Origin of the sequence: Thauera sp. 2A1 (genome assembly GCF_009469595.2) — a bacterium.
Lineage (GTDB): Bacteria > Pseudomonadota > Gammaproteobacteria > Burkholderiales > Rhodocyclaceae > Thauera.
The window spans coordinates 1-54,187 of sequence record NZ_SSXV01000020.1; the positions used below are offsets into that span (position 1 = coordinate 1).

Consider the following 54,187-nt stretch of genomic DNA (forward strand, 5'->3'; position numbering starts at 1 on the left):
TCGCCTTCAACCTGCTCAAGAATGCGGCGGGCGAAGGCGTGACGATCGGCCCGATCCTGCTGGGGGCCTCCAAGCCGGTGCATGTGCTGACGCCGTCGGCCACCGTGCGCCGCATCATCAACATGACCGCGCTCACCGTGGTCGAGGCCGGGCAGGGTGGCGCATGAGAGGGGCGTGACCTGTTTCCGCCGCACCGCCGCCTGCGGCGCGGCGGTGATCGCGACGACAACGACGCAACTTGCCGGGGTCAGCGCGCGTAGCGGCTCGCGGCAGGCTTCTTCTGTGCGAGGCAGTAGGCCAGCGCGCTCACCTCCTCATGCGGCAGCGCCTCGTCGCCGCGGGCGAAATGCAGCAGGAAGGCCGGTCGCGAGGCGTCCGGTGCGGCCGGGTCGTAGCCCAGCGCGGTGAGCGCCAGCGCGAGGTCGAAGCCTTCCGGCGCGGGTGGCAGCGGCGGGTCGCACCACAGGCCGAACCCCTGTTCGGCCAGCCTGCGCCATGGAAACCAGGCGCTCGGGTCGGCCTTGCGCGCGGGCGCGACGTCGGCATGGCCGATGAAGTTCGCTGCGGGAAGGCGGTAGCGCGTGCGCAGGTCAGCGAGCAGGACGAGCAGCGCGTCGATCTGCGCATCGGCGAAGGGCTCTTCGCCGTTGTTGTCGAGCTCGATGCCGATGGAACTCGAGTTGACGTCCGTGCTTCCGCCCCAGTGCGACAGCCCCGCATGCCAGGCGCGGGCGCGCTCGTCCACCAGTTGCAGGATCTCGCCGTCGCGCCCGATCAGGTAGTGCGCGCTGACCTTGCGCGCCGGCGAGGTCAGCGTGCGCAGCGCCTGCTGCTGGGAGCCGTTGCTGGTATGGTGGATCACCACCAGGTTGGGCCGCCGCTCGTCGAAATTGGGCGAAGGCACGAAGGTCGCGCCCTGCATGCCGCGCGGCGCGATCGGCGCGCAGGCGGCGAGCAGGGTGGCGACGAGGCTGCCGAGAACGAAGGCAGCGCGGCGGCGGCTGGCACCGGCCGCGACGCGGGTGCGCGAGGAGCGGAGCATCATGGGGCGGATTCTCCCCCACGCCGCGATAAGCCGGGAAGGCCGCGCCGCAGCACGGCCTTGCGTGCCTCTTCCAGGATCAGCATGCACAACGCGAAGCCGAGGATGCACCACCACACGGCTGCCGGCGGCGGCGCGGTTCCGAGCAGCGCGTTGCCCCAGGGCGTGTAGGCGAACAGTGCGAGCAGCGCCAGCTCGAGCGCGACGCCGGCGAGGATCCAGCGGTTGCCACCGAAGCCGGTCGCGCGCACCGAGCGCACCGGGCTGCGGCACAGGAAGACGTTGACCACCTGCATGACGATGATCGCGCACAGTGCCGCGGTGGTCGCCTGCAGGTAGAGCGGGTCGTCCACCCCGGGCATCTGGCCGTAGCGCCAGCCACCGTGGTGGAGCACGAACAGGAAGGCGGACATCGCGCCGGCCGCCTCGATCGTGCCGAGGAACAGATAGGCGCGCAGGGCCAGCGGCAGGTCCAGCAGGCGCTGGCTGCGTGGCCGCGGCGGACGGCACATCGCCTGCGGGTCCGGGCGCTCCGCGCCGAGGCCCAGCGCGGTGAGCGAGTCGGTGCCCATGTCGATCGCCAGCGCCTGGATCGGCGTCAGCGCCACCGGCAGGCGGAACAGCGCGAAGGCGAGGAAGGGGACCAGCTCGGCCACGTTGTGCACCAGCACGTAGGTGAGGAAGCGGCGGATGTTGGCGAACACCGCGCGGCCTTCCTCCACCGCGCTGACGATGCTGGCGAAGTTGTCGTCGAGCAGCACCATGTCGGCGGCCTCGCGCGCGACGTCGGTGCCCGAGCGGCCCATGGCGATGCCGATGTGGGCGGCCTTCAGCGCCGGCGCATCGTTCACGCCGTCACCGGTCACCGCGACGATGTGCTGCTTGTCGCGCAAGGCCTGCACGATGCGCAGCTTCTGGTCGGCCGCCAGGCGCGCGAACACCAGGTCGGGCGCATCGAGCGCGATCTGCAGTTGCGTCGCCGACAGGCGCTGCAGTTCGGTGCCGGTGATGACGACCGGCTCGGCCGACTGCACCAGGCCGATCTCGCGCGCCACCGCCACCGCCGTCTGCGGATGGTCGCCGGTGACCATGATGACGCGGATGCCGGCCTCGCGGCAGGTGCGGATGGCAGCCGGCACTTCCGGGCGCGGCGGATCCGCGAGCGCGATCAGGCCGCAGAACACCAGCTCGCGCTCGGCCAATGCATCCTCGTCCGGCTGTCCGGCATCGCGCCAGGCGAAGGCGATCACGCGCAGGCCGCGCGCCGCCATGTCTTCCTGGGCCTGCCGGATGGCTGAGCGCCGGGCGGCATCGAGCGGTTCGGTGCCGCCATCGAGCACCATGCGGGAGCACAGCGGCAGCACCGTCTCCGGGGCGCCCTTGCAATACAGGGTCCGCTTGCCCGTAGCGTCCTCGACCAGCACCGACTGGCGCATGCGGTCGCTGTCGAACGGGTGCTCGTCGATGCGGCGCAGGCCCCGGTGCGGCGCGCCAAGCCGGTCCGCCATGGCGACGAGGGCGATTTCCATCGGGTCGCCCTGCAGCGTGCGACGCCCGTCGACGATGGAAGCCTCCAGGCTGTGGCAGGCACCGGCAGCGGCGGCGAGGTGGCGGTGGTGGCTGCGGGCCGCCGCGTCGAGTTCGAAGCCGGCGAGCGGGTGCAGGTCCATGCCGGCCAGCAGACTGTGCACGCGCATGCGGTTCTCGGTCAGCGTGCCGGTCTTGTCGGTGCAGATCACCGTCGCCGAGCCCAGGGTTTCCACCGCGGGGAGGTGGCGGATCAGCACCTGGCGCCGCGCCATGCGCTGCGAGGCGAGCACCAGTGCCAGCGTCAGCGTGGGCAGCAGGCCTTCGGGCACCATGGCGACGATGATCCCGATCGAGAAGATCAGGTCGCGCCAGAAGGGCATGCCGAGCAGCGTGCCGATGACGAGGAAGGCCGCGCCGATGGACACTGCGATGAAGGCGATGCGCCGGCTCAGGCGTGCCAGCTCGAGGCGCAGCGGCGACACGATGTCGCCGGCTGTCTGCGTCAGGCGCGCGATCCTGCCGAATTCGGTACGCGCACCGGTGGCGAACACCAGCGCGCGACCGCGGCCGGAGACGATCGCCGTTCCGGCGAGCAGGATGTTGCGCGCTGCGGTCCATTGTTCGTCCGTCGAAGCCTGGGCGTCGCGCGCGCGGGGCGCGGATTCGCCGGTGATGGTCGCCATGTCGACGCGGATCTGATGCGCCTCGATCAGCCTGCAGTCGGCCGGTACGCGTTGTCCGGCTTCGATCGCAACGATGTCGCCGGGCACCAGCCGGTCGACCGGCAGCGCGGAAATGCCGCCCTCGCGCAACACCTGGATCTGCTGCGGCAGCAGTTGCCGCAGCGCGGCGAGCGAGCGCTCGATGCGGTGCTCCTGCCAGAACGAGAAGCTGCCGCTGATGACGATCACCGCGACGATGCTGAGGCCGACCTTGGCCATGCCTTCGCCCGGCGCCTGCCATTCGGCGAGCAGGGCGAGCGCCGCGGCGATCCACAGGATCAGCGAGAAGAAGTGGAAGTATTCCCGCGCCAGGCGCAGGCCGAGCGGTTCGCGGGTTTCGGCGGCGACGGTGTTGGGGCCGAATTCGGCCAGGCGTTGCAGGGCGTCGGCCGCATCGAGGCCTTCGGCGCGGCCATGCACGCTGGCCAGCGCCTCGGCGACCGGGAGTTGGTGGATCTTCATCGCCTCGCTCTCTTGCCCGGCAGGCATGTCGGCGGCGTCTGCAGGGACGCCCGTGTGCCCCCGAGCTGACGATAGCGCCGCAGGCGGTCACCGGCAACACCCGGGCCGGTGCCTGGTGGGAGCGGCGGCAGCCGCGACAGGGTTCGGATCGCGACCACGCAGGCTCCAATGGCGGCGATCGTCCTTCCGTGGGCTGCGAGCCCCCACCGCGACAGCCAGATCGCCGACAATCCGCACTTCCCGACATCGCCTGTGCCCGCCGCATGAAACTCCAGGACATCGACTTTCCGCCGCCGCCGGTCGTGGCTTCCTACCTGCTCTTTGCAGCAGGGCTGCTCGGCGTGCTCGCGTCGCACATGGTCGGTGCGCTGTTCAGCGGGCTGCTCGTGTTCCTGCTGGTGCAGCTTGCGCAGCCCCTGGTGGGCCGGTTCGCCTCCGGCCACAACGCCAGGGTCCTCGCCACGCTGGGCATCGCCATCATCGTGGTCGGCGGCCTGGTGAAGGCGGGGCTGTGGATCGCGGTGCTGCTGCACAGCGGCTCGGGCCTGGACGCGCTGTGGGTGAAGATCGCCGAGACCATCGACAGCGCAAACGGCATCCTCCCGGCCTGGGTGCTCGCCAGCCTGCCCAGCACCGCGTCGGACCTGAAGGACGCGGTGGTGCACTGGCTGCGCGAGCATGCGGCGGAGCTGCGCCTGGCCGGCAAGGAGGCGGGCGTGGGCGTGGTGCAGATCCTGATCGGCATGCTCGTCGCCGCCCTGGTCGCGGTGCAGGAGGTCGACGAGCCGCATCAGCAGCGCCCCCTCGCGCAGGCCCTGAGCGAGCGCATCGAGCGCTTCTACGCGATGTTCCGCACCGTGTTCGTGGCGCAGGGCAAGATCGCCACCATCAACGCGACCCTCACCGGCATTTACCTGCTGGGCGTGCTGCCGGCGATCGGAATCTCGCTGCCCTTTGTCAAGACGATGATCCTGGTGACCTGGCTCGTCGGCTTCCTGCCGGTGGCGGGCAACCTGATCTCCAACACCATCATCGTGCTGATCAGCCTGTCGGTTTCCGCGCTCGCGGCGGTGTTGTCGCTGGCCTTCCTGATCCTGGTGCACAAGCTCGAATGGCTGGTGATCGGCAAGGTGGTTGGCGAACAGATCGGTGCCAAGGCATGGGAGATCCTGCTCGCCATGCTGGTCATGGAGCGCCTGTTCGGGCCTGGCGGGCTGGCGATCGCGCCGGTGACCTACGCCTATGTGAAGGCCGAGCTCAAGGCCGCGGCCTTGATCTGACGCGACCGGCGGGGGCCGCGGCCACCGGCTCAGTCGCTGCGGAACGCGCCGTCGTCGTACGCGGCGCAGTAGGTGGCCCAGTCTTCGCGCACGGCAGCGGCGCACAGGCGGGCGAGTTCAATCAGTTCGCCGCGCCAGACGGGGTGCGTGCCGAAATCGATCAGCGCATCGGCGAGGGCCGAACCGTCGCGGCCGCTGCTGCGCAACTGGCCCCAGGCGACGATCTCCCCCATCGTCCGCACGAGGCCCGCGAGCCGCTTCTGCCGCCCGCTGCAAGCGCTCAGATCGACGCGATCCTCGGACGGCTGCAGGGCGCGCAGCACGCAGGAGTGGCCGTCGAGGCGCACCGGATGCAGGAAGGCCATGGAGATCGCCTGCATGCGGCGCTGCACGGCCACCACGCGCTCGGCCTCGCTCTCCCACCGCGGCTGCCGCGCGGCGAGATGAGGCAGCAGCGAGGAGGGCTGCACCGCCTTCAGGTCCAGCAGGTAGTTGCCGTCGGGCGAGCCCCTGCCTTGCACCAGGATGATGTAGCGCTCCACCCCCAGGCTGCCGTTGCCGGAGATGCGGCGGGCGACGTCGAGCGGCCTGAAGAAACGCGGCGCGGGCTGGCGCGTGGCGAAATCCTCCATGAAGGCGGTGACGCGGCTGCGCTGGCTGGCCGACGCAGGCAGCGCCTTGACGCCGTCGATGCGGATCTTGCGCTTGCTGCCGCTCAGCTCGGTGCGGCTGTCGAGCAGCCGGGCGCGCGACCGCTTGCGCGCCGACTTCAGCAGGTCCGCCACCAGGCCGTCCGCGGTGTCGCGCTCGACCCAGCGCGCCTTGCCTTCGGCCAGCGCGCCGGCATAGCCGTCGAGGAAGGCGGCGCACAGGTCGAGGGCTTGGCGCTGGTTCGATCCCAGGCTTTCCGCCCCGACCAGCAGGCTGGCCAGAAAGCGCACCAGCTCGCGGGTGACGGGGCCGAGCGCGGCCTCGTCGAAATCGTTGAGATCGAAATAGACCAGCCGGTTGTCGCCCTTGTAGCTGCCGAAGTTCTCCAGGTGCAGGTCGCCGCACAACCAGGCCAGCGGGGCCGCAGGCGTGGCGCCGAGCCCGGTCAGGCGGTCCTGGAACAGGTGGCAGCTCGCGCGCAGGAAGATGAAGGGATCCTCGCGCATCCTGCGGTACTTGAGCGCGAGCCGTTCGGGATCGCGTCCGGCGTTGAACTGCCGGATGCGTTGGATGAGGTCCATGGTGTCGTGTGTCGGGACGAGGGTGGTGCGTCAGGGCGTCATCGCCTGCACCGCATCGTCCACGCTCCAGAAGAGATTTTCCGCCGCGTGTGTCGCGCGGCCGCCGTTGGTGGTGGCGTCGAAGCGCAGCAGCGCCTGGCGCGGCCGGTCCTTGAGCCGGGCGAGGCTCAGCACCTGCTTGCGTGCAGCCAGGTCGGAGCGCAGCTCGGCCAGCGCCTCGACCGAGGTGGTGTCGAGGTCGTCGCAGATCTCCATGCTCAGGATCACCGAGCGGATGTCGTCGCGCCGTGCGGCGTCTCTCACTTCCTGGAAGATGCGCTCCGCGTTGGCGAAGAACACCGGCTCCTCCGGGCGCACGATCAGCATGCCCGGCCGGCGCACCGCCTCGGCGTGTTGGGCGATGTCGACGTAGTCGCGCGTGCCCGGCAACTGCCCCAGCTCGGTCCAGATCGGCTGCGAGAAGCGCTTGATCGCCAGCGCCACCGACAGGCCCACTGCCAACAGCATGCCCGACAGCACGCCGGTCGTCAGCACGCCGGCGATGGCCACCAGCGCGAGCCAGGCGTCGCTGCCGGCGCGCAGCGAGGACAGCAGCGGCATTGGGCTGACGTTGTGCAGCAGGATGCAGACCACGATCGCCGCCAGCACCGGCAGGGGCAGCAGCGCAAGCTCGCCGCGCAGCAGCCAGACGATGAGCCCGATGGCGCAGGCGGCGACGACGCCCGCCAGCTTGCTGCGGGCCCCGGCCGAGAAGCTTGCCGCCGAGGCCGAGAACCCGGCGCCCACCGGCAGGCCCTGCACCAGGCTGGTGGCGAGGTTGGCTGCGCCCAGCCCTAGCAGTTCCCGCCGCGCCGAGATCTCGTCGCCCTTCTGCAGCGCCAGCGAGCGCGAGGCGCCCCACGACTCCGCGAACAGGATCATCAGCAGCGCCGGCGACAGTTGAGCAGCATGCAGCCAGCCCTGCTCGTCGAGCTGTGGCCATCGCAGCGACAGGCCTTCAAGGTCGACCAGCCCGACCAGGCTCATGCCGGCAGCGCCCGGCTGCAGCATGTGCGATGCGGCGATGCCCGCCGCCATGGTGAGCAGCGAAGGCTGCAGCCATGGCCTGCGCCGTCGGGCCCGGTACAGCCCGAGCCACAGTGCGATGGCGGCGGTCCCCCACTGCATGCTCATCCCCTGCCATTCGCCGGCGCGATGCCAGAGTTCGGCGAGGATCTGGAACACCGTTCCCCCGGCAGCGGGCAGCCCGGCGAGATGGGGCAACTGCTTGACGATGATGGTGAACGCCAGCGCCCACGAAAAGCCGCGCAGCACCGGGCGTGAAATGAAGGCGGCGAGGAACTCCATGCGGAACAGCGCGGCGAGCAGGAAGAGGCCGCCGGTGAGCCCCACCAGCGCGTAGCCGCTCGCGGTGCCGCTGGTGGCAACCATGGAGGCGAAGATCGCCGCCGCCGACGAGGTGGGGGCGACGGTGGCGAAGCGGCTGCTGCCGAACAGCGGATAGATGCACAGCCCGACCAGGGCGGCGATCAGGGCGTGCACGGTGGGCACGCCGGCGATGCTCGCATAGGCCACCGCCTCCGGCAGCAGCATGCCCGCCACCGCGGTCCCCGCCGCGATGTCGCGCCAGTGGTGTGAGTCGGTTGTCGGCATGCGCATCGTTCGATCCCTGGCCAGCCCTGCCTGTGTAGTATCCGCCAGATGCGTGCCGCGCGGCCCGGATGGCTGGGGGCCGTGTGACACAATGCTCGGCTTTCCCGCCCGGAGCCCATTTTGGAGCTGCTGCGCCTGAGTCTCCTGTTCGCGGTGACCGCGGTGGCCGAGATCGTCGGCTGCTACCTGCCCTGGCTGGTGCTCAGGCAGGGCAGGAGCGCCTGGCTGCTGATTCCCGCAGCGATCTCGCTGGCGCTGTTCGCGTGGTTGCTGACCCTGCACCCCACCGCTGCGGGACGGACCTATGCGGCGTATGGCGGCATGTACATCGCGGTCGCGCTGTTATGGCTGCACTTCGTCGATGGGCTCGCGCTGACGCGCTGGGATGTCGCCGGCGCCGCGATCGCGCTGGTGGGCATGGCGGTCATCGCGCTGCAGCCGCCTGCCGGCTGAGCGGGGCGCGGGCGGAGCCGACCGCCGGGCGGCGCAGCTTCAGCCCGCCTTGCCGCGTGCGGGCTTGCGTTTCCGCTCGCGCTCGGGGCGCGGGGCGCCCTTTGCCTTGACGCCGCTGCGGCCGGCGTTGGCCTCGTCCAGCCATTGCAGCGCGTCGATGTAGGACAGGAACTGCTCGAGATAGGCCGGCGACAGCTCGCGCATCTGCGTGAGTGCCTGCAGCGCGAGGTGGTGCGAGTTGAGCGGGCCGGCATTGTCGGGGGCACGCGCGACGGCATGGGAAAGCTGGCGCTCGACATTGAGCTTCGACCAGGTGCGGCGGAACTGCCGCAGGGATTTCAGTTCGCGCGGCGGATGGGTGACGGGCCCGCCCGCCGCGGCGCTTGCCTGCGCCGGGCTCGCAGGCTGGCCGGCGTGGGCGAGCAGGGCGGCCAGCGGGCTGGGGCCGCCGCGGGTTTCCAGCCGCGCGGCCAGGCGCTGAAGCGCGCTGAAGTCCGCTGCGTCGTGGCATCGCTGCAGCGCGTCGGCGGCTTCCGGGAAGCGGGTGGTGGCGCCGGCCAGCACCTCGCCAGCGGCGGAGCGAGCCCGTTCGAAGTCCTCGCGGAACTGCGCCAGCGCGCTGGCCAGCCTGCGTTCCACCCATCGACGGGCACCTTCTGGCTGCGCCGCAGCTCGTCGCGAAAGCGCCTCAATGAAGCGGAAGCCGGCGGGATCGAAGCGCTCCGCGCCTTGCGCGCGCAAGGCCTCGATCATCGCCAGGAAGCGGCCTGGCTGGTGGTCACCGGGCATGCGGGCGCGTCCTGCCGTGTAGGAGCGGGCTCGACCGCGACCCGAAGCACCCGCGCTGTCCGGGCGAGCTCCATCGCGGCCGCCGCCACTCCCACAGAAGCCTGCACGCCTCCATCCGCATCACCCGGCCGGCCTGTCGCTGCGCGCCGATCGGGGCACCGGCGCCATTTCCACGCGGCGGTTGCGCGAGCGGCCTTCGTCGTCGGCGTTGGAGGCGACCGGCTGCTCGGGGCCGAAGGCGGCGGCGAAGACCGCGGCGGACGGGATGCCCGCCTCGATCAGCGCGCGCGTCACCGTCAACGCGCGCTGTGCCGACAGCTCCCAGTTGTCGGCGAACTGGCGGTTGCTGTCGCGGATCGGGCGGTCGTCGGTGAAGCCGCTCACCATCAGCAGCTCGTCCCGGGTGGCGAGGTAGGCGGCCAGCGGCGGCGCCAGGCTCTTCAGCAGTTGCCGGCCTTCGGGCTGCAGTTCGGCGGAGTTCAGCGCGAACAGGACGCTGCCGCTGATGCCGATGCGGCCGTCGTTGAGCGTCACCCGGCCGGCGGCGAGCGGGCCGGACAGCGCCTGCTCGAGCGCCACGCGCCTCTGCTCCTCGACGTGGCGCTTCTGCACTTCGGCTTCCAGCGTGCTCGCCAGCTCGAGTTGCACGCCCAGCACGCCGACCAGGATCAGCACGAAGGCGCCCAGCAGGCCGGACATCAGGTCGCCGAAGACGGCCCAGACCGGCGTGGCCTGCTCGTAGCCGGCGTCGCCGGCGTGGATGTCTTCCATCATCAGGCCTCGTCCACCAGCGACGGCTGCCTGGCGGAGATCTGCTGCAGGTCGTCGACGATCTGCTTCTGCGACATCAGGCTCAGGTCGATGAGCTCGCGCGCCTGCGCGACGTAGTAGGCGAGCTGGTCGTCGCTGCGCGCCAGCGACTTGTCCAGCGCCGCCTCGATGCGCTGCAGCGCGGTCATCAGCGCGGCGTTCGATTCACTGAAGCGCTGCACCGCGGCGCCGAAGGTTTCGCCCAGGCTGGCCACCTCGACGGCGCCGCCGGCGACCTGGCTGGCGGTTTCCGCCATGCGCACGGCCTGCGTGTCGATGTTCCGTTCGAAGGCGCTGCCGGCGCGTTCCAGCGCGTCGGCCGACGAAGCCACCAGCGCGTCGATCGCCGCGCGCTGCTCGGTCGAGGCGTGGTTGATCGCGTCGAGCAGGGTGGCCAGCGTTTCCATGATGCGGCTGCGCTCGGCCAGCATGTCGTTGTCGCGCGCGATGCTGGCGGAGAGCTCGGCGCGCAACTGGCCGATGACTTCGGCGGCGGCGCGTGGCGCCTCGGCGGCGGTCTGCATCAGCCCGGCGACCTGGGCGATGGTCTGGCTGGCCTGGACCTGCGCGGTTTCGGCGATGCTGCGCGCGGTCTCATCAAGTCTGGCGCAGATGCGCTCCTGCTGTGCGCGGGCCTGCTCGCCGGCGGCGTGCCATTCCTGCCCCAGCGATGTGGCGAGCGCCGCCAGCGCTTCGGCCTGTTCCCTGCGCCGCGCGGCTTCACCGGCGGCAAGTTCCGCCTGCAGCGCCGCGGTCCGGTCGGCGACGCGGTCGAGCAGCGCGGCCGAGCGCTCGGCGAAAGTGCCGGTGAACGCATCCAGCGTCCTGCGCAGGTCGGCGCCCAGCGCTTCGCTGCTGTGCTCATGGTGCGCGAGCGCGGTCGACCAGGTGTCGGCGACGGCAGCCATCGCGGTGTCGAAGCGGGTGGCGATGCCGTCGAGCTGGGCAGCGACGGCATTCGTCAGCCGCGCGTGCAGGGCGGCGGTTTCCTGCGCCACGCTGGTCGTCGCCCCGGCGAGCTCGGTGCGCAGCGCAGCATGGGCGCCTTCGACCGAAGACAGCAGCGCCGCCGCGCGCGTCTCGAAGCTGTCGGCGTAGATGGCGAGCGCCTCCTTCAGGCTGCGGCTGTGGTCTTCGCTGCTGCGCTCGTGGCGCTCGAGCGCGCTCGTCCAGGTCTGCGTCACCGCGCCGACGGCGCCGTCGAAACGGGTGGACAGGCCCTCGAGCTGCACGGTGACGGCGTCGGCCACGCGCTGCTGCAGCGCGGTGGTTTCCTGCGCGATGCCGGCCATCGTCGCCTCCACCGCCGGGCGGATGGTGTCGCCGGCCAGCCGGGCGGATTCCGCCAGGCTGTCGCGCAGCGAGGCGGCCACCGATTCGGCCAGCCCGCCGTAGGCGCCGCGTGCATCCTGGTAGAAGCGCTGCTGCTCGGCGAGCAGGCTCTCGTTCAGTTCGCGGCCCTGGCGCTCCAGTTGCGCCATGATCGCCTGCAGCGTCTGTACCACTTCGGGCAGCGCCTGGGCCTGCTGCTGGATCGCCCTGAAGCTTTCCTCGCGCTGGTGGGCGCGCGAGAAGCCGCGCAGTGTGGTGGCGATCCGGGTGTCCAGCAGTTGCGAGGCCTGCAGCCGCGCGCGACGGCACAGCGCCGACATCAGGCCGAGCATGGCCGAGGCGGCGACGCCGGCCACCGAGGTGCCGAAGGCGAAGCCCAGGCCTTTCACCGGCGCAGCGAGGGCGGCGCGGATGGTGTGCAGGTCGGTGGTGCTTTCCAGCGCGAGCACCGCGCCGTTCAGCGTGACCACCATGCCGAGGAAGGTGCCGAGCATGCCCAGCAGCACCAGCAGGCCCACCAGGTAGGGTGTCATCGCCGGCCCGGGCAGGGCGACGCGCTCGCCTTCGATGCGCAGGCGCACCGCATTCTGCAGCGACGGCGGCAGGCGCTCGAGCCATCCGCCGGGGTGCGGCAGGTCGGCGGGGATCTCCGCCAGCGCGCGCTCCAGCCCGGTGGTGGCGCCCTGGAAGCGGCGCAGTTCCAGCGCGCCGGCGAGGTAGACGGCGCCGATCAGCATGGTGACGGTCAGCGCCAGCACGCTGTGGCCGAGGTAGCCGACGCCGATCCAGGCGACGGCGAGCAGGCCAGCGAGGAACGCGGCCAAGCAGGCCGCAACCCAGGCGGCCACGGGGGTGCTTCTGTTCATTGCTGCTTTCCCATCTCGTTGTCGAGCGCCTCGAGCAGCCCTGTGACCGGCTGCAGGCGCAGTTCCAGCTCTGCCAGCAGCACCGCCTTCAGCTCGGCGCAGAAGCCGGCGAGCCAGCCGCCGGGCCCCATCCAGGCGGCCGGGTCGTCGGCGGCCTGGCTGTCCGCGACCGCCGCGCGGTGCGCGTCCAGCCGTTGGCCGAAGCGCTGCTCCAGCAACGCCGGCACCGTCGCCAGCAGCGCGCGCTCGCGCTCGGCCAGCGCCTGGTCCATCACCGCGTCGAGGGCGGCGAGCTTGGCCAGCGCGGGCGATCGCCGTGCCAGCGCGGCCCGCACGGTGGCGCGCAGGGCGCCGATGTTCGCGTTCATGTCGCGCTGGTGCGCGAGGTAGTAGCGGCGCCAGGGCTCGAAATCGGCCGCTTCCTCCGCGGTGTCCTGTGCCGTCGGCACCGGCAGTTCGATGCGCGCCTTGCCCGGCTGCGACACGCCGTCGCTGGCGATCGATTCCGCCAGCGCCGCGCGCACCCGCTTGCAGGCGTGGCGCGCGCCGGCAATCGCCGTCGCGGATGCGGTCGTGCCGCCGTCCGCCGCCGCTTGCGCGTTGAGCGCGGAGAACAGCGCCAGCGCGTCCTTGAAATCCAGCCAGTCGCCCAGGCGCTCGGCAAGCGACTGGCCCGACGCGGGAATCTCGGCTACCGCCAGCCCGGCGAGGGCGCGGACGAGTCCGGCGCTGTTCAGATGCGTGCGCGGAAGTCCTTGCGCCATAAGGAGTTTCGAGGTCAGCCCGACGAAAAAGGCGCAAGGCTACTACAAAGTGGAGGATGGGTGAGCGGTGGTGGTCTTTTGCAGGGAGGGGGTCAGCAGTCCTGTGAGCCCGCAACGTCGCAGGTCCGGCGGTGGGGGATGCGTGGAGCGGGCGAGGACTGTTCGAGTCCCGAGCGAAGCGAGGTCGAGTTCCGCAGAACGCGGAACGCATCCCCCGCCGCCGGACCGGATTAGGAGCGCTGCCGCATCAATCCTTACGTTTGCGTGTCAGTCGCTCCGTCCCGGCTCGTTGCCGATGCCATAGCGCCGCAGCCGGTTGGCGATGGCCGAGTGCGAGGTGCCGAGCCGCTTCGCCAGCCGTCTGCTGGACGGAAACTCGCGGTACAGGCGGGTGAGCAGATCCTTCTCGAAATCCGCCACCGCCTGTTCCAGCGTAGCCACCTGGGTGGCGTCATTGGCAGTCGGCGTCGTGCCGCGGGCCAGCTCCAGGTCGCCGGCATCGATCACCCTGCCGTCGGTCATCGTCACCGCGCGGAAGACGACGTTCTGCAACTGCCTGACGTTGCCGACCCAGGGGTTCGTCAGCAGCGCGGCGCTCGCCGCCGCCGAGAAGCGCATCGGTGGGCGCGATGCCTGGGCGCAGGCGCGGCGCAGGAAGAAATCGGCCAGCGGCAGGATGTCGCCGGCGCGTTCGCGCAGCGGCGGAACGTGCAGGGTCAGCACGTTGAGGCGGAACAGCAGGTCCTGGCGGAACTGGCCGCGCTCGACCATCTCCTCCAGCGCGCGGTGCGTGGCGCTGATGATGCGCACGTTCACCTTCACTTCGCGGTCGCCGCCGACGCGGCGGAAGCTGCCGTCATTCAGGAAGCGCAGCAGCTTGGCCTGCAGGTAGGGCGACATCTCGCCGATCTCGTCGAGGAAGACGGTGCCGCGGTCGGCCAGCTCCAGCAGGCCGGGCTTGCCGCCGCGCAGCGCGCCGGTGAAGGCGCCGGCCGAGTAGCCGAACAGTTCGCTCTCGGCGAGGTTCTCCGGCAGCGCGGCGCAGTTGAGCGCGAAGAAGGGCTGGCCGCTGCGGCTGCTGCCGAGGTGACAGGCGTGGGCCAGCAGCTCCTTGCCGGTGCCGGTCTCGCCGGTGATCAGCAGCGGCGCGTCGACCAGCGCCATGCGTGTGGCACGCTGCTTCAACTGGTCCATCTCGGGCGAGTTGCCGAGGATGGCGTCGAAGCCGCCGGCGTCGTAGTTCTGCAGCGCGTTGAGCCGTTCGCCGATACGGCTGGGGGCATGCAGGGTCATCACCGCGCCGGCGACGTTGCCGCCGGCTTCGTGCAGTGGCATGGCCTCGAGCATGTAGGGTTCGCCATTCATGACGATCTCGCATACCGGCAGGTGGTAGCCGCCGTCGATCAGCGCCGCCATCAGCGCCGGGTCGCCGATGTGGTCCTGCATCGAAGTGCCGGTCACGCCTTTTTCGTCCACCCCGCAGGCTGCCACCGCGGCGCCGTTGGCGACGACGATCACGCCGGCCTCGTCCACCGCGAACACCGGGTCGGCCTGCGAGGCCAGCAGGGCGTCGAGATACATGCTGCGGCGCGCGCCGGGGAGCATGCCCACCCTCTCGATCGTCAGCACGCCAGACACCTGCAGCAGATCGCTTCGCAGCTCGCGCAGGCCGTCCTGCCCCAGCGTCGGCGCCTCGATGTAGATGTGGGGCGGTTCCACCTCCACCGCCGTCACATTGACGCGGCGGCGCGCGAGCTCGGCGAGGATCTCCTGGGCGATGCCGACGCGGTCGGAAAAGCGCACGTCGATGCGCATGGCGATGCTCCGTAGGAAATTCATTACATCGTATCGAAATCGATACGATTAACGCAAGTAAATGAAATAAAAAGAAATTCAGCCCACTGAGCGCGCATGTGTGGGCTATTTGTAACGAAAACGTGACGACTTGTTGTCAGTTGCGCCTGAAGCTTCTTTCAAGGTACTGATTTAAAAGACAATTAAATGGCTGGCACGGAGTTCGCTTCAAGGGTGCTCGAACAAGCCTGTCGGCAGCACAGCCGGCTTCAAGCCCAAGGAGAATTCGCATGCACGTCCTCGTTCTCGGTAGTGGAGTCATCGGCACGACCACCGCGTACTACCTCGCCCGCGCCGGGCACCAGGTCACCGTCGTCGATCGCCAGCCGGCGCCGGCGCTCGAGACCAGCTTCGGCAACGCGGGGGAAGTGTCGCCGGGGTATTCGGCGCCGTGGGCCGGACCCGGCGTGCCGATCAAGGCCATCAAGTGGATGCTGATGCATCACAGCCCGCTGGTGATCAAGCCGATGCTCGATCCGGCGATGTGGCGCTGGGGCGCGGCGATGCTGCGCAACTGCACCGAGGCGCGCTACCAGATCAACAAGAGCCGCATGGTGCGCGTGGCCGAGTACAGCCGCGACTGCATGAAGGACCTGCGGGCGGAAACCGGCATCCAGTACGACGCGCGCACGCAGGGCACGCTGCAGTTGTTCCGCACCCAGAAGCAGCTCGACGGCATCGGCAAGGACGTGGAGATCCTCGAGCAGTTCGGCGTGCCGTTCCAGGTGCTCGATCGCGAGGGCTATCTGGAATACGAGCCGGCGCTGCGGCTGGTGAAGGACAAGTTCGTCGGCGCGCTGCGCCTGCCCGGCGACGAGACCGGCGACTGCTTCAAGTTCACTCAGAGCCTCGCCAAGCTGGCCGAAGGCCTGGGCGTGAAGTTCCGCTTCAACACCACCATCGACGGCATCGAGACCGATGGCAGCCGCATCACCGGCATCCGCACCAGCGCCGGCACCCTCACCGCCGACCACTACCTGCTGGCGATGGGGAGTTATTCCACGCGGCTGCTGAAGCCGATCGGCCTCGACATCCCGGTCTATCCGGTGAAGGGCTACTCCATCACCGTGCCGATCACCGATGCGGCCATGGCGCCCGAATCCACCATCATGGACGAGACCCACAAGGTGGCGGTGACCCGCCTCGGCGACCGCATCCGCGTCGGCGGCACGGCGCAGTTGTCCGGCTTCGACCTGGAGCTGAACGCGGCCCGGCGCAAGACGCTGGAGTTCGTGGTGAGCGACCTGTTCCCGAAGGGCGGCGATGTCGCCCGGGCCGAGTTCTGGACCGGACTGCGGCCGATGACGCCGGATGGCACGCCGATCATCGGCCGCACGCGCTTCCCCAACCTGCACCTGAGCACCGGCCACGGCACGCTTGGCTGGACGATGGCCGCCGGCACCGGCCGCATCGTCGCCGACATGCTCAGCGGCAAGGCGCCCGACATCGCCGTCAATGACCTCAGCATGGCGCGCTACGCCTGAGCCGCGTCGCGCCCTTTTTCGCCGCAATACAAAACAAGACTGGAGACAACACAGATGGAAACCCTCACCGCATTCATCACGTCCATCAACGACGTGGTCTGGGGCGTACCGATGCTGGTCGCGATCCTCGGTACCGGCCTGTTCCTGCAACTGCGCCTGGGCTTCATGCCCATTGCCAAGATCGGCGCCGGATTCGCCATGGTCTGGCGCGGACGCAAGGCGGCGCCGGGCTCGGTGGGCGAGATCACGCCCTACGCCGCGCTCATGACCGCGCTGGCGGCCACCGTCGGCGTGGGCAACATCGCCGGCGTGGCCACCGCGATCGCCGTCGGCGGACCGGGCGCGCTGTTCTGGATGTGGATGACCGCGCTGGTGGGAATGGCCACCAAGTACGCCGAGGTGCTGCTGGCGGTGCATTACCGCGAGACCGACGACCACGGCGAGCAGGTGGGCGGACCGATGTACGCCATCAAGAACGGCCTCGGCCGCCACTGGCGCTGGCTGGGCGGGGCCTTCGCGCTGTTCGGCGGCCTGGCCGGCTTCGGCATCGGCAACATGGTGCAGGCCAACAGCATCGCCGGGGCATTGCAGGCCAGCTTCGGCATCGATCCCTGGCTGTCGGGTGTGGTGATGGCGGTGATCACCGGCTTCGTGCTGCTGGGCGGCGTCAAGCGCATCGGCGCGGTGGCCGAGAAGCTGGTGCCCTTCATGTGCGTCGGCTACATCGTCGCCTCGCTGACCGTGCTCGGCATCTATGCAGACCAGATCCCCGCGGCGTTCTCGCTGATCTTCACCAGCGCGTTCAGCCCGGTGGCGGCGACGGGCGGCTTCGCCGGCGCGGCGGTGATGATGGCAGTGCGCTATGGCGTGGCGCGCGGCATCTTCTCGAATGAAGCCGGGCTCGGCACCGCGGGCATCGCCCAGGCCGCCGGCCAGACCAGCAACGCGGTGGAGTCCGGCCTGGTGGGGATGATGGGTACCTTCATCGACACCATCCTGGTGTGCACGATGACCGGCCTGGTGCTGATCGTCACCGGCGTGTGGAGCAGCGGTCTCAAGGGCGCGGCGCTGAGCGCGGCGGGCTTCTCCGCGGCCTTCCCCGGCTTCGGCGGCGAGTTCCTGGCGATCGCGCTGGTCGTCTTCGCCTTCACCACCATCCTGGGCTGGGCCTACTACGGTGAGAAGTGCTGGGAATACCTCGTCGGCAGCGCGGTGATGGAAAAGCCCTACCGCCTGCTATGGACCTTGTTCGTCCTCGTCGGTGCCGTCACCCAGCTCGAATTCGTGTGGCTGGTGTCCGACACGCTGAACGCCTTCATGGCAGTGCCCAACCTGGTGTCGCTGGTGCTTCTGTCACCGGTGATCGTCAAGCTGACCCAGGAATACTGGGCCGGGCAGGCGTTGCGGCTGAAGCTCGCGCGCGCCTGACGGATCTCCGGCTCACCGGTCGGACCGGGGCGGCGCGGATCATCGATTCCGCCGCCCGCCTTCCAACCCGATTGTGGAACGCATCAACACAGGAATCATGTCCCGTCTTCTACCTCCTCAGGCCGGCGCGCTGCTGACCATCGATCTCGACGCGATCCGTGACAACTGGCTGACCCTGAAGGGCAGGCTCGGCGGCGCGGCGGACTGCGCGGCCGTGGTCAAGGCCGATGCCTATGGCCTGGGCGCGCGCAAGGTCGCGCCGGCGCTGTACCAGGCCGGCTGCCGCCACTTCTTCGTCGCCCATCTTGCCGAAGCCATCGACCTGCGGCCCGTGCTCGCCGCCGATACGGCCATCTACGTGCTGCACGGCGTGCATCCTGGTGCCGAGGCGGAATGTGCCGCGCACGGCCTGGTGCCGGTGATCAACAGCCTGCACCAGCTCACCGCCTGGCGCTCGCTGGCGCGGCAGTCGGGCAAGGTGCTGCCGGCCGTCCTGCAGGTCGACACCGGCATGGCGCGCCTGGGCCTGGCGGCCGACGAGCTGGATCGCGTCGCCGCCGACCACGGCCTGCTCGCCGGCATCGAGCTGAAGTTCGTCATGAGCCACCTCGCCAGCGCGGAGGATCAGGCCAGCCCCCTCAACCGGATGCAACTGGAAAACTTTCGCGCCGCCCTGGCGCGCCTGCCGGCTACCCGCGCCAGCCTCGCCAACTCGTCGGGCATCTTCCTCGGCCCGGACTACCACTTCGACCTGGTGCGGCCGGGCGCGGCGCTCTATGGCGTGGCGCCGGTCGCGGGTCAGCCCAACCCACTGCGTCCGGTCATCCGGCTGCAGGGCAAGGTCCTGCAGACGCGCACCATCGAGGCCGGCACGGCGGTGGGCTATTCCCATACCTGGACCGCGCAACGGCCCTCGCGCATCGCCACCGTGGCGGTCGGCTACGCCGATGGCTACCTGCGCAGCCTGAGCAATCGCGGCGAGGTGCACGTCGACAGCGTGCGCCTGCCCATCGTCGGCAACGTGTCGATGGACACCATCACCGTCGACATCACGGATGTTCCCGAAGGCAGGGTCGGCGAGGGGGCGCTGGTCGACCTGGCCTATCCCGGCCACGGCGTCGACGACATCGCCGGCCGCGCCGGCACCATCGGCTACGAGATTCTGACCAGCCTCGGCAACCGCTACAGCCGCGCCTACCTGGGCGCCATGTGAGGGGCGCGGTCGCGCGCGCGCGACCGCGTTCGTCTATACTGCCGCCGGGTGTCAGAGTCGCCGACAGCGACGTGACAGGTTCACGCGAAGGTCGGGCCGCCTCGCGAACAGCTTCGAGCGTGAACTTCATGACATCCGACACCATCCAGTGGGTCGCCGCGTTTCTTTTCGCGGTGGCACTGATCCACACCTTCTCGACCCGGTTCTTCGAGCATCTGGCCCACACCCAGCCCGATCATGCGGGCATCTGGCACTTGCTGGGCGAAGTCGAGGTCGTCTTCGGCTTCTGGGCGCTGATCCTGGTCCTGGCGATGTTCGCCATCGACGGTTCGGCGCCAGCCATCGCCTACGTCGAGTCGCGCAACTTCACCGAACCGCTGTTCGTCTTCGCGATCATGGTGATCGCGGCCACCCGTCCGATCCTGCGCACCGCGACCAGGGGGGTGCGCCTGCTGGCTGCTTGCCTGCGGCTGCCGGGCAGCCTGGGTTACTACATCACGGTGATGGCGATCATTCCGCTGCTCGGGTCGTTCATCACCGAGCCTGCGGCAATGACGCTGGCTGCGCTGATCCTGGCGGACCACTTCTTCGCCAGGGGCATCTCGTCGCGCCTGAAGTACGCCACCCTGGGCGTGCTGCTGGTCAATGTCTCGATCGGCGGCACCCTGACGTCGTTTGCCGCACCGCCGGTGCTGATGGTGGCCGGCAAGTGGGGCTGGGACGTCGCGTTCATGATGACCACGTTCGGCTGGAAGGCGGCCATCGCGGTCTTCATCAATGCCGTCGCGGTGGCCTGGCTGTTCCGCAGGGAGCTGGCCAGGCTGCCGCTGATGGCGGATGACGACGGCGCGGTTCCGGTGCCCGTCCCGCTGGTCGTCGTGCATCTGCTGTTCCTGGCGGGCGTCGTCGTGTTCGCCCATCATCCGGCGATCTTCCTCGGCCTGTTCCTGTTCTTCCTCGGCGTGGCGAGCGCCTATCAGCAGCATCAGGATCGGCTGATCCTGCGCGAGGGCTTGCTGGTCGCCTTCTTCCTCGCGGGCCTGGTCGTGCTGGGCGGGCTTCAGCAGTGGTGGCTGCAACCGGTGCTGATGGGCATGAGCAGCGATGCGGTGTTCGTCGGCGCCACGGTGATGACCGCGTTCACCGACAACGCGGCGCTGACCTACCTCGGTTCGCTGGTCGAAGGCTTGTCCGACGAATTCAAGTACGCGCTGGTCGCCGGCGCGGTGACCGGAGGCGGGCTGACGATCATCGCCAATGCGCCCAATCCGGCAGGAGTGGCGATCCTGAAGGGCCACCTCGAGGACGAGGCGGTCAATCCGCTGAGCCTGTTCGTGGCGGCCTTGCCGCCCACACTGGTGGCGATGGCGGCCTTCACCCTGCTGTAGCGGCGCTGGCCGGCAGAGCTGCGGAGCAGTTGGCAAGTTTCGCGCACGCGTGCGCCCGGCGCCCCGCGTGCGATTGAGCGGTGAGGAATGTCGTTCGGTGCCGCACCCGATCGAGTTGCCGATGCCACGCATTCAGCCGGCGGCGCTTCGGGTCGGCAGCAATCTGTTACCGTAGAACTGAAAAAGGACTATATTAAGTCTCAATTGGATCAGGCGAGCCAGGCAATGCGTTACTCATCTCAAGTCAAACCAATCAGTTACCTGAAGGCCAATGCTGCCGAAGTGCTGAAACAACTGGCTGACCAGCGTGAGCCCATGGTCATCACGCAAAATGGCGAAGCCAAGGCCGTGCTGCAGGACGTCGCGTCCTTCGAAGAAACCCAGGAAACGCTGGCACTGCTCAAGATCCTGGCGCTCGGCAATCAGGACATCGACGCGGGGCGGCTCAGGCCGGCGGCTGACGTGGTAGCCCGCTTGCGCGCGAAGCGAGCCGGGGACTGATGGTCGGACAAGCGAAGCGCTACGAGGTCCTGCTCACCCAAGGCGCAGAACAGGATCTCGAGTCCATCCACGACTACATCGCCGAGTTCGACTGCGTGGCCAACGCCAACTACGTTCTGGACCAGTTGATGGAGGTTGTGGAGAGTCTGGCGCAGTTCCCCGAGCGAGGCAGCTACCCGAAGGAACTGGTGGCGCTGGGCATCAAGGAGTACCGCCAGACCGCGTTCAAACCCTATCGGGTGATCTACCGCGTGTTGGGCAGTCAGGTCGTCATCCACGTGATCGTCGATGGCCGCCGTGACATGCAGTCGCTGCTGGCCCGGCGGCTTCTCGGGGGCTGACCGGCGGCCTCGACCAGGTGCGGGCTGGTCATCACCAGGCCCTGGCGCGCGGCCTCGATGGCCATCAGGCTCTGGTCGAAGTGAATGCGCGGGATGGCGGCGATCTGCGTGTCGGCCAAGGTGTTGTAGGTGCGAAGTCAGGTGGGCCAGTGCGGCTGCAGCGTCGTCATCAGCAGCGTGGCGCGCACGAGGGCGTCCGGCGCGCGCAGATCCAGCGGTGCAAGGTAGCGCGGGTTGCCGTAGATGCGGCTTTCGTCCTGCAGCAGCGTCGCATCTAGCTCGGGCGCGCTTACGACATGACAGCTACGCAACACTCATCACCGCGCGCAACAAGGCTGCGCCGCGGTCGGTGGTCAGCCAGCCCAATGCCGCACAATTGGCGATCACCGTAAGCCAGAAGACCCACTGGAATTCCTGCTTGCTCGACTTGTGCCGCAGCAGCCGCTGCGCCGCCAGCGCACCCGGCCAGCCGCCGACGAGGGCAAAGAGGTGGAGTGTGCTTTCGCGGGTGCGCCAATGCCCATTTCGCGCAGCAGATTTGTCCCACCAGTAAACGCAGAAGGCGACCACGCTCGCCACTGCGTAGAGGCCCAATACGACGACCGGAAACCTGCCGGCGAGCCCGCCCGCAGCGAGGGCGGCGACGAAACCCAGCGTCAGCAGCACAGGCAGTTTGCTGGTACCGGGCCGCCTCGGTGCCGACACGCGCTGGCCGACGTGCGCCACCCGGGCGGCGCGCGGACGCCCCTTGGGATCGGCCGTCAACTCGTAAGTCACCAGTTCGCCGCCGCCGGGCCTGTCCGAGCCGTCGACGAATGCCTTGATATGGAGGAAAACCGGCTCGCCGCCGCCGTTTGGCGCGATGAAGCCGAAGCCCTGGTCGTCCTTCCAGGTGGTGATCTTTCCTTGATGGCGCATGAGCGAGTCGTCCGAATTGCGAGCGGCATATTATGGCGACAATCCACAATGGGCGCCTGTGACGTGGGTTGCGCTCGACGTGACACGCTTCGAATCATCTCCGCGCGCAAGGCCAACGACAGGGAAGTCAGGCACTATGAAAACACCACGCGTGACAATTGACCCTAGCGACCCCGCCTCCATGGCGCTCGGGCGCATCGACGCGGCGCGTGTCGATGAGGCCGACGAGGAGGAGCTGGCGAGGCAAGCCGCTGCCGACGAGGCCGAGGCCATGCAGGACACAGCGAAATTCGCGCGGCGTGTCCGCCGGCGTCTGGGTCTGAGCCAGGCGGAGCTTTCCGAACGGATCGACGTTCCGCTGGAAACCATCCGCAATTGGGAGCAGGGCAAGCGCAGTCCCACGGGTGCGGCCAAGGCGCTGCTCAAGGTGCTGGACAAGGCACCCGAAGCAGCGCTTGCAGCCTTGAATTGAAGTCCGATTCGCGCGCCGCCATCGTCCTCGTAGCCAGCCCTTAGCCAGCGGGCCAGCGAAACGACCGACCCAACCTCGGGAACCGCTCGTGGAAACCCCCGACACGATCCACGCCTTCTGAACATCATCGAGTGCTTTGGCCGCTTTCCCTGTTGCAGGGTGCTTGCTGCGCCGGGAAATCTCATGACAGGCGGTCAACAGGTGTCCGGCCCGCACCGGCCGCCTCGTCGATCAACCACTGCTTGACCGTGGCTGCCGCCGGCCGCAGCGGCAGCCTGGCGTGGTGCACCAGGTAGTAGCCCTGAGTCAGCGGCAGCACCTGCGCGAAGGGTTCCACCAGCGAACCTTCGGCCAGTTCGGCCTCGACCAGATGCGGGCTGGTCATCACCAGGCCCTGGCCCTGGCGCGCGGCCTCGATCGCCATCAGGCTCTGGTCGAAGTGGATGCGCGGGATCGCGGCGATCTGCGCATCCGACAGCCCGCTGTAGGTGCGCAGCCAGGTCGGCCAGTGCGGCTGCAGCGTCGTCACCAGCAGCGTGGCGCGCACGACGTGGTCCGGCGCGCGCAGCGCCAGCGGCGCGAGGTAGCGCGGGCTGCCATAGACGCGGCTCTCGTCCTGCAGCAGCAGCGTCGCGTCGAGCTCGGGCGCGCGGCCGTCGAAATAGCGGATGGCGAGGTCGATCGGCTCGCGCTCCAGGTCGATGACCTGCGGCGTGGCGTTCAGATGCAGCTCGATGGCCGGATGCTGGCGCAGCAGGTTCGCCATGCGGCTGGCGAACCACTTGGTGGCGAAGCCGGGCGGCATCGACAGCCACACCGCGCTGTTGCGGCTGTCGCGCAACTTGTTGCTGGCGTCGGCGATCTGCGCCAGCGCCGGCTGGATGCGCTTCCAGTAGCCCAGCGCCTCTTCGGTCGGCTGCACCTGGCGGACCTGGCGCACGAACAGCGCGACACCGAGCCATTCCTCCAGCTTCTGGATCTGCTGGCCGACGGCGCCCGGGGTCACGAAAAGTTCTGCCGCAGCAACAGAAAAACTGCCGGTGCGCATGGCGGCATCGAAGGCAACAAGCGCTTTCAGTGGAGGATAGCGGTTCATGGCATAGAAAATCTATTGCATGGCGCATCTTAGATCGTTTGTCGGCCGCATGCCGCGCCGGACACAATCGGCCGCATGTGAAAACCGGAGGTCGAGCCATGTTCCACACCCTGCGCCGCCCCGGCGTGCTGGTCGTGACCCTCGCCGCTGCGGGCATCCTGATGGTCACGATGGGCATCCGGCAGTCGTTCGGACTCTTCGTCAGCCCCCTCAACAGCACCACCGGCATGGGTGTGGCCACCGTCAGCCTGGCGCTGGCGGTCGGCCAGTTCAGTTGGGGCGCGATCCAGTCCGTCGCTGGCGCGCTGGCCGACCGCTACGGCGTGCGGGTGGTACTGGTGGCCGGCCTGCTCATGCTTGCGGCCGGTTGTGCGGCGACGCCTTTCGTCGGCGATGGCTTCGGCCTGGCGGTGAGCCTGGGCCTGCTCGCCTCGATGGGGTCGGGGATCGGCAGCTTCTCGGTGCTGATCGGCGCGGCGGCGCAGCGCCTGCCGGCCGACGCGCAAGCTGCGGCGTCGGGCGTGATCAACGCCGGCGGCTCGTTCGGCCAGTTCGTGTTCGCGCCCCTGCTGCAGAAGCTGATCCAGTCGGTCGGCTGGATGGGCGCGATGTGGGCGATGGCGCTCGCGGCGCTGGCCGCGCTGCCGCTGGTCGGCCGGCTCACGCCTGCGGGCGGTGCGACGACGGCCGCACCGGCGGCAGCGTCGGACGACGGCCAGCGCCTCGGCCAGGCCGTACGCGAGGCGCTGAAGGACCGGAGCTACCTGCTGCTGCATGCCGGCTTCTTCACCTGTGGCTTCCACATCGCCTTCCTCGTCACCCACCTGCCCGGCGAGGTCGATCTGTGCGGCCTGCCGCCCGCGGTGGCGAGCACCTCGCTCGCCATCATCGGCCTGGCCAATGTGTTCGGCAGCCTGTTCGCCGGCTCGTGGGTGGCGCGCTACCGCAGCAAGCATGTGCTGGCGCTGATGTACGGGTCGCGCGCGCTGCTGATCGCCTGGTACCTGCTGATGCCACCCACCGCATGGACCTACTACCTGTTCGCTGCCGGGCTGGGCTTCACCTGGCTCGCCACCGTGCCGCCGACGGCGGCGCTCGTCGGCAAGCTGTTCGGCACGCGCTATCTGGCGACGCTCTTCGGCCTCACCCTGCTGTCGCACCAGGTCGGTGGCTTTCTCGGTGCCTGGCTGGGCGGCATCGCGTTGAGCCGCTTCGGCGACTTCTCGTGGATGTGGTACGCCGACATGGCACTCGCGGCGGCCGCCGCGCTGGTCAACCTGCCCATCCGCGAGGCGCCGCTGCCACGACTGGAAGCCAGCGCCGCCTGAGCGGGCATCATCCTCCGAGGGCGCGGCCTGCCGTCCGCAGCGGTCGCTCCCGATGAATTCGATCACACCCCAAGGACGTTTCGACGATGACGACAACCCACTACCTCGACGACCTGACCGTCGGCCAGAAATTCGGCTCCGGCCACCTGACGCTGGAGCTCGACGCGATCCGGCGCTTCGCCGGCGAGTTCGATCCGCAGCCCTTCCATCTCGACGACGAAGCCGCGCAGGCGACGATCTTCCGCGGCCTGGCAGCCAGCGGCTGGCACACCGCCGCGCTGACGATGCGGCTGCTGGTGGAGAGCGAGTTCCGCCCCGCCGGCGGCATCGTCGGCGCCGGCGTGGACGAGCTGCGCTGGCCGCGCCCGGTGCGCCCGGGCGACGAACTGCGCGTCGAATCCGAGGTGCTGGAGCTGCGGCCGTCCAAATCGCGCCCGCAACAGGGCATCGCCCGGCTGCGGGTGACGACGCTCAACCAGGACGGCGAGGTGCTGCAGACCTATGTGGCGAGCCTGGTGATGCAGCGCCGCCCCTGAGGCTCGCGTCGTCTAGTGCGCCGTCCTGCGCGCCGTCGCCGCCAGGGTGGCGAAGCTCAGGCCCACCAGCGTGCACACCACCGCCGCGCCGGCCGGCAGGTCCAGGATGGCCGACAGCAGCAGGCCGGCGCCGTAGGCGATGGCGCCGATCGCGTAGGCGGCCGGCAGGCGGCGCCGGGCGAGGCCGCTGGCGCCCACCGCCGGCGCGATCAGGCTGGCGAACACCAGCAGCACGCCGACGAGTTGCACCGAGGCGGTGACGGTGAGCGCGAACAGCAGGTAGAAGCCGATGCGGCCCAGGCGCTCGCGCCCGGCGAACCACAGCAGCAGGATCAGCGCGTAGAGGGCCGCCACCGGCAGCAGGCGCGGCCAGCCCACCCACAGGATCTGCCCCGCCAGCAGGTCCTGCAGGTGCTCGCCGCCATGCGGGTTGTTGGCCAGCAGCAGGATGCCCGCCGCCGCCGCGGTGACGAACAGCAGGCCGATCAGCGCCTCCTGTACCTGGGGCCAGCGGCGCTCGGTCCAGTTCAGCAGGCAGGCGCCGGCCACCGCCGCGCCGGCAGCCGCGGCCTGCACCGCGAGCGGGCTGTCCCAGTCCAGCATCATCGCGGCGATGACGCCGAGGCCGGCGACCTGCGCGATCGCCAGGTCGATGAAGATGATGCCCCGGCGCAGCACCTCGATGCCCAGCGGCACATGGGTGGCCAGCACCAGCAGGCCCGCCGCCAGTGGCGCGAGCAGCAGGGCGAGGTCGAAGCTCATTTGAGCGCCCCGACCAGGCGGTCGATGGTGTCGTCGAAGAGGCCGAACAGGTCTTTCGCGCGCTCGTTGCCGCCGACGGTGAAGGGCACGACCACCACCGGCACTTTCGCCTCGCGCCCGAACCATTCCGCCGCCTGGGGCGACTGGTAGGCGGCGACCAGCACCATCTTCGGCGCCGCGCCGGCGACCCGGCCGAGCAGCGTGCCGAGATACGCCACCGACGCTTCGACGCCGGGCTTGGGCTCGAGCGCCGCGACTTCCTTCAGCCCCAGCCAGTCCTCCAGGTAGGGGAAGGCCTTGTGCTGCACGACGACGGGCACGCCGCGCAGCGGCGCGGCCTGCTTTTCCCAGCGCGCGATCGCCGCCTGCCAGCGCTCGCTGAAGGCCTTCCAGTTGGCGCGGTAGGCGCTGGCGTCGGCCGGGGCAAGCTGCGCCATGCGCTCGGTGAGCGCGGCGCCGACGGCGAGGATGTTGCGCGGGTCGGTCTGGATGTGCGGGTTGCCGCCGGGGTGGATGTCGCCTTCGGCGCGGTCGAGCCGCGTCGGCACGTCCTTCATCGCCACCTGGCGCGCCGCCTCGAACAGGCCGGGCTGGCCGGTCTGGATGCGCGGGTTGCCGGATTCGCGCTGCAGCAGCGGCAGCCAGCCGATCTCCAGCTCGGCGCCGGTGGCGACCAGCAGGTCGGCGTTGCGCGCGCGGGCGATCAGCGACGGTCGCGCCTGGATGTGGTGCGGGTCCTGCAGGCCGCCGGTGGCGGTGAACACGTCCACCTTGTCGCCACCGATCTCGCGCGCCAGCGCGCCCCATTCCGGCACGGTGGCGAAGACGTTCAGGGCCGCCTGCGCGGGCAGGGCGAGCAGGCTCGCCAGCAGAAGGATCAGGAATCTCATCGCATCTCTCCTCAGTAGCGGTGGGCGCCGTGGGCGCCGAGGCTGACGATGTACTGCAGCCAGAGCTGGTTGTCGGTGGCGTCGGGGCGCGACTGGTCGCGCGCGAACTGCAGGCGCAGGCGCGAGAACTCGGTCGGCGACCAGTCGAGCATCAGGCTGTTGCGCTGCGGCCGGTAGGACGCCAGTGTGGGGAAGTCGGCCGCCGACAGCAGCCCGTTCTTCACCAGGCCGATCGAGGTGGTGCCGGAGTCGAGCCGGTCGTAGCGGTAGCCGATGCGCCAGCGCGGCATGAACTGGTACACCGCCTGCGCGTAGAAGCCCGACTGGCGCGAGGCGTAGTCGCCGGCGAGGTTGTCGCCGTCCACGTCGTAGGCCAGCGAACCGCTCTCGTGGCGGTAGAAATACTCGCTCTGCAGCACCAGGTTGCGCTCGGTCGGGTTGCCGTTCGGCGCCCATTTCCATACGAAGTCCGCGACCCAGGTGCGGCTGCGTCCCGAGATCGCGTTGGTGACGTCGGCGCCCGCGGCGTTGGTGTCGTCATAGGCGCGGTCGCGCGGCGACGTGGCGAGCAGCGACAGGCCGGCGCGCCAGTTGCTGGAGACGCCGACATCGCCGCCGAGATGGGCCGACAGCGTGCCGACGGTGACGCCATTGCTGTTGCGGTCGGTCGAGGGGAAGGGGCCGCCGCTGGCCAGTTCCGCGCCCAGTTCCACCATCAGGTCGGTCGGTGCCAGCCACTTGAGCTGCACGCCGTCGTTGCGTAACTGGCCGCCGAGCATGGCCTTGTACGCCAGCGGCGCATCGGCGAAGTCCCAGGTATGAGGATGCTGCCCGTTCAGGTAACCGATGCCGGAAAGGAAACGGCCGGCCTTCAGCGTGGCGCCGTGGCCCAGCCCCAGGGTCTGTATGTAGGCTTCCTCGACTTCGGCGCCGCCGCCTTCGGGCGGCAGCGCGATCGTCAGTTGCCCGCGGAAGAGCTGGTCCACATTGGCCGACAGGCCGATTTCGGATTCGCCGACGCTGAAGCTGCGCCGCGGCGGGCCGAGCTCGTCGCCGGCCGGGACAAAGCCGCCGATCGAGTACTTGCGCGGATCCTGCGACAGGCGCGTATAGGTGCCGGACAGGATGGCGTAGATGCCCGGGTTGAACGCCGCCTCGCTGGCGGGTTTCTGGCTCGCGGCGACCGTGGCCTCGCGCGCCGAGCGCTCCGCCGCGCCAGCCTGGTTCTCCGCCTGGGCGAGCCTGGCCTCGAGCGCGGCGATGCGTTGTTCGTAGGATTCCCTGATCTGGCGGATCTCGTCGCGCAGGGCGTTCAGGTCGGCATCGGCGGCCGACGCGGGAAGGCTGGCCAGCAAGCCGGAGGCCGCCAGCACAGCGATGGATGTGCGGTTCATGCAGTTTTCCAGAGCGAATGACAGGGCGCATCCCGGGACGGGATGCGGGCCGGATGGGCGTCAGCTCGGGAAGACGGGCGGGGCGCGGCTGCGGTAGGGGGCGCGGACTTCGAGGCTGGGCAGCGGCGGCAGCGGCTGCTCGCCCTGCACATCCGCCAGCTTCGGCGCATCGAGCGGCGCGTGCGCGGGCGGTGGTGCCCCCTGGATGCCGGACAAGGCCAGGCAGGTGGCGCACGCCGCGCCCAGGTCCTTGCCATCCTTGGAACCGCCCGCGGCATGGGAGATCTCGTGTGCCGCCACCAGCGCCTGCCCGAAGACCAGCACCAGCGCGAGCAGCAGCATCTGCCAGCGTTGGAGAAAGTTCTTGTGGGGGACGCGCATGGGTGCCAGAGGAAGGATCCGGTCGGGGAGGTCGCGCGATTCTAGCAGCGCAGCGCAGGTGCGCAGAGGCGACAAGTGGTCCGCGGCCAGCTAATTTGGAAGCAGCAGGCCGGACGCGGTGGACGGCGCGATTCAAGCGCACATCGTGATCGTCGAAATGTGAAAGTCGAAGGAGGACCGTGATGAGCCAGACGACGCCGAGCGCGAGCAACGTCATTGCCGACCCCGCGCAGACGCTGCAGACCTTCGATCTGCTCGACCTGCAGCGATACACGCCGGAGAAGGCCTTCTCGACCAACGCGAGCAAGGATTTCCATCTCTTCTACGTCGGCCGAGACGATGTGCACGAGATCCTCAAGCACGTGCTGTCGCGGGTCAGCGTATCGCTCTACATCAACATGTTCGGCTTCGACGACGAGGAGCTGAACGACGTGCTGTGGTCGCTGGCGGGCGATCCGAGCGTGACGATGCTGATCACCCTCGACAAGAGCCAGGCGGGCGGGGTGCACGAGAAGAAACTGCTCGATTCCGACATCGCCAAGGATCCGGTGCGTTTCAGCACGCATTTCGCAATCGGCGAGTCGGCGACGCACCAGATCAGCCACACCAAGGGTTTCGTCGCCGATGGCAGGGTGGGGGGAGAAGGCTCGACGAACTGGTCGACGAGCGGCGAGGGGACCTTCGTCGTCAAGGGCAAGCCCGGCGGCGCGGGCTACAAGGCCCAGAACAACACGCAGTCCATCTTCACCGATCCTGATACGATCAATCGCTTCCAGACCGAACTCATCGCCGAACACCTGGCCGCGATACGCCAGCAGGGCAAGTAGGCAGGACCGTTCGCGCAGGTCCGCGCGGGCTGCGTCCGTCCAGGGGGGCGGGACATGTCGCGACAATGGCTGGAACTCCGGTTCCTGGGGGGCGTGCTCGCCGCTGCTTCCGCAATGTGGCTTTTCATCGAGGTCGCCGAGGAGGTCGTCGAAGGCGATGCGCGGGCGATCGACACGGCGATCCTGATGTTCTTTCGCACGCCCGCCGATCCCGTCGACCCGGTCGGACCGCGATGGCTGGAGGACTTGGCGCGCGACCTGACCGCACTCGGCAGCCCGGTCGTGCTGGGCATCATCGTGGGGGTGACCTGCCTTTTCCTGCTGCTCGCCGGGCGGCATCGAACATCGCTGTTCGTCCTCGGCGCGACCGCCAGCGGTGGCATCGCCAGCACCCTGCTCAAGCTCTCCTTCAATCGTCCGCGCCCCGATCTGGTGCCGCACACCCTCTACGTTTCGTCGGCCAGCTTTCCCAGCGGGCATGCGATGATCTCGGCGCTTGTCTATCTCACGCTCGGTGCCCTGGTGGCGCGCCTCGTCCGTGGTCGGCGGCTGAAGCTCTATGTGCTTTCCGTCGCCGTGCTGCTTTCCGGGCTCGTCGGACTGACCCGCGTCTACCTGGGCGTGCATTGGCCCAGCGACGTCGTCGGCGGCTGGGCGGCAGGCGCCGCCTGGGCACTCGGATGGTGGGCGGCCGCGCAGCTCATCCATCTGGGAGAGGAGACCGAAGGATGAAGGGCCAGACCTTGTTTCGCCGCCTCGGCTTCGCGCTGTCCGGCCTGGGCTTCGCCATCGCCCGCGAGCGCAGTTTCCGCACTCACCTGCTGGCGACCGCCTTCGTCCTGCTGGCGCTGCTGCTCATCCGGCCGGAGCCGCTGTGGTGGGCGGTCGCGGTATTGGCGATCGGCCTGGTGCTGGTCGCCGAACTGCTGAACACGGCGGTGGAGACCCTGTCCGACCGGCTGCATCCGGAGCGGCATCCCGAGATCCGTGTGGTGAAGGACGTCGCAGCAGGCGCGGTGCTGCTCGCCAGCACGATTGCGGTGGTGGTCGCGGTGATCTTCCTGCTGCGCTGAACCGGGCTGCCGCCGTGCAGGTGAAATGGGGCGCGGAGGCGCCGTAGCATCTCTACCAGGAGGAAATCTTCGGCCCGGTGCTGTGCGTGGCGCGCGGCCCTCTGCTACAGGCCGAAATGAAAGCGCACGCGCTCCTCCAGCAGGCGGCGCGTGTCTTCCTCGCTGGCGGCGGCCAGGTGCTCGAAGATCTCGCGTGCAATGGGCGTGAATGCGGCCATCACCTCGGGATCGAAGTGCCTGGCGGTGTCGCGCTGCAGGATGGACATCGTCGTGTCGAAGTTCAGCGCCTCCTTGTACGGCCGCCGCGAGCACAGCGCATCGAACGCATCGGCCACCGCGAAGATGCGCGCCGGCAGCGGAATGCCGTCGCCCGACAGGCGGCGCGGGTAGCCTGAACCATCCCACTTCTCGTGGTGGGCGGCGACCACCGCGACCGCCTCGTCGAGCCAGCCGATGCCGGTGACGATCTCCTCGCCATGGCCGACATGCGTGTGCATGATTTCCGTCTCGTCGGTGTCCAGCGCCCCCGGTTTCAGCAGGATGGCATCGGGGATGCTGATCTTGCCGATGTCGTGCAGGAAGCTGCCGACGATCAGCGACTGCATCGCGCGTTCGCGCAGGCCGAGGCGCTCGGCGATGCGGGTGGCGATCCACGCGACGCGGAAATTGTGCGCGCCGGTGTCCGAGTCGCGCTTGGCGATGGCGCGGCCGAGCGCCTCCATCATCGACAGGTGGGAATCGAGGATTTCGCGCGTCTTGCGCTCGTTGTCCGCCGACAGGTGCACCACCACCGGGTAGATGGCCAGCCCGCACAGCAGCGAAGCCAGGCCTACCATCAGCGCCGTCGCCACCGCATGGTGCAGGATCTCCCGTTGCTGCCACGCCGACACGACCCGCACGCCCTCGAAATAGCCCGAGACGCCTCCGCTGCCGCCGGCCAGTCCGCGCAAGGGGACGAACACGCGCAGCACCCAGCGACCGTCGGCGAGGTGGAAGCTGTCGTCGGTGGCCTGGCCGTCCATGGGACGCAGGTGGCCCGGCAGTTGCGCCTCGACCTTGCGCCCGTCCGCCGTCATCGCGGTGGCGAGGCGCAGGCCGTCGAGATCGTAGATCTCGGCGATGTCGAACAGCCCGCCGGTGAGCAGGGCCGCAGCCTGTTCCGCGTTCTGCCGCGCCAGCGGCCCACTGAGTGCGATGGGGCCGAGGTGGTGCAGCAGGCGGCCCGACTCCTCGACGGCCAGCGCGACCGTCGCCTGCTCCGCCTGCTCGTGTGCGACGAGGCCGGCGATGGGGCTGGCCACTGCGGTGAGCAGCAGGCTGACGACGGCGATGCGGACGGCGGTGCGCTGGTTGAAGGAGTTCATGGTGTCCGTATCCGGGGCCACGCTGCAGTCTAGGCCAGGACCGGCACGACGTGCCGACCCGGCAGCGGCCGCGTGATCCGCCTGGTGATGATCCGCATGTCGATGCGCCCGGGGCTCTTTCAGCACCGCTTCAGTTTCGCTTCAGAGTGGGTTCAGGGGCGGTGTGGAGAATGTGCCTCATGCCAGACCGGCATGCGACCACCCGAAGGAGACTGACATGAAAACCCGCTACCTCGTTGCCGCCACCGCCGCCCTGCTGATCGGCGCCCCCGCGTTCGCCGGCCCGCAATGCACGACCGCTGCGCCCACCACCTGGATGACGCAGCAGCAGATGCTGCAGAAGCTGGTCGACACCGGCCACACGATCGAGCGCTTCCTCGTCACCAAGGGGAACTGCTACGAGATGTACGGCTGGGACAAGGACGGCCACCGCGTCGAGATCTATCACAACCCGGTTGACGGCCAGGTCGTCAAGGCGCGGACCTCGACTTCCGTGTCGACCACCACTCCGACCACGACCACCACTCCGACCACGACCACCACTCCGACCACGACCACCACTCCGACCACGACCACCACTCCGACCACAACGACCACGGCCACCACTCCGACCCGGACGATGTGATGAGCAGCACACCGGCCGGTGCCGCACCCGCGCGCCTGGCGGGCGGCACCGGCCGCCAGGAGATCTCGACCATGACCGAACTCGTACCGAACCGCCCGACCCGGGTGTGGGACCCTTTCGTACGCATCTTCCACTGGAGCCTGGTGGCGTGCGTGCTGCTGAACTTCTTCGTCGTCGATGACGGCGAGACGCTGCACATCTGGCTCGGCTACACCGCCACCGGGCTGGTGATGGCGCGCATCGTGTGGGGCTTCGTCGGCACCCGGCATGCGCGCTTCGCCGATTTCTTCCCCACGCCGGCGCGGCTGCGCGCGCATCTGGCGGGGCTCGTCACCGGCCGGCGCGAAGTCCACGAAGGGCACAACCCGCTGGGCGCGCTGATGATGCTCGCGCTGATGGCGCTGGTCCTGGGGCTGGGCGCGTCGGGCTGGATGCTGACGCTGGATGCCTATTGGGGCGCCGAATGGCTGGAGGAAGTGCACGAGGCGCTGGCGTCCATCCTGATCGCGCTGGCCGGCCTGCACGCGGCGTCCGCGATCGTGATGGGCCGGCTCGAGCACACCAACCTCGTCGGCGCGATGGTCACCGGGATCAAGCTGCGCCGCGGGCGAGGCGGCGCGGACTGAGCGGCGCGCCGGTCGCCACCGCCACGGTGCTCAGTAGCGTGTGGTGAGATCCGTCAGCCATTGCGGCGACGCCCCCACCGCCCAGGCTTCGAAGCGCTTGTCCGCGCCGGTGAGGATGGCGAGGCCAAGCACCAGCATCAGCGCGCCCAGCACCTGCTTGCCCGCACCGCCGGCGCCCAGCAGGCGCTTGCGCCAGCGCGGCGACAGGCCGCGCGCCGCGAGCAGACCCAGCACCACCAGCGGTGTGCCGGCGCCGATGCCGAAGAGACCCATCAGCAGCCCCACCTGCTGCAGTTGCGAGCCCTGCGCGGCCAGCGTGGTCGCGGCGCCCAGCGTCGGACCGACGCAGGGCGTCCACACCACGCCCAGCAGCAGGCCGACCAGCAACTGCCCCTGCCAGCCGCCGGCGGTGATGCGCGCCATCGCGCCATGACCCGCGGCGGCAAGGCCCGCGGTCGCGACGGCGAAGCGCGCCTGCAGGGGTCTGGACAGCAGCACCACGCCCAGGGCCAGCAGCAGCACGGCGGCGAACTGCCTGAACACGCCCTGGTCGAGGCCGATCGCCACCCCGATGGTGGCGATGAACAGCCCCACCACCGAGAAGGACAGTGCCAGCCCCGCGGCCAGGGCGAGCGGTCCGCGCGGATGCTGGGCCGAGGCGCCGGCGATCAGGATGGGCAGCAGCGGCAGCACGCAGGGCGACAACGTTGACAGAACGCCGGCCCCATAGCCGAGCGCATAGGTTCCGATGCCGAATTCCATCGCCTCGCTCCCGGCAGATCAGAGGGCCTTGCCGAGCAGCTCGGCCAGCGCTTCCTTGCGCGTCTGCCCGGTGGAGCGGGCCACTTCCCGGCCACCCTTGAAGACCACCAGCGTGCTCTGCTGCGCGACCTTGAGGCGGCGCTTGAGCTCACTTTCGCGGTCATAGTCGGCGACGAACAGCGTGAGATCCTTGAACCGCGGCTCGGACATCAGCTCGCGCAGCAGCGGTGCCTGGGCCCGGCAGGTCGGGCACCAGTCGGCGTGAAAGTGCACCGCGGCAGGCTTGCCTGCGGCAACGGCGGCGTCGAAGGCCGTGGCATCGAAGGGGGCTTCGCCGGCCTGGGCGGATGCGGCGACGAGGCCGAGGAGGCAGGCCGTGGCGAGCGAGCGCAGTGAAAGAAGGGATTTCATCGGTGTCCTCCGAGGGTGATCGACACCGGTAGGTTCGTTCGCGCCGGGGCGCCGGTTACAGCTTCCGGGAAATTTGCCGCGGGGGCCTCGCGTTTCCTTACCAGCGCAGCCCGCGCGCGCCTGCCAGCGCACCCAGCCCGGCCGGCACGAGCATGCCCAGCACGTACCAGACGGCGAGGAAGGGCGCTGCCGTTTCGGGGCAGTGCAGCGCATACACGGCGGCGCCCACGCCGCCTGCCATCCAGCCCGTGGCGGCGCCGGTCAGGGCCGGCCGTGTCGGCGCCAGCCCGCGCAGTGCCCAGAACGCGGCGATGCCGGCGGGGACCGCCGCGATCGTGATGCTGAACACGCAGGTGCGCCAGGTCTGTCCCCACAGCAGGGCCGGTCGCGCCGCGGCATCCGCGCCCAGCCACACGACGAGCGCCCACAGCCACAGCAGCAGCACCGGCAGCACGAGCATCCATGCCGACGCGCCGCCGATGCGCACGCCGGGGTGCGCCATGCGGTGCACGACCCGCGCCGCCAGCGCCGCGACGGCCAGCGGCACCGCCAGCTTGGCCCAGAAGCCGCCGGTCAGCACGAGTTGCGGCAGGTCGGCGCGCAGCCCGTAGGCGGTGGCGATCCATGCCAGGGTCAGCACCGTGCCGCTGGCCAGCGCAAGCGCCAGGCGGCGCTCGCCGGCGTGGCGCGGGACGGGGGTGTCGTCGGCCGCCAGCAGGCCGATCAGATCGTCGGTTTTCATGTCTGCTCCTTCCATAGCCGTGCCAGTGCCTTGATGCCGCGATGCACGCCCACTTTCACCGCCGACTCGGACATGCCGGTCAGGTGCGCCGCCTCGGCCACCGAAAGCCCTTCCAGCTTGGTGTGCTGGATCGGCAGGCGCTGGTGGTCGGGCAGCCGCTCGAGCATGCGCGACAGATCCCGCCTGGCATCGCCCGCGGCGGCGTCGGCGGTGACGAAGATGTCGCTGTCGTCGTCGAACGGGTCGTTCAGCGCCTCGTGCCGGGCACGGCGGCGAAACAGGTCGACCAGCTTGTAGCGCGCGATGGCATGCACCCAGGCCGTCAGCGGCACGTCGCGACGGTAGGTGTGGCGTTGCTGATGCACCGCCAGCAACGCTTCCTGCACCAGGTCCTCGACCTCGTCGGGCAAGGACTGCAGCCGCCGGCGAAAATAGCCGCGCAGCAGCGTGCTCAGCCGCTGCAGAAAGATGCGGTAGGCCCGTCCGTCACCGTCCAGTCCCGCCAGCAGCAGATCGCGCAGTTCGTCTTCCATGGTTCCGTACCGGCAGATTCGGTGTACCGGGGCGAAGGGTTACAGGTGTCCGGGAAAAATTCGTCGCCCTCACATTTTTGCCCGCGGCTGTAACCGGTCGGCGCCTCGGGTCGAACTTACCGGCGAGACTTCGGTGCGCACGCCACCGACGCCTCTCGACATCCAGTCATTCAACCATAGCGGAGAAATCATCATGACCCTCAAGTCCATCGCTGCCCTGGCCGCCGCCGTGATCGCCGGTTCCGCGTGGGCGGGCGCGCCTGCCGAGCAGAAGTGCGGCGCCAGCACCTGCGGCAAGAAGGAAACCCCGTGCAAGCCGGGCGACAAGTGCGACGGCAAGGAGGCGAGCTGCAGCAAGAAGGACGCTGCCTGCGCGAAGAAGTGACGCGGGAGGCGTTCGCATGCCCGGGCTCGGATACCGGCGCGAGATGGCCGACTGGAACATGTCGGCCGTCGCCGCCGATTTCTTCGAAGTCGCGCCGGAGAACTGGATCCGGCGCGACCGGGCGCCGCTGCACCGGCTGATCGAGTCGGGGCGTCCGGTCCATCTGCACGGCGTGTCGCTGAACCTGGGCGGCAGCGCGGCCATCGACACCGTCTTCCTGCGTGAGGTCGCCGGCCTGATCGACGAGCTCGGCGCCTGCCACTACTCCGACCACCTGGCGGCCAGCGGCGACGCCCACCAGCTCTACGACCTGTTCCCCATCCCCTTCACGCTCACCGAGCTGCGCCGCGTCGCCGATCGCATCCGGCGGGTGCAGGACGTGCTCGGGAGGCGCATCGCGGTGGAGAACACCACCTGGTACACCAACGTCGGCGACATGCCCGAGGCCGATTTCCTGTCTGCCGTCGCCGAACGGGCCGATTGCGGCATCCTGCTCGACCTCAACAACATCGCGGTGAATCACAAGAACCACGGCGGGCACGACCTCGCCGCGTTCATCGCGCGTGTCGATCTCGGCCGGGTGAGCTATCTGCACGTGGCCGGCCACGAGTTCGACGAGCGCGTCGGCCTGTATCTCGACACCCACAGCCGGCCGGTCGAGCGCCCGACGCGGGAGATGGCCCGCCTGCTGCAGCAGCGGCACGGCGTGCCCGTGCTGCTGGAATGGGACAACGACGTGCCCGGCATGGACCGCATGAATCGGGAGCTTTCATGTCTCCAGCATTCTTCGACTACGTGAGGGGGCGCAGCGAGGTCGTGCCGGACGGCTACGCCGAGGCCGGCATGCGGGCCTACCGCCACCTCGTCCATCTGGGCGCGAGCCAGTTGGTGGACGCGCATTTCCCGCGCGTCAGGCAGGAACTGGGTGAAGAGGCCTGGCGATGCCTGATCGAGGCCTTCGTGCGCCAGTCGGCGTGGACGTCGCCCTACTACGGCGACCTGAAGGAGGCCTTCCTGGCCTTTCTGGCGCGGGAGGCCGCCTGAGGGCAGGGCAGGCGCGGCGCCATCGCGTGCGGCGAGCGTCGATCACCGCGATGCGTCGTGTCCGCGGCAACGAAGCTGTTCGCCGGATCGTCGGGCTCAGGGTGCGTCGCGGTGCTGCAGGCCCCGCAGGATCCGGCGCGCCAAGGCCTCGTAGTCGCCGTCGAAGTGATGGCTGCCGGCGGTGCGCACGAGCTCGACACCGTTGCCGATTTTCGTGCAGGCGGCCTCATCGTCGTCCGCGCCGTAGAAGCACTGCACCTGCCGTGGGTCGATGCGTCGCACTTCCGGCAACGTCGGCAGCGCCGTGTTGCGATGCTGCTCGAGCCAGCCCGACACGGTGACCTCGAAATCCGACTCTGCCGCGAAGGCGAGCAGCGACAGTTGCACCACCGCGGCCTGCGCTGCCGCCGGCAGGCGGTTGTATAGCGCGGGCAGCACGTCGGCGCCAAAGGAAAAGCCGATCAGCACCACTTTCTTCGCGCCCCATTTCTGCCGGTAGGCGTCGATGATGCGGCCGAGGTCCTGCGCGCCCTGTTCCGGCGTACGGTGCGCCCAGAAGTAGCGCAGCACGTCCACGCCCACCACGGGCAGGCCGCTGCGTTGCAGGATCGTGCCGAGCTGCTTGTCGAGGTCGCGCCAGCCGCCGTCGCCGGAATAGAGCACGGCGAAGGTGTCGCCGGGATGGGCGACCGGCAGCTCGACCAGCGGCAGGTCGGCCACCGCTGGCGGGGCTGCTGGCTGCGCGGGCGCGGCCAGCCCGTCGAGCAGCACTCCTGCCGGGCTGGCCTGCGAGTCGCTCGCCAGCCCGATCTGCGGATGCCTGGTGGCGAACTCGCCGGCGCGCAGGCGCACCCCGGTGCTGGCGGACGCGCTGAGCCGGATGTCCACGCCGTAGGGCAGCGCACCGGCGGGCAGGTCGTAGGCTGCCGCGCGGTGGGTGGCGCCGCGTGGCGCCGTGCCTGCGGGCTGCTCGCCGCACAGGGGTTTGCTGCCGGGCAGGGTGGGCGCCGGGTCGACGGCCAGCACGCGGTCCAGCGTGGCGGTGGAGGCCTGGCCGGCGACTTCCAGCGCCATCGTGCCGCCCGCGCCGATGCCGGCGAGCACCGGGAAGTGGTATTCGGGCGCGCCTGCTTCGCGCTGGGCCTGGTGGCTCACCGCCTCGATCTCGCCGACGAGGGTGACGCAGTCGTCGTGGCTTTGCGCCATGCGCCGCAGCGTGCCGGCGGTATCGACGCCGATGACGAGCTGTCCGCGCCCGGCCAGCGCGCCGGCCAGCTTGCGCTCCGCCTCGCCCCAGCCGTCCGCGCCCGAGAACAGCACCACCGCGCCCGTCGCCGTGGCTTGCGGCGGCACGATCTCGGGGGTGCCCAGCATCGGCTGCGCCGGCACCGCGGCGCGTGCCGTCGCCGCACACAGCAGAAGTCCGGCGAGCAGCAGGCCGACGGCCCGTTTCGGGCGTGATTCGGCAGCCAGGTATTCCTTCATTGCATTCTCCACGGCGCGTTGCCCGCTTCCTATTTGCCGATCACGCCCTTCAGCCCGCCGCCAATCAGCACGGTGATGTCCGTCAACGCCAGCATGGGGTTGAGGCCGCCGCTCACCGCCAGGTAGCGCGGCCGCCAGTCGGGGCGGAACTTGGACTTGAAGGCGCGCAGCCCGGCGAAGTTGTAGTAGCGCTCGCCGTGCTCGAACACCGCGCGCCCGACGCGATGCCACACCGGCGCCGCCTCGCTCGCCGACAGGCCGGACAGCGGCGCCATGCCGAGGTTGAAGGTGGCGTGGCCGGCGTCCTTGTAGTGCAGCAACAGCCGCGTCAGCAGCACTTCCATGACGCCGTTGGGGGCGTCGGGGACAAAGCGCATCAGGTCGATGCTCACTTCGTCGCGCAGCTCGGTGAGCAGCAGGTTGGCGAAGGCGACGATGCGGCCGCCGCGCCTGAGAAGCGCCACCGGCTGGCCCTGCAGGTAGTCGGGGTCGAAGGCGCCCAGCGAGAAGCGCTTCTCGCGCACCTTGTGATAGGCCATCCAGGCGGCCGATACCTCGGCGAGTTCGGCCAGGTGTGCCGGGACCGCTGCGGGCGGCAGGATGGAGAATTCGAGCCCTTCGCGCTCGCCGCGATTGATGGCCTGGCGCAGGCCGGCGCGCCGTGGGCCGTGGAGGTCGAACTCGGCCAGCGGCACGCGCGCCTCCTCGCCGAGCTTGAAGGCCATCAGCCCTGCATCGGCATACAGCGCCAGCGAATCCGCGGCCACCTGATAGAACACCGCGCGGCCGCCGGCACGGCCGGCCATCTCGACGAAGCGCCACACCAGCTCGGGCCAGCACTCGCGCGGGCCGACCGGGTCCGACAGCGCGACCCAGGAACGCCCCTGCCGGCCATACATGATGAAGGCGCGCCCGTCGGCGGAAAACAGCAGGCTCTTGTCACCCATCGCCACCAGGCAGGCCTCGGTGCGCGGCTGCGCGGCGACGATGCGCATCGCCTGGTCCAGCTCCTGCCGCGTCGGCCGTGCCGCCGCGCCGACGGACGGCCGCAGCAGCATCCAGCCGGCACCGAAGCCGGCCGTCAGCAGGATGCCGATCATGGCGCGCAGGCTGCGCGGCGCCTCCTTCGACAGCTCGAACTGCCACCACAGCTCGTGGCTGTAGGCGACTTCCTTGTAGACGAAGAACAGCAGGGCGGCCGCCGTGACGATCAGCGTGCCCATCGCCGCCAGCCAACCGGGCGACAGCGCTTGGTGCAGCAGCGACGCCGGCCGCGAGAAGACCCTGCGCGAGGCGATCAGCCCCGTCAACAGCGTGGCCAGCAGCACGACCTCGCCCACGGCCACGCCCTTGGCCATGGCCAGCACCATGGACAGCGGCACCAGCGCCATCGCCAGCCACCACGCGCCGTCGAGCCGGAACACCAGGCCGCGCGCCACCAGCAGCAACACCACGCCGAGCACGCTGCCGAGGAAGTGGGCGCCCTCGACCAGCGGCAGCGGCAGCCAGGCGGAGAGCAGGGTCAGCGACGCTTCGCCCACCGGCGTCACCCCGGAAAAGATCAACACCGCACCCAGCACCATCGTGAAGGCGCCGATGGTGGGCGGCGCCATGCGCGTGGCGGCGCGCAAGGCCAGCGCGGCGAGCGGGCTGGCGACGACGCGGCGCATTTCCAACGCGGAGACGGCGAGCACCGCCAGCACCAGCGGCACGAGGTGATAGATCACCCGGTACAGCACCAGCGCGCCGAGTACCGCATCGACCCCCGCGCGCGTGCCCAGGCCGGCGACGATCACCGTTTCGAACACGCCCAGCCCCGCCGGCACGTGGCTCAGCACGCCAAGGCCCACGGCGACGGCATAGAGGGCGATGACGGCCGGCAGGCTGGCGCTGCCCGTCGGCAGCAGGGCCCACAACACTGCGGCAGACGCCGACACATCGACTGCGGTGGCGACGAACTGGCGCAGCATCAGCCTTCGCGACGGCAGCCGCCAGTCGCGGGAAAAGAGGCGCAGCGTGCGCCCGTCGCCCGCCGCCAGCACCAGGCCCGCCAGCGCCAGCAGCACCGCGCCGCCCAGCAAGCGCGCCGCCGGCGCCGACAGCAGCCCGGCAAGCTCGCCGCCCGCGACCAGCATGCCGGCGCCGGCCACGCCGGCCAGGCCCAGCCCGAAGGCCAGCGTGACGAAGGTGACGATGCCGGCGATCTCCTCCGGTTCCACGCCCTGCGAGGTGTAGAAGCGGTAGCGGATCGCGCCGGCGGTGAGCGCGCCGAAGCCGACGGTGTTGCCCACCGCATAGGCGCAGAACGAAGTCAGCGCCACCACCGGCAGCGGCAGGCGGCGTCCCACGAAGGCAAGCGCACTCAGGTCGTACACCGTGAGCGCGGCAAAGCTGAGCGCGGTGAAGGCGAGCGCAGCGATCAGCGCCAGCGCGCCGGTGCTGTCGATGGCCGAGCGGATGTCGGCGTAGGACACGTTCGCCGCCAGGCGGCTGACCGCAAACCAGGCCAGCACCAGCAGCAGCGCCGCCAGCGCGGGCATCGCGATGCGTCGCAGCGGCGAGGTCCGCTCGCCGGATGTGGCTGCTGCGTCGTCCCGGCTCGCCATTTCCACCATGCAGTTCGCCTCCGCGTCATGGTCCGCCCGGGTCGGCAGTGCGCGGCGATCGATCTGCGCGGGCACGCCTGATCTGCGATGCGCGGTGTCCGCATGCGGCGACGCCGCGTCCTGGGGGCCGCCGGCGCGGCCAACCTCGCCGGGCAAGGGCAAGGACATGTTCATTATTGCGCGATCTCCTCATGTCGGGCGTCGCCGCCGTCGTTCCAGAAGCGTTCCATCGCGATGTAGGTGAACGAAGCGGACCAGCCGATCAGCAGCAGCCCCAGCAGCGCCTCGGTTCCTGCCAGCAGGCGCACCGGCCCGGTGGGCGTCAGGTCGCCGAAACCGAGCGAGGTATAGGTTTCGGCCGACAGGTACATGCAGTTCGTGAGCGATGCCGTGGCCGAACCCAGGTTTCCGGCGCCGCTCCAGTGGATGAGGGCGTACATCGCCGTGCCGAACATCAGGATCTCGGCGCCGTGCGCGAGAAATGCCCCCGCCATGACGACCAGCAGTTTCGTGCGGTGCGGGATACGCAATTGCGGCAGCCTCACGTGAAGCGTCCGCAGGGCTTCATAGTGCAGGACCGTGCTCGCCACGAGCAGGATGGAGCAGGCAAGGATGACGATCGCCATCGGCGGAACCCTCGGGCATGGAAGGCCGGGCGAGGGAGCGCGGGGACGTCCCGCACTCTTGCGCGGCCAAGTCTCCGGACCTCCCGGATCTAGCGCCAGCCTGAGCGTAGAAAACTTAACGCAGGCTTAACGGCATGCGGCGCCTTGGGCGGTCGGCGTCGATCCGGCAGGACGGCGATGGGTCACCAAGCGCGAGAGAGGCCGGTGTGTAAGGTCAGGGTGGTGGCGAGCCAGGCGCAGGCTGGGCTATACATGAGCGGGGCAGTGGTCTGCCCGATCGCGCTTTCCCTGGAGAAAGCCGCATGACCGTCCTGATCCTCGGCCTGCTGCTCTTCTTCGTCACCCACTCGGCGCGCATCTTCGCCATCGCGCCCTTCGCCTGATCGGAGTCACGACAATGCCCGCATCCGCATCCGCATCTGCATCCGCTGCCCCGCCAGACGCCGACCTGCGCGCCCTCTCTGCCCGCTTCCCACGTGCCGGCCAGTTGCAGACCATCCTGTTGCGATCCGCGCGCCGTGGCGCCGTGGCGGCGGTGTCCGAAGCGCGGGCGCTCGCCGGCCAGGGGCTGGCGGGGGACCACAAGACCGCGCGGCCCGCCGTGGCCGGAGGTGGCGGCAAGCGCCAGATCACGCTGATCCAGGCCGAGCACCTGCCGGTGATCGCCGCGCTCGCCGGTCGCGGCGCGCTCGACCCCGCCCTGCTGCGGCGCAATCTGGTCGTCGCGGGTCTCAACCTCGTCGCCGCCCGCGCGCTGTTCAACGACCAGCCGCTGCTGCTGTGCATCGGCGCCGAGGTCTTGCTCGAAATCACCGGTGCCTGCGATCCCTGCTCACGCATGGAGGAACTGCTCGGCCCCGGCGGCTACAACGCGATGCGCGGCCACGGTGGCGTCACCGCCCGCGTGCTGGCGGGCGGGATGTTGCGCGTCGGCGATGCGGTGACAGTCCGCCGCGCGCGCTGATCACGCGCCTTCGCGCCAGACCAAGGTGGCCGCTTCACGCCTGGAATCGCGCTTCACCAAGGAGTTGTTACAGACAAAGGCTCTTCCGAGTGACAGAAGCCGATGCGCCATGGAGGGAGCCTGCGGGCGGTTCTGTCGATCGATGGCCAGGGGCTCGCGGCCGACGCCACCGCGAGGCTCACGAATGCACTGGCGTTGCGGAAATCTTTACGCCCAAGGCATGAAGCAGCTTGAGCACCGTGTCATAGCGTGGCTTGGCACCGGGCGTGAGCGCTTTGTACAGGCTCTCACGGCCAAGACCCGCATCCTTGGCGAGCTGCGTCATGCCACGGGCGCGCGCAACGTCGCGAACGGCAGCGAGGAAGACATCAGGGTTTGGGTCTTCCAGAGCGGCTGTCAGATACTCAGCGATGGTTTCCTCATCGTTCAGGTAGTCGGCAGCGTCAAAGGTGGCAGTCTTGACCATCGTTCACTCCTTGTCCAAAAGCCGCGCCATCTCGATGGCGCGTTTGATGTCGCGCTTTTGCGACGACTTGTCCCCGCCCAGCAGAAGCAGATAGATCACTGCCCCACGTCGCGTGTAGTAAGCGCGGTACCCAGGGCCGACGTGAATGCGCATTTCCGAAACGCCCCCACCGACCGGCTCACAGTCACCAAAATTGCCGTGTTCAGCAGAGCGGATACGGTAGACGATACGGGCTCGTGCCACGTTGTCTTTCAAGCCGGCAAGCCAAGCGTCGAACTCGTCCGTACGCAGGAAGGTGTTCATGGCTGCAGTGTATCCAAAGGGATACATTCGAACAAGGGCGAACCGGTAGCGAAGACCGAGAGGCGCAACCCTGCACATCGCGCGGTAGAAGTTGGCCGATCGTACGCTGTGGGCATCTTCCCCGATGGCAGCCGAACGCCACGAGCTCAAGAATCAGGCTCCGATCAACAGCAAGGAGCCGATCATGGAGACCCGCGAACATCGGGAAGCCTGGAACAAGGGGAAGCTGGTTGGCCAGAAGGCACCGCTCAAACCCAAGGACATCTGGGCCATCCGTATTCATCTGCAGAACGCGCACGAAGTGCGCGACCTCGCCATGTTCAACCTCGCGATCGACAGCAAGCTCCGAGGGTGTGACCTCGTCAGCCTGCGGGTGCGCGACGTGACGCATGGAAACCAGGTGCTCTCACGCGCCATGGTCGTGCAGCGGAAAACACAGCGGCCTGTGCAGTTCGAACTGACCGAGCCTACGCGCACGGCCGTGGCCGCGTGGATCGCGAAGGCCGGCCTGAGGTCGGAAGACTTCCTCTTTCCGAGCCGGCTGCACAACTCCCCGCACGTCTCCACCCGGCAGTACGCGAGGATCGTCGAGCACTGGGTGGTGGCTGTCGGCCTCGATCCGTCCGCCTACGGTACGCACTCGATGCGGAGGACGAAGGCGACCTTGATCTACAAACGCACGAAGAACCTGCGCGCCGTTCAGCTCCTGCTCGGCCACTCCAAACTTGAGTCGACAGTGCGGTACCTGGGCATCGAGGTCGATGACGCCTTGGAAATCTCTGAGCAGATCGAGATCTGAGCCCGAAGCGGCTGCCCGCCAAGCACCTTTCGCCAACGGGCGGCTGCTTACCGCGATGATGTCGAGATGGTACTTTCGGCCATTATGCCCAGCTCCCAGTTATGAACAGTCGGCTAACGGCGATGCTGGGGATGGCCCGGCGTAGCGCCTGATCTGTAGCGTCGACGAGCCCGGGGCTGGACATAATTCCGGCGCTGGCGCGACCACAGCGCAGCCGCAGCTTGCGACGCGCCGCATCTCCCCGCACATCATTCACCACACGACGGCCATGCACCTCTTGCAGGCCGGCGTTGACATCAGGGTCATCGCGCTGTGGCTGGGACACGAGAGCCCGACGACAACTCACCAATACGTCGGCGCAGACCTGGTGATGAGGGAGCAGGCACTGAACCAGACGCCGCGATCCGGCGCTACAAGGCGCCTGACTCGCTGGTCGACTTCCTCAAGACCCTGTAGTTATGTGCAGGCCGCAGGCATCGCGCACCACCGCTGCGCTCGCGCGATGACGCGGCCCGCACCGCAACTGTTCATAACTGGGAGCTACGCATAATGGCCGTTATGGATAGCTGTTCATAACGGCCAGAAGCGGAAATTCAACCCGTCGCGAAAGGAGCCATCCGAACGCCAGATCCCCTCTGAAACCTGCCGGATCGCTTACGCGAACTCCTCGATCGGAGCGGATGGTGAGGTACCGCTGACCGACTGCCTGCGGTCTGCTCAAATACAGCCGCGGAGCTCGCTTCGGGCCTAAACGGGGGAATTTCTTTTCCGAGGAACTTCCCAGCACAACCTGTTCTCTGGAAATTCGAGCCTGGCCCCTTGCCCCTCGTGCAAACGAGGTTTGTCTCGATACTCATATCGTTGTATTTTTATGGCATGAATTTCGGGGAACGCTGAGGCATGCGCGTGACCAAGTCGCACCCCTCACCCAAAAGGAGTTGGAGGCCACGAGTGTGGTCTCCTAGGAAACCATTTTTAATCCCGGGCTCGGCGATCAAGACGGCTCGACTTACGTCGTTCAACTTGTCATCGCCTGCGGCGTCTGACCCGAATGGTGGAAGATCGGCGAGGAACCGCCGGTGGCGCCAACCCCCGCGAGATCAGCGCCGCCTACGCCACCGGCAGCGCAACACGCCGCGAACTCATGATGCGCATCGCTGTGTTGCCGGATGACGGCATCGACAAGCTCTACCCCATCATCAAGGCCTTTTCCGCGTAGTACGACTAGCCGAAATGTCGATTCCCCCCCTGCTGCCCTGCGGACTTCTGCCCCACGGGGTGTTCGACTGCACGCTGGACGAAGTCGCCGCCAACTACACTTGGTCGCCGCGGCGCACGGAACTATGGGAGCGTTTCGGGCAGTTCCTTGCCTGGCTCAAGCCGCAACCGGCCGCGCCGCACCTGTACCTGGACGGCGGCTTCACGGGCGACAAGCAACACCCGAAGGACATCGACGTCGTGCTCGATCTGACGACCACCGACGACGGCGCCTTCCGCCACTGGCTGGTGGTATTCGCGACGCAGCGCCCGCTGATCGCGGAGCAATTTCTTGTAGACTTCTGGATCTATCACCCCACAATGTCCAATGACCTGCGTGGTTTCTTCCACTACATCCGCCCGGAAGAAGCGCAGGCCCGAGGCGTGTCGCCGGACCATCGCAAGGGACTGCTTCGCATCGCGCTATGAACTGGGTCGACAACGTCCACCGCAAGGCGGAAATCATCCACGGGCAGATCGCCTGGTGGATGCAACAGGCCGAACATGCGCGGCTCGATGCGCAGCAGGCCTGCGCGCCCTATTACGCCCTGCTCAGCCAGATCTACGCCGAGGACCTGCCCTTCGCCCGGGTGATGGACGAATCGGACATTGTCATCCGCGCTCACGGCCCCCAGGTGGAGACCGACGCCCCGCGCGTGCGCATCGTCGAATCGTTGTTTGCCGATCTGCGCGAGGAAGTGGCCCGTATCGCCAAGACCGTCGTTGGCCTTGCTCCCGGCCAGCGCGCCCGCATGCCCGATGACTTCGCGCTGCGCTTGTGCGGCCTCGCTCGCGGCAGTCTGGTGGTCGGACTCAAGATAGCTCAGGACGAAGCGACACTGGGACAGCAGCAGATTCCCGAAGCGGCGGAGCCGATGTTCGATGCGATTCGCACGGCCGTGAAGTCCATCTCACTGATCCCGCACTACCTGACCGAAAACGGCGTGCGCAACGAGATCTCGGAGATCTTGCCCGATCCCGGCGTGCGCGACGCCGCGCTGGTTGCAGCCCAGCGGCTCGCCCCTTCCGGCCGGCGCGGCATCGACCGGATCACGTTACTCGACCCTCACAACGCCAAGGAGCGCACACCCGGCGAGTTGACCCACGCCGACCGCGGGGTGCTGAAGCACGTGCTGCGCAACCCCATGGCCGGACGTAAGGTGCAACGCGGGGAATTCGTCGGCATCGTGCGCGAAGTCGATCTTGACGCAAGCCGCTTCGAGATTCGCGGCGTGACGCAGTACGGCGCCCTGCGCTGCGTGTACCCGGGCATGCACCACGACCATGCCCGCGCCTTGCTCAACACCTGGGTGCGCGTGACCGGGCAGTACGAATCAACCGCGGACGGCCGCCCGCGCCTGCTTCAGGTCGACTCCGTGCGCGAAGAACTCGCCCCGAGGGATGGCGAACTCTTCCCTCCCGATGACCTCTGACCGGAAGCAGGACACGATATCCTGCCGAATATCATTGCTATACTTCGCGGCCACTACGAGAGACTGACTTGACGATGAACATCACGCCCCTGCACGATACGCACGCAATCGAGAGCGTTTCGTTCGGCGTCGAATGGCAGCAGCCGCTGCCGCCCGCCGTTATGGGCGCGCTCGAGTCGGTGTATGAGGCCGCCCTAAAGAAAAAGCTTCCGAGCAAGAAGCCGGTTCAGCAATTCGCGTTCGAATTCAATCTCGAAAGCGGCGGTAAATCCATACAGCCCGCCCAAGCGGTGGGCTGGACGTTCGAGCGGTTTGCGCCGGACGGGCGCATCGAACGCAATCTGATGCTCACGCCCAACACGTTGGCCGTGACGCTTCACACCTACACCCGCTGGGAAGAGGTATACGCCACTGCGGCGGACCTGATGCACCCCCTTTTGCCGCTCATTGCCGTTAGCTCGGGGGGCTTCACAGTTTTCGGCCTGCAGTACCAAGATGTCTTCAGAATCACCGGAGACGATGTCGCGCAATTCCGCGCAGACATGCTGCTGCGGCAGAACTCGGCCATGCTCCCGGCGTCAGTTTTCCAGCAAAAGAGTCTTTGGCACGCGCACCACGGGTACTTTACCGAGATGCCCGACGAGCCCGAACGCCGGAAGCTGACGGTGGTTAACACGGACCTGATCGACGAGAACGGAAACCGCCAAGTGCGCATTCTGAGCGTGCATAAGACCGTCTTCAACGCACCGCTCTCCGACACCGAGCAGCTTTACGCGGGGGACAATCCTCCGTTGCACGCCGCGATGCACGGCATGCACAGCGAGAACAAGGCTGTGCTGCGCGAGCTTCTCAACGATGACATGCTCGCACGCATCCATTTGAACGCAGAGGAAGGGACCGACTTATGACCGCCGCCACCTTCGAATTCGTCAGCTATCTGCCCCAGCCCGCGCCGACCCCATCCGTCGGTGCTGCCCGGACCGACCGCACCGCCACCCCTGCGCGCGGATGGTTTTCGCAAGACAGCGTATTGCGCAAGATGTCCACTGCGCTCGTGCCGCTGCTCGGACTCGCTGGAGCCCCCGCCAATGCGGCGCCGGTTCCGAGCGCCCACGAACTGGTCATAACCGCCGCGCAGAACGGGCGTGCGGAGCAGATGACGGCGCTGCTGCGCACACTGATCGACTACCAGTTTCTGCCCCACGACTGGGACGGCTACGGCGGCCAGCCGGCGAAGGCGGCAGCGCTGCTCGACGCATTGGAATTCCTGCTGCAACTGCCGCACACGCTTCCTGTCCCGTCCCCGATGCTGTCCGGATCTGGCACCATCGGCTTGTACTGGGATCGTGGCACGCACTATGCGAGCCTGGAGTTCGAAGGCGATGGCACCTACACGTCACTGACCGACGGCCCGGACGGCTACGGCGGCGCCGAGGGGGTCGCAGCGCGCACGCTGCCGGCCGCGCTGCGGCACTTCCTTGTGAACCTGCCCACCGCCGGATGAGCTGCCAGGAACTGTTCGCCAGCGTCGCGAAAGACCCCAAGAAGGCCGAGAAGATCGACGCGCAGTCACCCGACTGCGCGTGCGAGGCGCATTCGGTGTCGCCGCACTCCCCCGGCCCGGTGATGGACGACGAGACCCTGTGGCGCCTGATCCTTTCCCCGGTGCATTACGACGTCGCGACCGGAAAAGTGACGGAAGCCGCTTTCGATGATGCGTCGAACAAGGGCATGTCGGTACAGCGGCTGGCCGTAACCGGCAGTGAAGGCGACATTCGCCAACGCGGCCACGCTCGCGCCGCCGCCAAGCCCGGTCGAACCTTCGAATGCGCCATCGGCGCCACCGCCGCCGGCATTCGCGCCCTGCGCGGCCCGGAGGGCGGGGGCCGCTTTTGCATCTACGACACCGCCGACGCCGCCGATCCCGGCCATGCCGATGTGTGCCAGACGCGACACGGCAGCAGGCACACGCGCTTGCAGCTGCGGCGCGAACTCCAGAAGCACTTCTCGCTGTTGATCCACCCCGCCTGATCTCCCTCAACACCCCCGATCGGGCTACCAAAGGGATTGGTTTGGCTCGGCAGCTTCTCCAAAATGAAAGCCTCCGTTCAGGTCCGAGACGCGCCCAGCAGCTACATTTGAGCAGATTGCAGCCGGTCGGTCAGCGGTATCTCACCGACCGTTCCGGCCGACTTGCAGTAGTCCAGAAGTCGCCCCGTGCGACCGCTCGACTCAGTTACCTGTCGTTGGCGTACTCGACAACCTAACGTCGGCTGTGGGTCGTTTGATGCCCCCTAGTCGACCCGACGACCCGCCGTTCGCTCGAAGGACTGCACCGGGAGGGGGATCCGTTGCATGGAGCCGGCTTGCGGCCGTTCGTCTCCCCAAGCGAACCGGTAGCTGCATCCGGAGAAATCCCGTTCATGTCCCGGCTACGCAATCCGCCGTCGCAACCGGGATTTGCGCTGATCGCAGGATGTATGCGTTGAGTATCCCTTTGTTTCCATCGTGAAACCGTCGGAGGGTGCGAAGGTACTATCGTGGCCGTGACCCCATCGCGGGTAATCACGTGGATCCATGAGAAGCCTATGAACAAATCATTGATACTGGGCATCGGACTGGGAGCGCTTGGCGCTACTGCAGGCGGTGCTGTCGCAACCTACAGCCTGGTTGACCACGGGCCGAAATATGCGGAAGTGCTTGCCGTGCAGCCGCTCAAGAAGACGATCAGCACGCCGCGCGAAGTCTGCAAGGACGTCGTGGTAAGTCATCGAAGCCCGGTCAAGGACCAGCATCAGATTGCCGGAACGGTGATTGGCGCGTTGGCTGGCGGCCTGCTCGGTAATCAGATCGGAGAGGGCAGCGGCAAGAAAGTCGCCACCGTTGCCGGCGCGGCCGCCGGTGGTTACGCCGGCAAGAAGGTGCAAGAAAACATGCAGACCGGCGATACCTACAACACCACGGAAACGCGATGCACCACGGTGAATGACACCAGCGAGAAGGTGGTTGGCTATAACGTCGAGTATCGACTTGGCGACCAAGTCGGACGTGTGCGGATGGACAACAAGCCTGGTCCGCGCATTCCGGTCAAGGATGGTCAGTTGGTCCTGACAGGCGAAAAGAATCCTGCCTGAGGCCTGCTTCTGGCGCACGCTTCGCTGTCGGGATTGGCCGCATTCAGTAAGCTCGCCGGGCCGGGCGGCACAAAGAGGCCGGCACCGCGCATCCTGCGGTGCCGGCCAGCTTGAAGCAGTCGGTCATCCCCTGGCGGCGGGAATGTCGCGGCGTGGGGTGCCGACGTAGAGCTGGCGCGGACGGCCGATCTTGTATTCCGGGTCGGTGAGCATCTCTTCCCACTGCGTGATCCAGCCCACGGTGCGGGCCAGCGCGAAGATGCAGGTGAACATCGAAGTCGGGATGCCGAGCGCCTTCTGCACGATGCCCGAGTAGAAATCGACGTTCGGGTAGAGCTTCTTCTCGACGAAGTATTCGTCTTCCAGCGCGATGCGCTCGAGCTCCTTGGCGAGCTTGAACAGGCGGTCGTTCTCCAGGCCCAGCTCGCCCAGCACGTCGGCGCACACCTTGCCCATCAGCTTGGCGCGCGGGTCGAAGTTCTTGTACACGCGGTGGCCGAAGCCCATCAGCTTGAAGCTGTCGTTCTTGTCCTTGGCGCGCTTGATGTACTCGCCCACGCGCGACACGTCGCCGATCTCTTCCAGCATGTTCAGGCAGGCTTCGTTCGCGCCGCCGTGCGCCGGGCCCCACAGGCAGGCGATGCCGGCCGAGATGCAGGCGAAGGGGTTGGCGCCCGACGAGCCGGCCAGGCGCACGGTGGAGGTCGAGGCGTTCTGCTCGTGGTCGGCGTGCAGCGTGAAGATCACGTCGAGCGCGCGCACCAGCACCGGGTTGGGTTCGTACTTCTCGCACGGCGTGCCGAACATCATGTGCATGAAGTTGGCCGTGTAGCCGAGGTCGTAGCGCGGGTACATGAAGGGCTCGCCCTTGTTGTACTTGTAGGCCATCGCAACGATGGTCGGCAGCTTGGCGATCAGGCGGTTGATGGAGATGTCGCGATGCTGGGCGTCGGAGAAGTCCATCGCCTCGTGATAGAAGGCCGACAGCGCGCCGACCACGCCCACCATCACCGCCATCGGGTGCGCGTCGCGCCGGAAGCCGCTGTAGAAGCGGGTGATCTGGTCGTGCAGCATCGTGTGACGCTTGATCGTGTTCTCGAAATCCGCCTTCTGGTTCGCGTTCGGCAGCTCGCCGTTCTTCAGCAGGTAGGCCACTTCGAGGAAGTCGCAGTTCTCGGCGAGCTGCTCGATCGGGTAGCCGCGGTACAGCAGCTCGCCCTTGTCACCATCGATGAAGGTGATGGTCGACTTGCAACTGGCGGTCGACAGGAAGCCGGAGTCGTAAGTGAACAGACCCGTCTTCGCACCCAGGGTACGGATGTCGATCACGTCGTTGCCGTGGGTGCCGGTCATGACCGGGAAGTCGAACGACTTGCCGTCGACGGTGAGGGTGGCGCTACGTTCGCTGCTCATGTTTCATCTCCAGATTGGCACAACAAATGCAAGCAAGATCCGCACCGCGCTGCGTGCTGCATGGAACAGGCCCATCTCGGCGCGCGCGACCTTTCATCCGCACCATTGTCGCGCACAAGGCCCCATGTCGGTGCATGCTTGACTGTTTGCAGACGGTTCTGCGGCTTGTCGCGCCGGGTGCCGATGCAAGAAAATGGATTTCATCCTGCAGTCGCCGCTCTCCAATCTGTCTCCCCGCGTCGGAATCCAGCCATGCACAAACGCGACACCTCCCTCACCACCGACCAGAAGGCCCTGCAGGTCAACCTCGACAAGTACAAGTACGGCTCCATCGTCGAGATCGGCGCCGGGCAGGAAGTGGCGCGCCGCTTCTTCCAGGTGGGCGCGGCGGCCGGCACCATCGCCAAGACCATGTCGGCCTACGACATGGCGGTGAGCGACGACATCTACGGCCATGTTGACCGCTACGTCAGCCGTGCGCGGCTGCTGCAGATGCTCGAGAAGGAGTTCAACCAGGTGGTGGCGCGGCTCGCCCACCTGCGGCCGAAGAACACCACCTTCTTCGCTTACGCCGCCACCGTCACCGCGCGCAGCTTCAAGCAGAAGAACGAATGCCACGGCTGGGTCGGCATCCGCCTGCAACTGCACCCGGGCGCGGAGCCCAGCGATGTGGTCATGCACGTGCGCATGCTCGACAACGACAACGCACAGCAGGCCGAGGCGCTCGGCATCCTGGGTGTGAACCTGATCCATGGCGCCTTCTTCAACCACCATCACCCCGAATGGGTGGTCGAAGGTCTCGCCGATGGCCTGGGCTCGGAGCGCATCGAGGTGGACCTGATCCATTTCTCCGGCCCGTATTTCGACGAGGTCGAGAACCGCCTGATGAACCTGCACCTGATCCGGAGCTGGCTGACGCGGGCGGTGGTGTTCAACCCGGCAGGCGAGGTGGTGGTGCCGGGCGAGCTGTTCTACCGCAAGCCGGTGATGGTGATCCGCGGCAGCTTCAAGCCGGTGACCTGCGTCAATGTGGACATGATGGCCGCTGGGCTGAGGCAGTTCAGCCAGCTCGCCGCGGTGGACCAGAACGAGATCGTGTCGCTGGCCGAGATCACGATGAATTCGCTGATCAGCGGCGACAACGTGGACGGCGCCGACTTCCTCGCCCGCATCGAGCTGCTCGCCTCGCAGGGCTACACGGTGATGATCTCCGACTACGTGCGCTTCTTCCGCCTGCGCGCCTACCTGCGACGCTACACGCAGAAGCCGATCGGCATCGTGCTGTCGGTGCGCGACTTCGACTTCCTGTTCGACGAGAAATACTACGAAGGCCTGGAGGGCGGCATCCTCGAAGCTTTCGGCAAGCTGTTCCCGGACAACACCCACGTGTATGTCTACCCATCGCGGCCCAGCGGCGGCGGCGCCGAGCTGGTGACGCTGGACAACGTGCAGGTGCCGGCCAGGCTGCGCCATCTGCTCGCGCATCTGGTGGAAAACGACAAGCTGCTCGCCGTGCGGCCGCTCGACGACAGCCACCTGCACATCGACGTGGCCGATGTGCTGGCCGGCCTGCGCCGCGGCCGCGGCGCCTGGGAGCAGGACGTGCCCGAGCCGGTGGCGCAGCGCATCATCGAAGGGCGGCTGCTGGGCTACGACAGCGAATAGGGCGGAAACGACGGTGCCGATGTACGGAATGTGGTGGCATCCCGCATCGGCCCGAGCGTGTGTGCCGTCAGCGTGCCGCGGTCGTCATCAGTGGAGGTCAGCATGAGCAATCCAGACCCTGTGGGCGCGTCGTCGCCCGCCAGCCTCGCGGACGTTGGCGGCCCGCGGCTGCAGCGCATCGTCGCGCGCACGGCGGAGATCGGTGGTGGAGTGTCGGTCAGCCGGCTGCTCCCCACGCGTCAGCGGCGCATGGTGGGGGCGTGGTGCTTCCTGGACCATGCGGGCCCGGCGGGCTTCGAGCCGGGCGCAGGGATGCGGGTCGGGCCGCATCCGCACATCGGGCTGCAGACCTTCACCTGGATGATCGAGGGCGAGGTGCTGCATCGCGACAGCCTGGGCCATGTGCAGGTGATCCGCCCGGGGCAGGTCAATCTGATGACGGCCGGGCGCGGAATCGCTCACACCGAGGAATCGCTGCCGGGTGAGCGCCGGCTGCACGCGGCGCAGCTCTGGATCGCGCTGCCGGCGGCCGAGCGCGACTGCGCGCCCGCCTTCGACCATTACCCCGACCTGCCGGTGTGGGACGAGCAGGGCTGCCGCTGCACGCTGCTGGCCGGGCGCTGGGGCGGGCGGGAGGCGCCGGCGCGGCTGTATTCGCCGCTGGTGGGCCTCGACCTGCATGCGCCCGCCGGATCCCGCCTTAAGCTGACGCTGGAGCCGGGC

The 54,187-nt window shown here is 68.5% G+C and carries 59 protein-coding genes (1 of these 59 cut by a window edge); 32 read left to right on the plus strand and 27 right to left on the minus strand.

What is annotated here, in order from left to right:
• Positions 1–167, plus strand: a 167-nt coding sequence (locus tag GH664_RS16380) for a phosphate acyltransferase (protein WP_153169148.1), incomplete at its 5' end; no start/stop codon positions are given.
• Positions 168–247: 80 nt separating this feature from the next.
• Here GH664_RS16380 and GH664_RS16385 read toward each other — a convergent pair.
• Positions 248–1,045, minus strand: a complete 798-nt coding sequence (locus GH664_RS16385) for an N-acetylmuramoyl-L-alanine amidase (RefSeq protein WP_228111572.1) — start codon at positions 1,043–1,045, stop codon at positions 248–250.
• Positions 1,042–3,783, minus strand: a complete 2,742-nt coding sequence (locus GH664_RS16390) for a cation-transporting P-type ATPase (protein ID WP_228111573.1) — start codon at positions 3,781–3,783, stop codon at positions 1,042–1,044. The genes GH664_RS16385 and GH664_RS16390 overlap by 4 nt, the downstream gene beginning before the upstream one ends.
• Before the next feature lie 236 nt (positions 3,784–4,019).
• On the opposite strand from GH664_RS16390, the gene GH664_RS16395 reads away from it, so the two are divergent.
• Positions 4,020–5,036 (plus strand): AI-2E family transporter, encoded by a 1,017-nt coding sequence (locus GH664_RS16395; RefSeq protein ID WP_153169149.1) that lies wholly within the window; start codon positions 4,020–4,022, stop codon positions 5,034–5,036.
• 29 nt (positions 5,037–5,065) lie between these two features.
• Here the strand turns inward: GH664_RS16395 and GH664_RS16400 are convergent, their stop codons facing one another.
• Both GH664_RS16400 and GH664_RS16405 read right to left on the minus strand, forming a co-directional pair.
• Positions 5,066–6,268: a DUF2252 domain-containing protein gene (locus GH664_RS16400; RefSeq protein ID WP_153169150.1), complete on the minus strand. Its 1,203-nt coding sequence runs from the start codon at positions 6,266–6,268 to the stop codon at positions 5,066–5,068.
• A 30-nt stretch (positions 6,269–6,298) separates the two neighbouring features.
• Positions 6,299–7,921, minus strand: a complete 1,623-nt coding sequence (locus GH664_RS16405) for a SulP family inorganic anion transporter (protein ID WP_194270428.1) — start codon at positions 7,919–7,921, stop codon at positions 6,299–6,301.
• 117 nt (positions 7,922–8,038) lie between these two features.
• Here GH664_RS16405 and GH664_RS16410 point away from each other — a divergent pair, with 117 nt between their 5' ends.
• On the plus strand, positions 8,039–8,374 hold the full coding sequence (locus GH664_RS16410) for a YnfA family protein (protein ID WP_228111583.1): 336 nt from the start codon (positions 8,039–8,041) through the stop codon (positions 8,372–8,374).
• Between the two features lie 39 nt (positions 8,375–8,413).
• Here GH664_RS16410 and GH664_RS16415 read toward each other — a convergent pair whose 3' ends face one another.
• The 5 genes from GH664_RS16415 to GH664_RS16435 form a co-directional block, all read right to left on the minus strand.
• On the minus strand, positions 8,414–9,163 hold the full coding sequence (locus GH664_RS16415; RefSeq protein WP_153169153.1) for a DUF2894 domain-containing protein: 750 nt from the start codon (positions 9,161–9,163) through the stop codon (positions 8,414–8,416).
• 120 nt (positions 9,164–9,283) lie between these two features.
• Positions 9,284–9,934 (minus strand): OmpA family protein, encoded by a 651-nt coding sequence (locus tag GH664_RS16420; RefSeq protein WP_194270430.1) that lies wholly within the window; start codon positions 9,932–9,934, stop codon positions 9,284–9,286.
• A gap of 2 nt (positions 9,935–9,936) precedes the next feature.
• Entirely contained in the window at positions 9,937–12,171 is a 2,235-nt protein-coding gene (locus tag GH664_RS16425; protein ID WP_153169155.1) for a DUF802 domain-containing protein, read from the minus strand.
• Positions 12,168–12,935 carry a DUF3348 domain-containing protein gene (locus GH664_RS16430; protein WP_153169156.1) on the minus strand — a complete coding sequence of 256 codons (768 nt, stop codon included), beginning with the start codon at positions 12,933–12,935 and terminating at the stop codon, positions 12,168–12,170. The genes GH664_RS16425 and GH664_RS16430 overlap by 4 nt, the downstream gene beginning before the upstream one ends.
• 267 nt (positions 12,936–13,202) lie before the next feature.
• Entirely contained in the window at positions 13,203–14,774 is a 1,572-nt protein-coding gene (locus GH664_RS16435; protein WP_228111574.1) for a sigma-54-dependent transcriptional regulator, read from the minus strand.
• Positions 14,775–15,019: 245 nt separating this feature from the next.
• Here GH664_RS16435 and GH664_RS16440 point away from each other — a divergent pair, with 245 nt between their 5' ends.
• The 6 genes from GH664_RS16440 (at position 15,020) to GH664_RS16465 (ending at position 21,144) form a co-directional block, all read left to right on the plus strand.
• Positions 15,020–16,273 carry a D-amino acid dehydrogenase gene (locus tag GH664_RS16440; protein ID WP_153169157.1) on the plus strand — a complete coding sequence of 418 codons (1,254 nt, stop codon included), beginning with the start codon at positions 15,020–15,022 and terminating at the stop codon, positions 16,271–16,273.
• 54 nt (positions 16,274–16,327) lie between these two features.
• Entirely contained in the window at positions 16,328–17,701 is a 1,374-nt protein-coding gene (locus GH664_RS16445) for a sodium:alanine symporter family protein (protein WP_153169158.1), read from the plus strand.
• 97 nt (positions 17,702–17,798) lie between these two features.
• Complete coding sequence (gene alr / locus GH664_RS16450) at positions 17,799–18,914, plus strand: alanine racemase (RefSeq protein WP_153169159.1); 1,116 nt, start codon at positions 17,799–17,801, stop codon at positions 18,912–18,914.
• A 128-nt stretch (positions 18,915–19,042) separates the two neighbouring features.
• Complete coding sequence (locus GH664_RS16455; protein WP_153169160.1) at positions 19,043–20,302, plus strand: putative Na+/H+ antiporter; 1,260 nt, start codon at positions 19,043–19,045, stop codon at positions 20,300–20,302.
• An 87-nt stretch (positions 20,303–20,389) separates the two neighbouring features.
• Positions 20,390–20,803 (plus strand): type II toxin-antitoxin system Phd/YefM family antitoxin, encoded by a 414-nt coding sequence (locus GH664_RS16460; protein WP_228111575.1) that lies wholly within the window; start codon positions 20,390–20,392, stop codon positions 20,801–20,803.
• Positions 20,803–21,144 (plus strand): type II toxin-antitoxin system RelE/ParE family toxin, encoded by a 342-nt coding sequence (locus tag GH664_RS16465; protein ID WP_153169161.1) that lies wholly within the window; start codon positions 20,803–20,805, stop codon positions 21,142–21,144. Before GH664_RS16460 ends, GH664_RS16465 begins: the two co-directional genes overlap by 1 nt.
• A 137-nt stretch (positions 21,145–21,281) precedes the next feature.
• On the opposite strand, the gene GH664_RS16470 is transcribed toward GH664_RS16465, so the two are convergent.
• Both GH664_RS16470 and GH664_RS16475 read right to left on the minus strand, forming a co-directional pair.
• Positions 21,282–21,455, minus strand: a complete 174-nt coding sequence (locus GH664_RS16470; RefSeq protein ID WP_153169162.1) for a hypothetical protein — start codon at positions 21,453–21,455, stop codon at positions 21,282–21,284.
• Complete coding sequence (locus GH664_RS16475; RefSeq protein ID WP_153169163.1) at positions 21,448–22,062, minus strand: DUF1294 domain-containing protein; 615 nt, start codon at positions 22,060–22,062, stop codon at positions 21,448–21,450. Before GH664_RS16475 ends, GH664_RS16470 begins: the two co-directional genes overlap by 8 nt.
• 151 nt (positions 22,063–22,213) lie before the next feature.
• Between GH664_RS16475 and GH664_RS16480 the strand changes: the two genes are divergently transcribed.
• On the plus strand, positions 22,214–22,534 hold the full coding sequence (locus GH664_RS16480) for a DNA-binding transcriptional regulator (protein ID WP_228111576.1): 321 nt from the start codon (positions 22,214–22,216) through the stop codon (positions 22,532–22,534).
• Positions 22,535–22,715: 181 nt separating this feature from the next.
• On the opposite strand, the gene GH664_RS16485 is transcribed toward GH664_RS16480, so the two are convergent.
• Positions 22,716–23,630 (minus strand): LysR substrate-binding domain-containing protein, encoded by a 915-nt coding sequence (locus tag GH664_RS16485; RefSeq protein ID WP_153169165.1) that lies wholly within the window; start codon positions 23,628–23,630, stop codon positions 22,716–22,718.
• A 98-nt stretch (positions 23,631–23,728) separates the two neighbouring features.
• Here GH664_RS16485 and GH664_RS16490 point away from each other — a divergent pair, with 98 nt between their 5' ends.
• Positions 23,729–24,958, plus strand: a complete 1,230-nt coding sequence (locus GH664_RS16490; RefSeq protein ID WP_153169166.1) for an MFS transporter — start codon at positions 23,729–23,731, stop codon at positions 24,956–24,958.
• Between the two features lie 86 nt (positions 24,959–25,044).
• Positions 25,045–25,494: a MaoC family dehydratase gene (locus tag GH664_RS16495; protein ID WP_153169167.1), complete on the plus strand. Its 450-nt coding sequence runs from the start codon at positions 25,045–25,047 to the stop codon at positions 25,492–25,494.
• 12 nt (positions 25,495–25,506) lie between these two features.
• Here GH664_RS16495 and GH664_RS16500 read toward each other — a convergent pair whose 3' ends face one another.
• The 4 genes from GH664_RS16500 to GH664_RS16515 are packed head-to-tail and all read right to left on the minus strand — an operon-like array spanning position 25,507 to position 28,921.
• On the minus strand, positions 25,507–26,256 hold the full coding sequence (locus GH664_RS16500) for a metal ABC transporter permease (protein ID WP_153169168.1): 750 nt from the start codon (positions 26,254–26,256) through the stop codon (positions 25,507–25,509).
• Entirely contained in the window at positions 26,253–27,146 is an 894-nt protein-coding gene (locus tag GH664_RS16505) for a metal ABC transporter solute-binding protein, Zn/Mn family (RefSeq protein WP_153169169.1), read from the minus strand. Before GH664_RS16505 ends, GH664_RS16500 begins: the two co-directional genes overlap by 4 nt.
• 11 nt (positions 27,147–27,157) lie before the next feature.
• Complete coding sequence (locus GH664_RS16510; RefSeq protein ID WP_153169170.1) at positions 27,158–28,540, minus strand: hypothetical protein; 1,383 nt, start codon at positions 28,538–28,540, stop codon at positions 27,158–27,160.
• A 60-nt stretch (positions 28,541–28,600) separates the two neighbouring features.
• Positions 28,601–28,921 carry a hypothetical protein gene (locus GH664_RS16515; RefSeq protein ID WP_153169171.1) on the minus strand — a complete coding sequence of 107 codons (321 nt, stop codon included), beginning with the start codon at positions 28,919–28,921 and terminating at the stop codon, positions 28,601–28,603.
• A 182-nt stretch (positions 28,922–29,103) separates the two neighbouring features.
• Between GH664_RS16515 and GH664_RS16520 the strand changes: the two genes are divergently transcribed.
• The 3 genes from GH664_RS16520 to GH664_RS16530 are packed head-to-tail and all read left to right on the plus strand — an operon-like array spanning position 29,104 to position 30,821.
• Positions 29,104–29,748 (plus strand): hypothetical protein, encoded by a 645-nt coding sequence (locus GH664_RS16520; RefSeq protein WP_228111577.1) that lies wholly within the window; start codon positions 29,104–29,106, stop codon positions 29,746–29,748.
• A gap of 54 nt (positions 29,749–29,802) precedes the next feature.
• Positions 29,803–30,480 carry a phosphatase PAP2 family protein gene (locus GH664_RS16525; RefSeq protein ID WP_153169172.1) on the plus strand — a complete coding sequence of 226 codons (678 nt, stop codon included), beginning with the start codon at positions 29,803–29,805 and terminating at the stop codon, positions 30,478–30,480.
• Entirely contained in the window at positions 30,477–30,821 is a 345-nt protein-coding gene (locus GH664_RS16530; RefSeq protein WP_153169173.1) for a diacylglycerol kinase, read from the plus strand. Before GH664_RS16525 ends, GH664_RS16530 begins: the two co-directional genes overlap by 4 nt.
• Positions 30,822–30,925: 104 nt before the next feature.
• Here GH664_RS16530 and GH664_RS16535 read toward each other — a convergent pair whose 3' ends face one another.
• On the minus strand, positions 30,926–32,185 hold the full coding sequence (locus tag GH664_RS16535) for an HD-GYP domain-containing protein (RefSeq protein ID WP_153169174.1): 1,260 nt from the start codon (positions 32,183–32,185) through the stop codon (positions 30,926–30,928).
• A gap of 217 nt (positions 32,186–32,402) precedes the next feature.
• Here GH664_RS16535 and GH664_RS16540 point away from each other — a divergent pair, with 217 nt between their 5' ends.
• Positions 32,403–32,810: a PepSY domain-containing protein gene (locus GH664_RS16540; protein ID WP_228111578.1), complete on the plus strand. Its 408-nt coding sequence runs from the start codon at positions 32,403–32,405 to the stop codon at positions 32,808–32,810.
• Entirely contained in the window at positions 32,810–33,436 is a 627-nt protein-coding gene (locus GH664_RS16545) for a cytochrome b/b6 domain-containing protein (protein ID WP_228111579.1), read from the plus strand. The genes GH664_RS16540 and GH664_RS16545 overlap by 1 nt, the downstream gene beginning before the upstream one ends.
• Positions 33,437–33,466: 30 nt before the next feature.
• Here the strand turns inward: GH664_RS16545 and GH664_RS16550 are convergent, their stop codons facing one another.
• The 4 genes from GH664_RS16550 to GH664_RS16565 form a co-directional block, all read right to left on the minus strand.
• Complete coding sequence (locus GH664_RS16550) at positions 33,467–34,198, minus strand: cytochrome c biogenesis CcdA family protein (RefSeq protein WP_153169177.1); 732 nt, start codon at positions 34,196–34,198, stop codon at positions 33,467–33,469.
• Positions 34,199–34,216: 18 nt separating this feature from the next.
• A complete protein-coding gene (locus GH664_RS16555; RefSeq protein ID WP_153169178.1) occupies positions 34,217–34,609 on the minus strand; it encodes a thioredoxin family protein in 393 nt (130 codons plus the stop codon).
• A gap of 97 nt (positions 34,610–34,706) precedes the next feature.
• A complete protein-coding gene (locus GH664_RS16560; protein WP_153169179.1) occupies positions 34,707–35,351 on the minus strand; it encodes an NrsF family protein in 645 nt (214 codons plus the stop codon).
• Positions 35,348–35,884: a sigma-70 family RNA polymerase sigma factor gene (locus GH664_RS16565; RefSeq protein ID WP_153169180.1), complete on the minus strand. Its 537-nt coding sequence runs from the start codon at positions 35,882–35,884 to the stop codon at positions 35,348–35,350. The genes GH664_RS16560 and GH664_RS16565 overlap by 4 nt, the downstream gene beginning before the upstream one ends.
• A gap of 193 nt (positions 35,885–36,077) precedes the next feature.
• On the opposite strand from GH664_RS16565, the gene GH664_RS16570 reads away from it, so the two are divergent.
• The 3 genes from GH664_RS16570 to GH664_RS16580 are packed head-to-tail and all read left to right on the plus strand — an operon-like array spanning position 36,078 to position 37,313.
• The gene (locus GH664_RS16570) at positions 36,078–36,269 is read left to right on the plus strand and encodes a hypothetical protein (protein ID WP_153169181.1); all 192 of its coding nucleotides are present in this window, start codon (positions 36,078–36,080) and stop codon (positions 36,267–36,269) included.
• A gap of 16 nt (positions 36,270–36,285) precedes the next feature.
• Positions 36,286–37,068: a DUF692 family multinuclear iron-containing protein gene (locus tag GH664_RS16575; protein WP_153169182.1), complete on the plus strand. Its 783-nt coding sequence runs from the start codon at positions 36,286–36,288 to the stop codon at positions 37,066–37,068.
• Positions 37,041–37,313, plus strand: coding sequence for a putative DNA-binding domain-containing protein (locus tag GH664_RS16580; protein ID WP_153169183.1), 273 nt, complete (start codon positions 37,041–37,043; stop codon positions 37,311–37,313). Before GH664_RS16575 ends, GH664_RS16580 begins: the two co-directional genes overlap by 28 nt.
• 96 nt (positions 37,314–37,409) lie before the next feature.
• On the opposite strand, the gene GH664_RS16585 is transcribed toward GH664_RS16580, so the two are convergent.
• The 3 genes from GH664_RS16585 to GH664_RS16595 are packed head-to-tail and all read right to left on the minus strand — an operon-like array spanning position 37,410 to position 42,030.
• Positions 37,410–38,798 (minus strand): virulence factor family protein, encoded by a 1,389-nt coding sequence (locus GH664_RS16585; RefSeq protein WP_153169184.1) that lies wholly within the window; start codon positions 38,796–38,798, stop codon positions 37,410–37,412.
• 29 nt (positions 38,799–38,827) lie between these two features.
• Complete coding sequence (gene mprF / locus GH664_RS16590; RefSeq protein WP_228111580.1) at positions 38,828–41,578, minus strand: bifunctional lysylphosphatidylglycerol flippase/synthetase MprF; 2,751 nt, start codon at positions 41,576–41,578, stop codon at positions 38,828–38,830.
• Entirely contained in the window at positions 41,578–42,030 is a 453-nt protein-coding gene (locus GH664_RS16595) for a potassium channel family protein (RefSeq protein ID WP_153169185.1), read from the minus strand. The genes mprF and GH664_RS16595 overlap by 1 nt, the downstream gene beginning before the upstream one ends.
• Before the next feature lie 397 nt (positions 42,031–42,427).
• Between GH664_RS16595 and GH664_RS16600 the strand changes: the two genes are divergently transcribed.
• Positions 42,428–42,994: an MOSC domain-containing protein gene (locus GH664_RS16600; protein WP_153169186.1), complete on the plus strand. Its 567-nt coding sequence runs from the start codon at positions 42,428–42,430 to the stop codon at positions 42,992–42,994.
• A gap of 178 nt (positions 42,995–43,172) precedes the next feature.
• Here the strand turns inward: GH664_RS16600 and GH664_RS16605 are convergent, their stop codons facing one another.
• Positions 43,173–43,460: an addiction module antidote protein gene (locus GH664_RS16605; protein ID WP_153169187.1), complete on the minus strand. Its 288-nt coding sequence runs from the start codon at positions 43,458–43,460 to the stop codon at positions 43,173–43,175.
• A 3-nt stretch (positions 43,461–43,463) separates the two neighbouring features.
• The gene (locus GH664_RS16610) at positions 43,464–43,763 is read right to left on the minus strand and encodes a type II toxin-antitoxin system RelE/ParE family toxin (protein WP_153169188.1); all 300 of its coding nucleotides are present in this window, start codon (positions 43,761–43,763) and stop codon (positions 43,464–43,466) included.
• Between the two features lie 184 nt (positions 43,764–43,947).
• Here GH664_RS16610 and GH664_RS16615 point away from each other — a divergent pair, with 184 nt between their 5' ends.
• The 9 genes from GH664_RS16615 to GH664_RS16655 all read left to right on the plus strand — a co-directional run bounded on the left by GH664_RS16615 (position 43,948) and on the right by GH664_RS16655 (position 50,386).
• A complete protein-coding gene (locus tag GH664_RS16615) occupies positions 43,948–44,562 on the plus strand; it encodes a tyrosine-type recombinase/integrase (RefSeq protein WP_153169231.1) in 615 nt (204 codons plus the stop codon).
• A 268-nt stretch (positions 44,563–44,830) separates the two neighbouring features.
• Positions 44,831–45,112 (plus strand): hypothetical protein, encoded by a 282-nt coding sequence (locus GH664_RS16620; RefSeq protein WP_255424947.1) that lies wholly within the window; start codon positions 44,831–44,833, stop codon positions 45,110–45,112.
• Positions 45,113–45,613: 501 nt separating this feature from the next.
• A complete protein-coding gene (locus GH664_RS16625; protein WP_153169189.1) occupies positions 45,614–45,781 on the plus strand; it encodes a hypothetical protein in 168 nt (55 codons plus the stop codon).
• A 14-nt stretch (positions 45,782–45,795) separates the two neighbouring features.
• Positions 45,796–46,248 (plus strand): hypothetical protein, encoded by a 453-nt coding sequence (locus tag GH664_RS16630; RefSeq protein WP_138860555.1) that lies wholly within the window; start codon positions 45,796–45,798, stop codon positions 46,246–46,248.
• Entirely contained in the window at positions 46,245–47,252 is a 1,008-nt protein-coding gene (locus GH664_RS16635; protein WP_138860554.1) for a hypothetical protein, read from the plus strand. The genes GH664_RS16630 and GH664_RS16635 overlap by 4 nt, the downstream gene beginning before the upstream one ends.
• A 74-nt stretch (positions 47,253–47,326) precedes the next feature.
• Positions 47,327–48,160, plus strand: a complete 834-nt coding sequence (locus tag GH664_RS16640) for a TIGR04255 family protein (RefSeq protein ID WP_228111585.1) — start codon at positions 47,327–47,329, stop codon at positions 48,158–48,160.
• Positions 48,157–48,756 carry a hypothetical protein gene (locus GH664_RS16645; protein ID WP_138860552.1) on the plus strand — a complete coding sequence of 200 codons (600 nt, stop codon included), beginning with the start codon at positions 48,157–48,159 and terminating at the stop codon, positions 48,754–48,756. Before GH664_RS16640 ends, GH664_RS16645 begins: the two co-directional genes overlap by 4 nt.
• The gene (locus tag GH664_RS16650; protein ID WP_138860551.1) at positions 48,753–49,283 is read left to right on the plus strand and encodes a hypothetical protein; all 531 of its coding nucleotides are present in this window, start codon (positions 48,753–48,755) and stop codon (positions 49,281–49,283) included. The genes GH664_RS16645 and GH664_RS16650 overlap by 4 nt, the downstream gene beginning before the upstream one ends.
• A 569-nt stretch (positions 49,284–49,852) precedes the next feature.
• Positions 49,853–50,386, plus strand: a complete 534-nt coding sequence (locus GH664_RS16655; RefSeq protein WP_368857357.1) for a glycine zipper 2TM domain-containing protein — start codon at positions 49,853–49,855, stop codon at positions 50,384–50,386.
• Between the two features lie 123 nt (positions 50,387–50,509).
• Here the strand turns inward: GH664_RS16655 and gltA are convergent, their stop codons facing one another.
• Entirely contained in the window at positions 50,510–51,799 is a 1,290-nt protein-coding gene (gene gltA / locus GH664_RS16660) for a citrate synthase (protein WP_153169191.1), read from the minus strand.
• A gap of 252 nt (positions 51,800–52,051) precedes the next feature.
• Between gltA and GH664_RS16665 the strand changes: the two genes are divergently transcribed.
• Positions 52,052–53,464 carry a TonB-dependent receptor gene (locus GH664_RS16665; RefSeq protein ID WP_153169192.1) on the plus strand — a complete coding sequence of 471 codons (1,413 nt, stop codon included), beginning with the start codon at positions 52,052–52,054 and terminating at the stop codon, positions 53,462–53,464.
• Between the two features lie 102 nt (positions 53,465–53,566).
• A protein-coding gene (locus GH664_RS16670; RefSeq protein ID WP_153169193.1) for a pirin family protein crosses the window boundary here: on the plus strand, positions 53,567–54,187 show its 5' portion. The gene runs 318 nt beyond the window's last position; only the first 621 of its 939 coding nucleotides appear in the window; its start codon is at positions 53,567–53,569; its stop codon lies beyond the right edge, outside the window.

Bases quoted from the DNA above. Each gene is read 5' to 3' on its own strand.
- GH664_RS16385 (WP_228111572.1), bottom strand. From the start codon at position 1,045: ATGATGCTCCGCTCCTCGCGCACCCGCGTCGCGGCCGGTGCCAGCCGC.
- GH664_RS16390 (WP_228111573.1), bottom strand. From the start codon at position 3,783: ATGCCTGCCGGGCAAGAGAGCGAGGCGATGAAGATCCACCAACTCCCG.
- GH664_RS16395 (WP_153169149.1), top strand. From the start codon at position 4,020: ATGAAACTCCAGGACATCGACTTTCCGCCGCCGCCGGTCGTGGCTTCC.
- GH664_RS16400 (WP_153169150.1), bottom strand. From the start codon at position 6,268: ATGGACCTCATCCAACGCATCCGGCAGTTCAACGCCGGACGCGATCCC.
- GH664_RS16405 (WP_194270428.1), bottom strand. From the start codon at position 7,921: ATGCCGACAACCGACTCACACCACTGGCGCGACATCGCGGCGGGGACC.
- GH664_RS16415 (WP_153169153.1), bottom strand. From the start codon at position 9,163: ATGCCCGGTGACCACCAGCCAGGCCGCTTCCTGGCGATGATCGAGGCC.
- GH664_RS16420 (WP_194270430.1), bottom strand. From the start codon at position 9,934: ATGGAAGACATCCACGCCGGCGACGCCGGCTACGAGCAGGCCACGCCG.
- GH664_RS16425 (WP_153169155.1), bottom strand. From the start codon at position 12,171: ATGAACAGAAGCACCCCCGTGGCCGCCTGGGTTGCGGCCTGCTTGGCC.
- GH664_RS16430 (WP_153169156.1), bottom strand. From the start codon at position 12,935: ATGGCGCAAGGACTTCCGCGCACGCATCTGAACAGCGCCGGACTCGTC.
- GH664_RS16435 (WP_228111574.1), bottom strand. From the start codon at position 14,774: ATGAATTTCCTACGGAGCATCGCCATGCGCATCGACGTGCGCTTTTCC.
- GH664_RS16440 (WP_153169157.1), top strand. From the start codon at position 15,020: ATGCACGTCCTCGTTCTCGGTAGTGGAGTCATCGGCACGACCACCGCG.
- GH664_RS16445 (WP_153169158.1), top strand. From the start codon at position 16,328: ATGGAAACCCTCACCGCATTCATCACGTCCATCAACGACGTGGTCTGG.
- alr (WP_153169159.1), top strand. From the start codon at position 17,799: ATGTCCCGTCTTCTACCTCCTCAGGCCGGCGCGCTGCTGACCATCGAT.
- GH664_RS16455 (WP_153169160.1), top strand. From the start codon at position 19,043: ATGACATCCGACACCATCCAGTGGGTCGCCGCGTTTCTTTTCGCGGTG.
- GH664_RS16460 (WP_228111575.1), top strand. From the start codon at position 20,390: ATGTCGTTCGGTGCCGCACCCGATCGAGTTGCCGATGCCACGCATTCA.
- GH664_RS16465 (WP_153169161.1), top strand. From the start codon at position 20,803: ATGGTCGGACAAGCGAAGCGCTACGAGGTCCTGCTCACCCAAGGCGCA.
- GH664_RS16475 (WP_153169163.1), bottom strand. From the start codon at position 22,062: ATGCGCCATCAAGGAAAGATCACCACCTGGAAGGACGACCAGGGCTTC.
- GH664_RS16485 (WP_153169165.1), bottom strand. From the start codon at position 23,630: ATGAACCGCTATCCTCCACTGAAAGCGCTTGTTGCCTTCGATGCCGCC.
- GH664_RS16490 (WP_153169166.1), top strand. From the start codon at position 23,729: ATGTTCCACACCCTGCGCCGCCCCGGCGTGCTGGTCGTGACCCTCGCC.
- GH664_RS16495 (WP_153169167.1), top strand. From the start codon at position 25,045: ATGACGACAACCCACTACCTCGACGACCTGACCGTCGGCCAGAAATTC.
- GH664_RS16500 (WP_153169168.1), bottom strand. From the start codon at position 26,256: ATGAGCTTCGACCTCGCCCTGCTGCTCGCGCCACTGGCGGCGGGCCTG.
- GH664_RS16505 (WP_153169169.1), bottom strand. From the start codon at position 27,146: ATGAGATTCCTGATCCTTCTGCTGGCGAGCCTGCTCGCCCTGCCCGCG.
- GH664_RS16510 (WP_153169170.1), bottom strand. From the start codon at position 28,540: ATGAACCGCACATCCATCGCTGTGCTGGCGGCCTCCGGCTTGCTGGCC.
- GH664_RS16515 (WP_153169171.1), bottom strand. From the start codon at position 28,921: ATGCGCGTCCCCCACAAGAACTTTCTCCAACGCTGGCAGATGCTGCTG.
- GH664_RS16520 (WP_228111577.1), top strand. From the start codon at position 29,104: ATGAGCCAGACGACGCCGAGCGCGAGCAACGTCATTGCCGACCCCGCG.
- GH664_RS16525 (WP_153169172.1), top strand. From the start codon at position 29,803: ATGTCGCGACAATGGCTGGAACTCCGGTTCCTGGGGGGCGTGCTCGCC.
- GH664_RS16530 (WP_153169173.1), top strand. From the start codon at position 30,477: ATGAAGGGCCAGACCTTGTTTCGCCGCCTCGGCTTCGCGCTGTCCGGC.
- GH664_RS16535 (WP_153169174.1), bottom strand. From the start codon at position 32,185: ATGAACTCCTTCAACCAGCGCACCGCCGTCCGCATCGCCGTCGTCAGC.
- GH664_RS16540 (WP_228111578.1), top strand. From the start codon at position 32,403: ATGAAAACCCGCTACCTCGTTGCCGCCACCGCCGCCCTGCTGATCGGC.
- GH664_RS16545 (WP_228111579.1), top strand. From the start codon at position 32,810: ATGAGCAGCACACCGGCCGGTGCCGCACCCGCGCGCCTGGCGGGCGGC.
- GH664_RS16550 (WP_153169177.1), bottom strand. From the start codon at position 34,198: ATGGAATTCGGCATCGGAACCTATGCGCTCGGCTATGGGGCCGGCGTT.
- GH664_RS16555 (WP_153169178.1), bottom strand. From the start codon at position 34,609: ATGAAATCCCTTCTTTCACTGCGCTCGCTCGCCACGGCCTGCCTCCTC.
- GH664_RS16560 (WP_153169179.1), bottom strand. From the start codon at position 35,351: ATGAAAACCGACGATCTGATCGGCCTGCTGGCGGCCGACGACACCCCC.
- GH664_RS16565 (WP_153169180.1), bottom strand. From the start codon at position 35,884: ATGGAAGACGAACTGCGCGATCTGCTGCTGGCGGGACTGGACGGTGAC.
- GH664_RS16570 (WP_153169181.1), top strand. From the start codon at position 36,078: ATGACCCTCAAGTCCATCGCTGCCCTGGCCGCCGCCGTGATCGCCGGT.
- GH664_RS16575 (WP_153169182.1), top strand. From the start codon at position 36,286: ATGCCCGGGCTCGGATACCGGCGCGAGATGGCCGACTGGAACATGTCG.
- GH664_RS16580 (WP_153169183.1), top strand. From the start codon at position 37,041: ATGTCTCCAGCATTCTTCGACTACGTGAGGGGGCGCAGCGAGGTCGTG.
- GH664_RS16585 (WP_153169184.1), bottom strand. From the start codon at position 38,798: ATGAAGGAATACCTGGCTGCCGAATCACGCCCGAAACGGGCCGTCGGC.
- mprF (WP_228111580.1), bottom strand. From the start codon at position 41,578: ATGAACATGTCCTTGCCCTTGCCCGGCGAGGTTGGCCGCGCCGGCGGC.
- GH664_RS16595 (WP_153169185.1), bottom strand. From the start codon at position 42,030: ATGGCGATCGTCATCCTTGCCTGCTCCATCCTGCTCGTGGCGAGCACG.
- GH664_RS16600 (WP_153169186.1), top strand. From the start codon at position 42,428: ATGCCCGCATCCGCATCCGCATCTGCATCCGCTGCCCCGCCAGACGCC.
- GH664_RS16605 (WP_153169187.1), bottom strand. From the start codon at position 43,460: ATGGTCAAGACTGCCACCTTTGACGCTGCCGACTACCTGAACGATGAG.
- GH664_RS16610 (WP_153169188.1), bottom strand. From the start codon at position 43,763: ATGAACACCTTCCTGCGTACGGACGAGTTCGACGCTTGGCTTGCCGGC.
- GH664_RS16615 (WP_153169231.1), top strand. From the start codon at position 43,948: ATGGAGACCCGCGAACATCGGGAAGCCTGGAACAAGGGGAAGCTGGTT.
- GH664_RS16620 (WP_255424947.1), top strand. From the start codon at position 44,831: ATGCACCTCTTGCAGGCCGGCGTTGACATCAGGGTCATCGCGCTGTGG.
- GH664_RS16625 (WP_153169189.1), top strand. From the start codon at position 45,614: ATGGTGGAAGATCGGCGAGGAACCGCCGGTGGCGCCAACCCCCGCGAG.
- GH664_RS16630 (WP_138860555.1), top strand. From the start codon at position 45,796: ATGTCGATTCCCCCCCTGCTGCCCTGCGGACTTCTGCCCCACGGGGTG.
- GH664_RS16635 (WP_138860554.1), top strand. From the start codon at position 46,245: ATGAACTGGGTCGACAACGTCCACCGCAAGGCGGAAATCATCCACGGG.
- GH664_RS16640 (WP_228111585.1), top strand. From the start codon at position 47,327: ATGAACATCACGCCCCTGCACGATACGCACGCAATCGAGAGCGTTTCG.
- GH664_RS16645 (WP_138860552.1), top strand. From the start codon at position 48,157: ATGACCGCCGCCACCTTCGAATTCGTCAGCTATCTGCCCCAGCCCGCG.
- GH664_RS16650 (WP_138860551.1), top strand. From the start codon at position 48,753: ATGAGCTGCCAGGAACTGTTCGCCAGCGTCGCGAAAGACCCCAAGAAG.
- gltA (WP_153169191.1), bottom strand. From the start codon at position 51,799: ATGAGCAGCGAACGTAGCGCCACCCTCACCGTCGACGGCAAGTCGTTC.
- GH664_RS16665 (WP_153169192.1), top strand. From the start codon at position 52,052: ATGCACAAACGCGACACCTCCCTCACCACCGACCAGAAGGCCCTGCAG.